Source organism: Paenibacillus profundus, assembly GCF_021369635.1.
GTDB lineage: Bacteria > Bacillota > Bacilli > Paenibacillales > Paenibacillaceae > Paenibacillus_B > Paenibacillus_B profundus.
Window position 1 is genome coordinate 1 of the sequence record NZ_JAJNBZ010000023.1, and the last position, 57,671, is coordinate 57,671.

At 51.0% G+C, this 57,671-nt stretch carries 45 protein-coding genes and 1 riboswitch (1 of these 46 running past the window's edge); of the genes, 34 read left to right on the forward strand and 11 right to left on the reverse strand.

The genetic code is table 11. The features are described from left to right. Positions 1-342, forward strand: a 342-nt coding sequence (locus LQV63_RS21895; RefSeq protein WP_233698304.1) for a transposase, incomplete at its 5' end; no start/stop codon positions are given. Positions 343-934: 592 nt separating this feature from the next. Here the strand turns inward: LQV63_RS21895 and glpK are convergent. The 6 genes from glpK to gap form a co-directional block, all read right to left on the reverse strand. Continuing rightward, entirely contained in the window at positions 935-2,488 is a 1,554-nt protein-coding gene (gene glpK, locus LQV63_RS21900; protein WP_233698305.1) for a glycerol kinase GlpK, read from the reverse strand. Between the two features lie 140 nt (positions 2,489-2,628). Further along, a complete protein-coding gene (locus tag LQV63_RS21905) occupies positions 2,629-3,333 on the reverse strand; it encodes an MIP/aquaporin family protein (RefSeq protein ID WP_233698306.1) in 705 nt (234 codons plus the stop codon). Between the two features lie 728 nt (positions 3,334-4,061). Continuing rightward, the gene (locus LQV63_RS21910; protein ID WP_233698307.1) at positions 4,062-5,408 is read right to left on the reverse strand and encodes an NCS2 family permease; all 1,347 of its coding nucleotides are present in this window, start codon (positions 5,406-5,408) and stop codon (positions 4,062-4,064) included. A gap of 902 nt (positions 5,409-6,310) precedes the next feature. Next, positions 6,311-8,986, reverse strand: a complete 2,676-nt coding sequence (gene ppdK, locus LQV63_RS21915; protein ID WP_233698308.1) for a pyruvate, phosphate dikinase — start codon at positions 8,984-8,986, stop codon at positions 6,311-6,313. Beyond that, complete coding sequence (locus tag LQV63_RS21920; protein WP_157259582.1) at positions 8,983-9,147, reverse strand: GapA-binding peptide SR1P; 165 nt, start codon at positions 9,145-9,147, stop codon at positions 8,983-8,985. The genes ppdK and LQV63_RS21920 overlap by 4 nt, the downstream gene beginning before the upstream one ends. Beyond that, complete coding sequence (gap, locus tag LQV63_RS21925; RefSeq protein ID WP_019421761.1) at positions 9,123-10,163, reverse strand: type I glyceraldehyde-3-phosphate dehydrogenase; 1,041 nt, start codon at positions 10,161-10,163, stop codon at positions 9,123-9,125. The genes LQV63_RS21920 and gap overlap by 25 nt, the downstream gene beginning before the upstream one ends. Before the next feature lie 603 nt (positions 10,164-10,766). Here gap and pheS point away from each other — a divergent pair. Together pheS and pheT are read left to right on the forward strand one after the other, a co-directional pair. Then, complete coding sequence (pheS, locus tag LQV63_RS21930) at positions 10,767-11,801, forward strand: phenylalanine--tRNA ligase subunit alpha (RefSeq protein WP_233698309.1); 1,035 nt, start codon at positions 10,767-10,769, stop codon at positions 11,799-11,801. A gap of 67 nt (positions 11,802-11,868) precedes the next feature. Beyond that, positions 11,869-14,313 carry a phenylalanine--tRNA ligase subunit beta gene (pheT, locus tag LQV63_RS21935; RefSeq protein WP_233698310.1) on the forward strand — a complete coding sequence of 815 codons (2,445 nt, stop codon included), beginning with the start codon at positions 11,869-11,871 and terminating at the stop codon, positions 14,311-14,313. Between the two features lie 206 nt (positions 14,314-14,519). Here pheT and LQV63_RS21940 read toward each other — a convergent pair whose 3' ends face one another. Then, the gene (locus LQV63_RS21940) at positions 14,520-15,815 is read right to left on the reverse strand and encodes a helix-turn-helix domain-containing protein (RefSeq protein WP_019421765.1); all 1,296 of its coding nucleotides are present in this window, start codon (positions 15,813-15,815) and stop codon (positions 14,520-14,522) included. A 423-nt stretch (positions 15,816-16,238) separates the two neighbouring features. Between LQV63_RS21940 and zapA the strand changes: the two genes are divergently transcribed. Together zapA and LQV63_RS21950 are read left to right on the forward strand one after the other, a co-directional pair. Next, positions 16,239-19,160, forward strand: coding sequence for a cell division protein ZapA (gene zapA / locus LQV63_RS21945; RefSeq protein ID WP_233698311.1), 2,922 nt, complete (start codon positions 16,239-16,241; stop codon positions 19,158-19,160). A 20-nt stretch (positions 19,161-19,180) separates the two neighbouring features. Continuing rightward, positions 19,181-19,801, forward strand: a complete 621-nt coding sequence (locus tag LQV63_RS21950) for a CvpA family protein (protein ID WP_019421768.1) — start codon at positions 19,181-19,183, stop codon at positions 19,799-19,801. A 156-nt stretch (positions 19,802-19,957) separates the two neighbouring features. Here the strand turns inward: LQV63_RS21950 and LQV63_RS21955 are convergent, their stop codons facing one another. Both LQV63_RS21955 and LQV63_RS21960 read right to left on the reverse strand, forming a co-directional pair. After that, complete coding sequence (locus tag LQV63_RS21955) at positions 19,958-20,335, reverse strand: cupredoxin domain-containing protein (protein WP_233698312.1); 378 nt, start codon at positions 20,333-20,335, stop codon at positions 19,958-19,960. Positions 20,336-20,473: 138 nt separating this feature from the next. Further along, positions 20,474-20,830: a phage holin family protein gene (locus LQV63_RS21960; protein WP_019421770.1), complete on the reverse strand. Its 357-nt coding sequence runs from the start codon at positions 20,828-20,830 to the stop codon at positions 20,474-20,476. Between the two features lie 151 nt (positions 20,831-20,981). Between LQV63_RS21960 and LQV63_RS21965 the strand changes: the two genes are divergently transcribed. From LQV63_RS21965 to LQV63_RS22040, 16 genes are all read left to right on the forward strand, one after another. Further along, positions 20,982-23,339, forward strand: coding sequence for an endonuclease MutS2 (locus tag LQV63_RS21965; protein WP_233698313.1), 2,358 nt, complete (start codon positions 20,982-20,984; stop codon positions 23,337-23,339). Positions 23,340-23,366: 27 nt separating this feature from the next. Continuing rightward, complete coding sequence (locus LQV63_RS21970; RefSeq protein WP_233698314.1) at positions 23,367-23,786, forward strand: DUF350 domain-containing protein; 420 nt, start codon at positions 23,367-23,369, stop codon at positions 23,784-23,786. A 256-nt stretch (positions 23,787-24,042) separates the two neighbouring features. After that, on the forward strand, positions 24,043-24,585 hold the full coding sequence (locus LQV63_RS21975; protein WP_233698315.1) for a hypothetical protein: 543 nt from the start codon (positions 24,043-24,045) through the stop codon (positions 24,583-24,585). A gap of 119 nt (positions 24,586-24,704) precedes the next feature. Continuing rightward, a complete protein-coding gene (locus LQV63_RS21980; RefSeq protein WP_233698316.1) occupies positions 24,705-25,985 on the forward strand; it encodes an MFS transporter in 1,281 nt (426 codons plus the stop codon). Between the two features lie 472 nt (positions 25,986-26,457). After that, positions 26,458-26,715: a hypothetical protein gene (locus LQV63_RS21985; protein WP_019421775.1), complete on the forward strand. Its 258-nt coding sequence runs from the start codon at positions 26,458-26,460 to the stop codon at positions 26,713-26,715. Between the two features lie 32 nt (positions 26,716-26,747). Continuing rightward, positions 26,748-27,137 (forward strand): spore coat protein, encoded by a 390-nt coding sequence (locus LQV63_RS21990; protein WP_019421776.1) that lies wholly within the window; start codon positions 26,748-26,750, stop codon positions 27,135-27,137. 200 nt (positions 27,138-27,337) lie between these two features. Continuing rightward, the gene (locus LQV63_RS21995; RefSeq protein ID WP_233698317.1) at positions 27,338-27,838 is read left to right on the forward strand and encodes an Lrp/AsnC family transcriptional regulator; all 501 of its coding nucleotides are present in this window, start codon (positions 27,338-27,340) and stop codon (positions 27,836-27,838) included. Between the two features lie 13 nt (positions 27,839-27,851). After that, the gene (locus LQV63_RS22000) at positions 27,852-29,060 is read left to right on the forward strand and encodes an aminotransferase class I/II-fold pyridoxal phosphate-dependent enzyme (protein ID WP_019421778.1); all 1,209 of its coding nucleotides are present in this window, start codon (positions 27,852-27,854) and stop codon (positions 29,058-29,060) included. A 148-nt stretch (positions 29,061-29,208) separates the two neighbouring features. Then, positions 29,209-29,469, forward strand: coding sequence for an aspartyl-phosphate phosphatase Spo0E family protein (locus LQV63_RS22005; RefSeq protein WP_019421779.1), 261 nt, complete (start codon positions 29,209-29,211; stop codon positions 29,467-29,469). A gap of 97 nt (positions 29,470-29,566) precedes the next feature. After that, positions 29,567-30,118, forward strand: a complete 552-nt coding sequence (locus LQV63_RS22010; RefSeq protein ID WP_233698361.1) for a hypothetical protein — start codon at positions 29,567-29,569, stop codon at positions 30,116-30,118. Positions 30,119-30,160: 42 nt separating this feature from the next. Then, the gene (locus LQV63_RS22015; protein ID WP_019421781.1) at positions 30,161-30,727 is read left to right on the forward strand and encodes a bifunctional adenosylcobinamide kinase/adenosylcobinamide-phosphate guanylyltransferase; all 567 of its coding nucleotides are present in this window, start codon (positions 30,161-30,163) and stop codon (positions 30,725-30,727) included. Between the two features lie 29 nt (positions 30,728-30,756). Beyond that, positions 30,757-31,344, forward strand: a complete 588-nt coding sequence (locus tag LQV63_RS22020; RefSeq protein WP_019421782.1) for a cob(I)yrinic acid a,c-diamide adenosyltransferase — start codon at positions 30,757-30,759, stop codon at positions 31,342-31,344. Further along, positions 31,298-32,320, forward strand: a complete 1,023-nt coding sequence (locus LQV63_RS22025; RefSeq protein WP_407672948.1) for an RluA family pseudouridine synthase — start codon at positions 31,298-31,300, stop codon at positions 32,318-32,320. The genes LQV63_RS22020 and LQV63_RS22025 overlap by 47 nt, the downstream gene beginning before the upstream one ends. Before the next feature lie 74 nt (positions 32,321-32,394). Next, a complete protein-coding gene (locus LQV63_RS22030) occupies positions 32,395-32,766 on the forward strand; it encodes an arsenate reductase family protein (protein ID WP_233698318.1) in 372 nt (123 codons plus the stop codon). Between the two features lie 86 nt (positions 32,767-32,852). Continuing rightward, entirely contained in the window at positions 32,853-33,758 is a 906-nt protein-coding gene (locus tag LQV63_RS22035; RefSeq protein ID WP_019421785.1) for a 5'-3' exonuclease, read from the forward strand. Positions 33,759-34,177: 419 nt separating this feature from the next. Continuing rightward, positions 34,178-34,375 carry a hypothetical protein gene (locus tag LQV63_RS22040; RefSeq protein ID WP_233698319.1) on the forward strand — a complete coding sequence of 66 codons (198 nt, stop codon included), beginning with the start codon at positions 34,178-34,180 and terminating at the stop codon, positions 34,373-34,375. A 150-nt stretch (positions 34,376-34,525) separates the two neighbouring features. On the opposite strand, the gene LQV63_RS22045 is transcribed toward LQV63_RS22040, so the two are convergent. After that, positions 34,526-34,822, reverse strand: coding sequence for a DUF3055 domain-containing protein (locus tag LQV63_RS22045; RefSeq protein WP_233698320.1), 297 nt, complete (start codon positions 34,820-34,822; stop codon positions 34,526-34,528). Between the two features lie 259 nt (positions 34,823-35,081). Between LQV63_RS22045 and LQV63_RS22050 the strand changes: the two genes are divergently transcribed. Further along, entirely contained in the window at positions 35,082-36,143 is a 1,062-nt protein-coding gene (locus LQV63_RS22050) for an HRDC domain-containing protein (protein ID WP_233698321.1), read from the forward strand. A gap of 64 nt (positions 36,144-36,207) precedes the next feature. Here the strand turns inward: LQV63_RS22050 and corA are convergent, their stop codons facing one another. Beyond that, entirely contained in the window at positions 36,208-37,143 is a 936-nt protein-coding gene (corA, locus tag LQV63_RS22055) for a magnesium/cobalt transporter CorA (protein WP_233698322.1), read from the reverse strand. A 525-nt stretch (positions 37,144-37,668) separates the two neighbouring features. After that, positions 37,669-37,823, forward strand: a riboswitch (SAM riboswitch). A 147-nt stretch (positions 37,824-37,970) separates the two neighbouring features. Here corA and metA point away from each other — a divergent pair. From metA to LQV63_RS22115, 12 genes are all read left to right on the forward strand, one after another. Beyond that, positions 37,971-38,912: a homoserine O-acetyltransferase MetA gene (gene metA, locus LQV63_RS22060; RefSeq protein WP_233698323.1), complete on the forward strand. Its 942-nt coding sequence runs from the start codon at positions 37,971-37,973 to the stop codon at positions 38,910-38,912. After that, entirely contained in the window at positions 38,912-40,093 is a 1,182-nt protein-coding gene (locus tag LQV63_RS22065) for an aminotransferase class I/II-fold pyridoxal phosphate-dependent enzyme (protein ID WP_233698324.1), read from the forward strand. The genes metA and LQV63_RS22065 overlap by 1 nt, the downstream gene beginning before the upstream one ends. 8 nt (positions 40,094-40,101) lie before the next feature. Then, positions 40,102-41,304 (forward strand): trans-sulfuration enzyme family protein, encoded by a 1,203-nt coding sequence (locus LQV63_RS22070; protein WP_233698325.1) that lies wholly within the window; start codon positions 40,102-40,104, stop codon positions 41,302-41,304. Positions 41,305-41,579: 275 nt separating this feature from the next. Further along, positions 41,580-42,719 (forward strand): cyclic dehypoxanthinyl futalosine synthase, encoded by a 1,140-nt coding sequence (gene mqnC, locus LQV63_RS22075; RefSeq protein ID WP_019421794.1) that lies wholly within the window; start codon positions 41,580-41,582, stop codon positions 42,717-42,719. A gap of 704 nt (positions 42,720-43,423) precedes the next feature. Continuing rightward, entirely contained in the window at positions 43,424-46,534 is a 3,111-nt protein-coding gene (locus LQV63_RS22080; RefSeq protein WP_233698326.1) for a collagenase, read from the forward strand. Between the two features lie 301 nt (positions 46,535-46,835). Continuing rightward, positions 46,836-47,756, forward strand: a complete 921-nt coding sequence (gene ytxC, locus LQV63_RS22085) for a putative sporulation protein YtxC (protein ID WP_233698327.1) — start codon at positions 46,836-46,838, stop codon at positions 47,754-47,756. Positions 47,757-48,289: 533 nt separating this feature from the next. Beyond that, the gene (gene thrS / locus LQV63_RS22090) at positions 48,290-50,254 is read left to right on the forward strand and encodes a threonine--tRNA ligase (RefSeq protein ID WP_019421797.1); all 1,965 of its coding nucleotides are present in this window, start codon (positions 48,290-48,292) and stop codon (positions 50,252-50,254) included. Between the two features lie 316 nt (positions 50,255-50,570). Then, entirely contained in the window at positions 50,571-52,811 is a 2,241-nt protein-coding gene (locus LQV63_RS22095; RefSeq protein ID WP_233698328.1) for a M1 family metallopeptidase, read from the forward strand. 543 nt (positions 52,812-53,354) lie between these two features. Beyond that, positions 53,355-54,755 (forward strand): ammonium transporter, encoded by a 1,401-nt coding sequence (locus LQV63_RS22100; RefSeq protein WP_233698329.1) that lies wholly within the window; start codon positions 53,355-53,357, stop codon positions 54,753-54,755. Positions 54,756-55,068: 313 nt separating this feature from the next. Beyond that, a complete protein-coding gene (locus tag LQV63_RS22105; RefSeq protein ID WP_233698330.1) occupies positions 55,069-56,604 on the forward strand; it encodes an MDR family MFS transporter in 1,536 nt (511 codons plus the stop codon). A 17-nt stretch (positions 56,605-56,621) separates the two neighbouring features. After that, on the forward strand, positions 56,622-57,221 hold the full coding sequence (locus LQV63_RS22110; RefSeq protein WP_233698331.1) for a PadR family transcriptional regulator: 600 nt from the start codon (positions 56,622-56,624) through the stop codon (positions 57,219-57,221). Between the two features lie 130 nt (positions 57,222-57,351). Then, positions 57,352-57,671, forward strand: the 5' end (the start) of a protein-coding gene (locus LQV63_RS22115) for a 3D domain-containing protein (protein WP_407672949.1). 553 nt of this gene lie beyond the right edge of the window; only the first 320 of its 873 coding nucleotides appear in the window; the start codon lies at positions 57,352-57,354; the stop codon falls past the right edge of the window.

The following is a 57,671-nucleotide window of genomic DNA, read 5'->3' on the forward strand; positions in this document are numbered from 1 at the left end:
AAAGGCCGAGGGAAGAACCAGGTGGACACCTATTATTTTGACGTGGAGAAGTGCAGACGGTGCCCGCTCCGGGAAGGCTGCTACAAGGAAGGCGCAAAGAGCAAAACGTATTCGGTAAGCATAAAGAGCCATGAACATTTGGCGCAGGCAGAGTTTCAGGAAAGCGAAGCCTTTAAGACCAAGGCTAAAGAACGATACAAGATTGAGGCCAAAAACAGTGAACTTAAGCATAGACACGGGTACGACGTTGCGTCCTCCTCGGGTCTGGTTGGCATGGAGATTCAGGGGGCGATGGCGATATTTGCGGTTAATGTAAAGCGAATACTGAAGCTTATGGGCTGAAAATGCTCACCTCCAGTGGGACAGTAAGCAAAAAAATACGATTTTCATTCGTGAAATCTGAATGAAAATCGTATTTTTTGATGTGTTCACTTTCGGTTACGTACAAAAGCCGTGTTTTTCAGTGGCCTCCAGATAATAGGGGGTTCTTTTTTTATGTTAAATTCACCTCTAAAATATTTATTTATTCCAATCATAATTGATGATACACCAAATTATGTCAATCATGATTTGGGAGATGAAGTTTTTTCATGATTAAAGGAAGGGTACAAGTGTGTGTTACTGCTCTAATAGCTGTATCATTGTTTTTTTTACATCATTAAGCCTTCCGATATCCGCAAATGCACAGGGGAAGCATCAAACATGTCAGTTCGGGGAGTCGATCAAATGGGCAGTAAAAGATGCTTTTAAACTGGCAAGCGAGGAAGTGTTTTCGGCATTATTGAGCTTTTTTTGGTGTTGCCGGAAATAAATGAGCCGTAGAGGTATTCTACGGCTCATTATCTGTGCAGACATGATAAATTCGTTCGCTAACGAGCCGACGGTCATGTAAACGAATTAAATCAAGTGATTAACATTGTAAATCCACGACGCATCAAGCTTTAATCTCCTCTTTATTGCCGGAGGCGTCAGCCTCCTCTTGATCCTCCTCATCCTCGCGCTCCCAAGCCATCGTGCGTTCCACGGCTTTTTTCCAGCCTTTGTAGAGCTTGTTTCGATTGGCTTCTTCCATTTGCGGAGAGAAGGTACGGTCCAGTTTTTTAGTCTTTTTCAAATCGTCGATATTCCAGAACTGGACGGCCAATCCGGCGAGGCTGGCTGCGCCGAACGCTGTTGTTTCCGTTACTTTTGGCCGCTCCACGTTGACGTCGAGCATGTCGGCTTGGAATTGCATGAGCAGATTGTTGGCAACCGCGCCTCCGTCAACGCGCAGCGCCTGCAGCGTAATACCGGAGTCGGCCTCCATCGCGCTCAGCACATCCTTCGTCTGATAGGAGAGCGATTCGAGCGTCGCCCGTACGATATGCTCCTTGCTGGAGCCGCGCGTCAAGCCGAAAATCGCTCCCCGCGCATACATATCCCAGTAAGGGGCGCCCAGCCCGACAAAGGCGGGCACGACATATACGCCGTCCGAGCTGTCCACTTTGCCCGCATAATATTCCGAATCGGGGGCGGAATCGATCATTTTCAGCCCGTCGCGCAGCCACTGTATCGCCGCTCCGGCAATAAAGATGCTGCCTTCAAGCGCATAGTTCACTTTGCCGTCGATCCCCCAGGCAATCGTCGTCAACAATCCGCTTTTCGAAGCGACGGCGCGCTCGCCCGTGTTCATCAGCATGAAGCAGCCCGTGCCATACGTGTTTTTCGCTTCGCCCGGTTCGAAGCAAGCCTGCCCGAACAGTGCTGCCTGCTGATCGCCCGCTACTCCGGCAATCGGAATCTCGGCTCCGCCGAACGTATGCTCATCGGTATAGCCGAAAATACCGCTCGAAGGTTTCACTTCCGGCAGCATCGCAGCCGGGATATCCAACCATTCCAGCAATTCTTCGTCCCATTCCAACTTGTTAATGTTGTACAACATGGTGCGGGATGCGTTCGAATAGTCGGTAGCGAACGTCGTGCCGCGCGTCAAATTCCAAATGAGCCACGTATCGACCGTGCCGAACAGCAGCTCGCCCTTCTCGGCCCGTTCCCGAGCGCCTTCCACATGGTCGAGAATCCATTTCACCTTCGTGCCGGAGAAATAAGCGTCCAATACGAGTCCCGTTTTTTCGCGAATCGGATCAGTAAGCCCGCGCGCAGCCAATTCATCGCAAATGCCGGACGTTCGCCGATCCTGCCATACGATGGCATTGTGAATCGGCTTGCCAGTATGTTTATCCCAGACGATGACCGTTTCCCGCTGGTTTGTAATCCCGATGGCTGTCACTTCTTGCGGCCGAATCCCGGTACGTTCCAGAACCTCGCGCGCAACGCCGCTCTGCGTGCCCCATATTTCCATCGGATCGTGCTCGACCCAGCCGGGTCGCGGATAGAGTTGCGTAAATTCCTTTTGCGCTACGCTGACAATATCGCCGGAATGATCGAACAGAATGGCTCGTGAGCTGGTTGTGCCTTGATCGAAAGCGAGTATGAATTTTTTGTCCATAATAAAATCCTCCTCATGGGTTATGGCGATGCACTAAATATAGGAATCGAGTTGAATCGTAAAAACGCATTACAGAAAAATGCGAAATATGAACTATTAAACAAAATAATCTCTTTGGTATGAAATTCGTGACCAATATATTAGAACATGAACGAATAAGCAAGCGCTCCAAGAACGCCTCCAACTACCGGACCCATGATCGGTACCCATGCATAGCTCCAATCAGAGGATCCTTTGCCTGCGATGGGCAGAACGGCGTGCGCAATGCGAGGGCCAAGATCGCGGGCAGGGTTAATCGCATACCCCGTAGTTCCGCCAAGCGACAGTCCGATGCTGACGATAAGGAAGCCGACGATAAACGGTTGTAAGCCGTCTGCAAATGTATTGCCACCAATGGCAAGCAGGCTGAACACGAAAATAAACGTGGCTATTACTTCGCTTAACAAATTGGCTCCTGTGCTGCGGATGGCCGGAGCTGTTGCGAACACCGCGAGCTTGGCAGCTTGATCGTCCGTCGCACGCCAATGCGGCAAATAATGCAGCCATACGAGCACGGCTCCGAGAAATGCGCCGATCATTTGCGCCGCAATATACAATGGAACTTGATCCCATGCGAACTTTCCGATGGCCGCCATTCCTAGCGTTACGGCCGGATTGAGGTGAGCCCCGCTTATGGACCCGACCGCATACACGGCAATGGCAACGGCGAGTCCCCATCCGAACCCGATTACGATCCAGCCGCTGTTTTCCGCTTTTGATTTTCGCAGCACGACGCCGGCCACTACACCATCACCCAGCACAATCAATAACAAGGTCCCTATTAACTCTCCCCAAAAAGGTGTCATCCCAAGTTCCTCCTTCGGACTATCTGTATGCGTTTTCAATTTGTAATTGCTGAATTGTTTTTTCCGCCGCACCCCCTGCAAACAAAAAAAAGATGGCCCAACATCATATACCCTTGCCGTAAGACAAAGATATGAAGTGGTCATCTCCAGTTTCTCATGCAACCGCTTTGCTATTAACTTAATTACAGTATATTCAACTATTTTTGAATTATCAACGAATAATGAGAAATTTTGTTAAAGAAACCTAGCTATGCGAAGAGAAAAGAAGGACTGAAGGAAGGGGAGTGCCGCATATCTCACTCCTGCATTGGATTTTGTGCAATGAAACGGTGACGTAAACCTCTTTGCAGTAGGTTTCACTGGAATTCATCCAGCGTTTTGACACTCTTGGAGCGGCAATCGCTGAGAATCAGGCGGATCCACTGGACAGAATACAGTCTACATGTCGTTTAACCCCTAATCCATACATTCTGCTGCATGTTTTCCAATGGAATTGCCTCGACCCCGGAAAATAAGTTTTGTTCAACTTTATATCGCTTATCTAGATCTAGCTTTAGCCTCAAATAACCTAACTAAATCCAACTAAATCTAACTAATCAAATTACCTAGTCTTATCTAGCTTATTTAACGTCTCAAGCTTGCCTAACATGTAATACTACTCTAGCTTGTCTCCGATGCTTTCAAAGCAAAATAAGGCGGCTTCAACCTGAAGCCGCCCAATAAACAATTTATAGTGCTTGCAGCACGAAATGCACCGCGAACAACACCGAGATGACGTAAAACAGCGGTTTTACTTCGCGCGCCTTTCCGACAGCGATTTGAAACAAGGCGTAGCTGACGAACCCAATCGCGATGCCATCCACGATGCTGTGCATGAGCGGGATGAACGCGATGATGAAGAACGCGGGGAGTCCCTCGGCCATAGGCTCGAAGCGAATCTTCTTCACGGCGGGCATCATCAAGCCGCCGATGAAGATGAGAATCGGCGCCACGGCCTGATCGGGCACGAATGTCAATAACGGCAGCGCCACGAGCGTAACCAGGAACAAGGACCCGGTCACGATGGAGGTCCAGCCCGTACGGCCTCCTGCCGAGATGCCTGCCGCCGTTTCGACCGTAGCTACGGTCGGGCTCGTGCCGAATATCCCGCAGGTGACGACCGACAGAGCGTTCGCCTGCATGGCGCGCTGGAAGCGCTCGGGACGGCCGCACATGTTCAATTGCGCGTTAATCAAGCCCACATTTTCGAACACGATGACCAACGTCATCGAGAAGACTGCAACGGCCATCGAAGCTGCGGACACACCTTGTAAGGTGAACTGCCCGAATACGTCGCCGTACACCGACCACGAGAATGTGCCGTTCGCTTCGGCACCAACCGCACCAGCTGCGCCGGACGATACGGCTCCCGTCACATAAGCAAGCGCGGTGCCGAAGATGATCGCGATCAGCAGATGCCCCGGCACTTTGCGCATGAACAGGATGCAAGTCAGCGCCAACGTGGCGAATGTGACCCACACGCCCGGCTCGCCGAACGATTGCACCGCAATGATGGTCGATGCGTCGGAGACGATGACGCCGCCTTTTTGCAGCCCAATCAGCACGAGCATCAAGCCGATGCCCACGGAAATGGCCTCCTGCAGCGATCCAGGAATAGCGGCCCTCAGCTGTTCGGCAAGCGAGGTGAAGCTGATAATGGTGAAGCAGATGCCCGACACCACTACAACCGCCAACGCCTGCTGCCATGTTAACCCCATACCATGCACGAGCGTGTACGTAAACATGGCGTTGATCCCCATGCCCGGCACGAGAATGATCGGAGCTTTGCCCCACCAGCCCATGATGAAGCAACCGGCGGCGGAGGCGAGTACGGTCGCGATAATGCCAGCTTCTTGAGGAATGCCGGCGTCGGCCAAGATCGATGCATTGACGATAATAATATAGACAATTGCAAAAAAGGAAACGACTCCAGCCAACAGCTCCTGACGCATCCCGCCAGCGGTTGACCGTACAGACGCGTTAGGCAAAGAACCGGAATCCGCCTGAGCGCGTGAGTGTTCTTTTTGGCGGACCAATGAAATACCCTCTTTCCATCGTAGCCCCTCACCCAACCCTTTCAATGTTATGAAAGATAGACAGCCTAAAGCCATCATGCGCTTATTGTAACACATACCATCTTCAAATAAACAAGGTTTACAGCCTCAATTAACATTGGCTATCAGGAACCTGAACAAAATAGTTATATGTCTGAAAGACTTACAAAAAAATTCGAGGTTAATGTCACCCAATACAAATTAACTTCTACAGCTTTAAAACATTAGTAAACACGCCATTAAAGAGGGGAGGAATCATGAGATAGTATTGTTTGTCAGCCCTTTTGCTCCAATCTCCCCTTTCATCAGAAAACCGATATCGAGGCGTCTCATAGGTTGGCGACCGCGAATAAAAGGTAGGTTATATCGCCGTAAGAATGGGTTGGTTTCGTATTAGCTTAATCGCTTTACAGAAAAATGTAAGCTTTCCTTAATGGACATGAGGCTGCATGAGTTCTGGCTCATTGCCGTCATAATCGGCCGCATCATACCAAGGTTACGAGACGGCACGTGCTTCGACCCTCGTTGTTATCCTTCCTGACCGTATGGGAGAATGGACATAAGGACTTGCATATGGTAAGTCCGTCAATTTTTTTCGCTCTAAAAGGAAAGGAGATTGCGCTTCTGAATAAAGGGGAGAGTGAAGCAAGAGATGAGACAGGCCTACCTGCTTCGAAAAGGGGATAGTGACGAAAATCGATTTGGTCGCATTACAGAGCTTAAACATTCCTTCATAGCTAAAACAGGCGAACAGTTAGATTTAATGAAATCCATTTTCTGTAGTTCGAATTTCATGTGTTTGGCAACTATACCCGCGTACATTTGCCAAAAAAGACGTCCGCGAATGCGGACGCCTGTATAATCAACGGTTAGGTCATTTTAAGTTACACCGACATAGAGTGCAGCGAAGCGTTCCGGCTGCCGAGCAGCAGCTTCGCCTGAGCGGCGGCGATACGAGCAAGCGGGATGCGGTACGTCGAGCAGCTGACATAATCGAGCCCGATCTCGTGGCAGAAGAGGATGGAATCGCGGTCCCCGCCATGCTCACCGCAAATGCCGGTCGTCAATTGAGGATTGGCAGCAATGCCGCGCTTCACAGCCAGCTCAATTAACTGGCCGACACCGGTCGTGTCCAGCACTTGGAACGGGTTGGCAGCCAGCACGCGGCGGTCGACGTAGTGGGTGAGGAACTTGCCCTCCGCGTCGTCGCGGCTGCAGCCGAACGTCATCTGCGTCAGATCGTTCGTGCCGAACGAGAAGAAATCGGCATGCTCTGCAATCTGACCGGCTGTAAGCGCGGCGCGCGGCACCTCGATCATCGTGCCGACACGGTAGGCGCAGCTGCGGCGCTCTGGACCGAGCACCCGCTCCGCGGTGCGCTCGATGAGATCGCGCAGCAGACGCAGCTCGGCAGCATGGCCGACGAGCGGCACCATAATGTCCGGCTGCACGCGCACGCCCTTGCGCAGCATGCGGGATGCCGCCAGGAACAGCGCCTCCACCTGCATTTCATAGATTTCCGGGAACAGAATGCCGAGGCGGCAGCCGCGTTGGCCGAGCATCGGGTTCGATTCGTGCAGCCCGCGCACCTTGCCGATTAAGCGCTCCAGCTCGCGCAGCTCTTCCGGCGTTCCCGCGCCTTGCACCGTCAGCTGCGTCTGCCGCACGACGAGCTCTTCCAGATTCGGCAGGAACTCATGCAGCGGCGGATCGAGCAGCCGTATCGTGACCGTCAAGCCGTCCATCGCCTCGAAGAGGCCTTCGAAGTCGTCCTGTTGCATCGGAAGCAGCTTCGCCAGCGCCTTCCGGCGCTCCGTCTCCGTCTCGGCGAGAATCATATCCTGCACGATCTGAAGCCGGTGCGTGGACATGAACATGTGCTCCGTCCGGCACAATCCGATGCCTTCGGCGCCAAGCGCGCGCGCCTTGGCGGCGTCTTCCGGCGCATCCGCGTTCGCATAGACGCGCAGCTCGCGTTCACGGTCGGCCCATTCCAGCAGCTGCAGGAACTCAGCCGACATATCCGCCTCGACGACCGGAACGGAGCCGGCAATGACCCGGCCTGATGTGCCGTCGATGGACAGCAGGTCGCCTTCGCGGAACGTCTGCGTCCCGATGACGATGAGCTTCTGCCCGAAGTCGAAGCACACGTCCTCGCAGCCCGAGACGCACGGCTTCCCCATGCTGCGGGCTACGACGGCCGCGTGGCTCGTCATGCCGCCCCGGCTCGTTAAGACGCCTTCCGCGGCGAGCACGCCGTGAATGTCCTCCGGCGTCGTCTCCGGCCGGACGAGAATAATACGCTCGCCAGCGGCGGCCAGGCGCTCGGCCTCGTCGGCGTCGAGCACGATGCGGCCGGAAGCGGCGCCCGGCGATGCAGGCAGGCCTGACGCAACGACGTCCAGCGTGGCATCGGGCGCAAGCGACGGATGCAGCAGATGCTCCAGCTGCGCGACGTCCGTCCGCAGCAAGGCCTCCTGCACCGTGATGAGCCCTTCCTTGACGAGAGCGACGGAGATAGCGACGGCGGCCTGTGCCGTCCGCTTGCCGGCCCGCGTCTGGAGGATGAACAGCTTGCCGCGCTCGACCGTGAACTCAATGTCCTGCATGTCGCGGTAGTGGCGCTCCAACTGTTCGGCAGCCTGTATCAGCTGCTCATACAGGTGCGGCATGTCGTCCTCCATCTTGGCAATCGGCTGCGGCGTACGGGTGCCGGCGACGACATCTTCTCCCTGGGCATCCGTCAAATATTCGCCGAACAGCACCCGCGCCCCGGTCGACGGGTGGCGGGTGAAGAGCACGCCTGTGCCGCTGTCCGCGCCGCGGTTGCCGAACACCATCGACTGGATGTTGACGGCCGTACCCTCGTCGTCCGGGATGTGGTGCAGCTTGCGGTATACCTGCGCACGGTGGTTGTTCCAGCTGCGGAATACCGCCTCGACGGCCAGTTGCAGCTGGACGTGCACATCTTGCGGGAACGGAGTGCCCACCGTTGCCTCCAAGCACTGCTTATAGCGCTGAACAAGCTCACGAAAGCCATCCGCCGTTACGTCCTGATCCTCCTGGGCGCCGCACTGCGCCTTCACATCGGCGAGGATGCGTTCGAATGCGTCGGACTCGACGCCGAACACGACATTGCCGAACATATGGATGAGCCGTCGATAGCAATCATAGGCGAAGCGTTCGTCGCCCGTGACGGCGGCAAGGCCCTGAACAGTGTCATCGTTCAGCCCAAGGTTCAGAATCGTATCCATCATGCCGGGCATGGAATGCACAGATCCGGATCGGACGGAGACGAGGAGCGGGTCGCCAGCGTCCCCGAACTGCTGGCCACGCGCCAGCTCGACCGCCTGCAGGGCGGCACGCGCGTCATCCATCAGGCTGTCTGGCAGCCGGTTCAGCGCATAGAAGGAGCGGCATGCTTCCGTCGTAATCGTGAAGCCTGGCGGTACTGGCAGGCCGATGCGGGTCATCTCAGCCAGATTGGCGCCCTTGCCGCCGAGCAGCGCCTTCATACCGGCATCCCCGTGCCGGAAATGACTAATCCAATTCGATTTCATTGCGCGTCTCCCCCGATTCCATCTATTTCACTGTCAGCGGCGCAGGCATCGCACCGATGGTAGTAGACGATCACTTTCTCAGTATCGACCTCTTCCAGCACCTTGTCGCACCGCTCGCACAGAATGACGCCCAGCATCACTGGGCTGCTGCTGTTGGACATGCGCTCTTCACTCCTTCCTGTATTAGATGGCGAGTCAAGTCGACGACTCGCGCCGCGTAAGCCCACTCGTTGTCATACCAAGCCAACAGCTTGATGTGCCGATCCTGCGCGATGAGCGACAAGCCGTCCACCACCGCGGATTTGTCGTTACCGATGAAGTCGGTCGAGACGAGGGGCTCGTCGCACCATTCCACATATCGGTCATGTCCGTCCCGAATCGCATGAAGGAACGCGAGTCGGACGTCGTCTGCTGTCACCGGCGTTTTCACCTCGGCCGTCAAGTCAACAAGCGAGACGTCTGGTGTCGGCACTCTCACGGAGATGCCCTGAACGGACGGCGCCAAATGCGGCAAAATGCCGGCGAGCGCCTTGCCCACTCCGGTGGACGTCGGGACCATCGATTGCGTGCATGCCCGCGCGCGGCGCAGGTCCTGATGAGGGTTGTCGAGATGCTTCTGGTCGTTCGTATAGGAATGGATGGTCGTCATCCAGCCGGAGACGACGCTGAACGAACGGTCGAGAATGTGAAGAACGGGCGCGAGACAGTTCGTCGTGCACGACGCGGCGGAAATGAGCTGGTGTGCCTCGTCATCATACATCTGTTCGTTGACGCCCATGACGACCGTTAGGTCGAGCTGCTTGCCGGGAGCGGTGACGATGACTTTCTCCGCGCCCGCTTCAATATGTTTAGAAGCACCCGGGCGATCTGTGAATTTGCCCGTTGCATCGATGGCGGTATGAATGCCGAGCCGTTGCCACGGCAACTCTGCCGGATCGGCTTCTGCCAATACCGGGATATGCGTATCATTAATAATGAGCGTATTGCCTTCAGTGGCAATATCCGCGTTCCATTTTCCGTGTATGGAGTCGTACTTGAGCAAGTGCGCGATGGTGGAAGCCGGGTAGAGGCTGTTCACTGCCCGGATGCGAAACGGTGAATCAGCTTCATCCATAGCCCGCCGAAACACGAGCCGCCCAATGCGGCCCATGCCGTTGACGGCAACTGGTAATGCCATTTCGATTCCTCCTTTAAGATGGAACATTGGTTTCTTTTTCCATTATGTAGTATATCACAAACATTAAATAATGTGTAATATATAATCGTTTATTTTTATATAATACGTCATAATGAAATAGGGTGTTCTATTTTCGATGGGCTCTTGCATATAGATCTTGCACTTTGCTCTTCGTTTATTGAGGATTAGGGGCGGATAATACTTGCAAAACGTCCGCGGGTTGACTATAATACTTGAAATGTAATGTATTGACTATAGTCAACGTTTATCCATGCAATGCTGAGATGGAGACAAGTACGCAGCACCGCTTATCAGGGAGGAGACGCCGAGGATTGAGAGCGTTTCTTGAGGACGGACTGCCGAAATTCACTCCGGAGCAGGGCCTTGAACGGCAGGCAGACCGCCTGTGCCAGTAGAGGTGCCCGGTGACGACCCGTTATCGTCGTAGCAAGTGAGACAGCACGTTCGCTTCGGCGCTGCAGGAGAGCAGCTCTATGCCAGAGTGTCGTGATGTCTAATAAGGGTGGTACCACGGCCTTCTCGTCCCTTGAGACAGAGAAGGCCTTTTTGTTTTGAGATGGAAACTAAAGGGAGGTCAACACCATGAAGGAGCGTTTACAGGCGCTGCGCGCTGAAGCGCTGGATAAGCTGCAGCAAGTGAAGGATGCGAACAATCTGAACGAGCTGCGCGTCAAATTTCTTGGTAAAAAAGGGGCGCTTACGGAAGTATTGCGCGGTATGGGTGGCTTGAGCGCGGAAGAGCGTCCGATGATCGGGCAAGTGGCGAACGAAGTCCGCGGCGCCATTGAGGAGTTTATTGAACAGAAGCAGGAGGCGTTCCAACGTGAAGAGACGGAGCGTCGTCTGCAGGAAGAGACGATTGACGTCACGCTGCCAGGCCGAACGTTGGCGCAAGGCGCGGTCCATCCGCTCAATAAAGTGGTAGAGCAAATCGAAGACATCTTCGTCGGCATGGGCTACACCGTTGCGGAAGGCCCGGAAGTGGAGCGGGACTATTATAACTTCGAGGCGCTCAATCTGCCGAAGGATCATCCAGCGCGCGACATGCAGGATTCCTTCTATATTACAGAAGATATTTTGATGCGCACGCAGACGTCTCCGGTGCAGATTCGCACGATGGAAGCGATGAAAGGCGACGTGCCGGTCAAAATCATTTGCCCAGGTCGTGTATACCGCCGCGACGATGACGATGCGACGCATTCGTTCATGTTCCATCAAATCGAAGGACTCGTCATCGACAAGAACATTCGCATGAGTGACTTGAAAGGAACATTGCTTCAATTTGCGCGTGAAATGTTCGGTCCGCATATGCAGATTCGCCTGCGTCCGAGCTTCTTCCCATTCACCGAGCCAAGCGTGGAAGTCGACGTCACCTGCATGAAGTGCGGCGGCAGCGGCTGCCGCATCTGCAAGCATACCGGCTGGATTGAAATTCTTGGTGCGGGCATGGTGCATCCGCGCGTGCTGGAAATGGGCGGCTACGATCCGGAAGTGTACTCCGGCTTCGCCTTCGGTATGGGTGTGGAGCGGATTGCGATGCTGAAATATGGCGTTGACGATATCCGCCACTTCTATACGAACGATATGAGATTCCTGAAGCAATTTGCTCGTATGTGACATTAAATACATGTTCAAAAAAGTGATTTTTTTGAACAACCTCTTAAATGAAAGGAAGAGAACGGTCATGAACGTATCTTACAAATGGCTATCGGAATATATCGATTTGACCGGCGTGTCCGCGGAAGAGCTTGCTGAACGGATGACGCGCGCAGGAATTGAGATTGATGTGGTGGAGAACCGCAATAAAGGGCTCGATAACATCGTGGTCGGTTATGTTGTATCCCGGGAGAAGCATCCCGATGCCGACAAATTGAATGTATGCAAGGTGGACACCGGAAGCGGCGAACATCTGCAAATCGTCTGTGGAGCGAAGAACGTCGATGCGGGACAGAAAGTGCCTGTCGCACAAATTGGCGCGGTAATGCCTGACGGTATGAAGATTAAGCGTGCCAAGCTGCGCGGCGTGGAATCTCAAGGGATGATCTGCTCGGCCAAAGAGCTGGCCATGAATGATAAGCTGCTCCCGAAGGAAATGCAGGAAGGCATTCTAGTGCTTCCAGAAGATACGGTGATTGGCACGCCGATTGCCGACGTCCTCGGCCTGAACGATCATGTGCTTGAGTTGGACCTGACGCCGAACCGTTCAGACTGCTTAAGCATGATCGGTGTTGCCTATGAAGTCGGAGCGTTGTTGGACCGTCCGGTGCGTCTGCCGGAAGACACGGTCAGCGAGTCCGCTGAACAAGCAAGCAGTACTGTTAGCGTTCGCATCAGTGCTCCTGACGCATGCAACCGATATGCGGCACGTTACATTACAAATGTCAGCATTAAGCCGTCGCCGCTCTGGCTGCAGAACCGACTGCTTGCGGCAGGCGTGCGTCCGATTAACAACATCGTTGACATTACGAACTTCGTCATGCTGGAATATGGGCAGCCGCTGCATGCTTTTGATGCGGACAAATTAAGCGGCAATGGCGCGATCGATGTGCGTTATGCACACGAAGGAGAGACGCTCGTTACGTTGGATGGGCAAGAGCGCAAGCTTGAGCCGCATATGCTGTTGATTACGGATGGCGTCAAGCCGATCGGGCTTGCCGGTGTAATGGGCGGCGAGAATTCTGAGGTGAGCGGCGACACCGTAAATATTTTGCTGGAGTCGGCTCATTTTGCAGGAAGCGTCGTGCGCAAGACATCGCGCCAGATGGGACTCCGATCGGAAGCGTCCCTCCGCTTCGAGAAGGAAGTGAATCCGGAAGCAGTCATTCCAGCGCTCAACCGGGCGGCAGATCTGATGCGTCAATTGGCAGGCGGCAGCATCGCTGCAGGCATTGTCGAGGAGACGGCACAGCCGCATGAACGCAGAACGGTCACTTTGACGCTGGACAAAACGAACCGCCTGCTCGGCACTGCGCTAACGGCGGCAGATGTGACGTCTATCCTGCAGCGTTTAGGGCTAGAAGCCGCTGAACCCGAAGCCAGCGTCTTTCATGTACGAGTGCCATCCCGCCGCGGCGATATTACGCGTGACGTCGATCTGATCGAAGAGGTGGCTCGCATTTACGGATATGACAACATCCCAACAACGGCGATTGAAGGTCCGACAACACCGGGACATCTGAACAAAGGTCAGACGATCCGCCGTGCGATTCGCGGATTGCTAACGGACAACGGATTGCATGAAGCGGTAACGTATTCGTTCACGCATCCGACTGAAACCGAGCTCTTCCCGACATTCATCGATGGGGCTGTTCCGGTTCGCCTGGCGATGCCGATGAGCGAAGAGCGAAGCGTGCTGCGCACAAGCTTGCTGCCAAGCTTGCTGGATGTGGCGGCGTATAACCGCAACCGCAAAACTGACGATGTGAAAGCGTTCGAGCTTGGCCGCTTGTACTTGACGTCGCAGGAAACACTGTCGGCCTTGGTGAAGGAAGAGCTGGTGCTTGGTCTTCTAATGACCGGCAAACGCAGCGCGGCACAGTGGAATATTAGCTCCGAAGCAGTTGATTTCTACGATGTGAAGGGTGTTGTGGATGCTCTTGCTTCGTACTTGGGGCTGGAAGGCCTCATCCGTTATGAGGCGAATCGTCCGCAGGGGCTGCACCCGGGCCGTTCGGCTTCCATGTATTTGATGGGTGCGGAAGGCGAGCAATATATCGGTATCATCGGACAAGTGCATCCGGAAATTCAACGTCAGAAGGATCTCGGCGAAACGTACGTGGCGGAGCTGCTGTTGCAGCCGCTGATGGAAGCAGCCGATTTCAACATTGCATACAAAGCGCTCCCTCGTTTCCCAGCAGTGGATCGTGACATCGCTGTCGTAGTCGACCGCAACGTGGAAGTGGGCCGATTGGTTACTACAGCAAAGGAAGCGGCTGGCGAATGGCTGGAATCTGTAGGGGTATTCGACATCTACACAGGCGATCGTATCGCAGAGGATAAGAAGAGCGTCGCGATTTCCCTCGTATACCGCCATGCGGAGCATACCTTTACCGATGAGGAAATTACCGATATCCACGGTCGTGTCATTGCGGCGCTTGAAACAACTTATAGCGCAGAATTGCGCAAATAGAACAGATGTTACCTAACATGTAAAGTGGATATAAACCATAAAAGGTGGGAAACGGATAATTTCCGTAACCCACCTTTTGCATTCATGGAAGGCATAAGCCTGTTACCAAGGGTTAATGACGCCGCCGCCAGAAAACATAGTGGCTACAGGTGTAACAATAACAGCAAGACAAAAAATTACAGCAGCCAGTTTACCATGCATTTTTTTCATATCATCTCTCCTATCTTGAGTTTTGAACCACTCAGGTGATTAAACATTGATTTGACCTTATGTAAATATTGCATGTTGTTAATAATGTCGGAATTTTCATGAATAGTGTCAAACAATACTTCAATGCATTCATAAGCATTTTTGTGCCTATCCACATTAACAAACATGGTAATGCTTTTCAGTAAGCAATCAACAGATTGCTCGTGAATTCCCGCCAGCTTAAAATATTCGCTTTTTTTCTTGTAGTAATGTGCATATTCTGTAATAAGGCAAGGGTTACTTGAATTTTCAATAAAGTCATATTCCCACTGAAACAGCTTTTCGACAGCGCTCAAATTGTTTTGTTGCAGGTATAAATCAAACAGGTCATAAATAATATTGACTTTGTGAGCGGACTTTTCCAAGCATTGTTCCAATTGATTAATGGCTAAATCAACGTGGCCTTTTTTTCCGTTTAACTTAGCTGTCATAAAATCTGCGTTTTCTTGTACAAATGGGAATTGGAACGTGCAGTATTGCTGGAGATATCGTTCCGCCATGTCGTAATTGTTCAAAAAATAGTGTGAAAAGGAAATGAAAGAAATAGAGTGTGCTTTGATGGCGCTGTCAGTTGTATCCAATATTAATACTTGATTGCAATATTCAATAGCTTCTTTGTATTCTTTCAAATGATACGAATGGGCACCCAACTTGTAATAGAGTGTAATCTGTTCTTCCAATGAAAGAAATTGAACATAATGCGTAATGTTTTTTCCTGTATAGTAGGTTGTCTGCATTTTGCCGAAATCATCGCGTTCAATTAAATATTCCTGTAGCAGCGCCTTGGCGAAGTACGTTTGAATGCCGTGAGTGCGAGCGTATTTTATGATGAGCTTGTACAGGGAAAGTCTGACTGTTGGCGCATCCTCAATGGAACCTGTGAACTTATACAGTTCATCCACTAATCCAATACTGTCTTTTTTTTCGTCACGAAGAAACTGAGCGGCAATCTTAGTGGATAATGACGGAGCGCTGGTTATGGACTCTTTCAAGATGGACATAAGCACATCAGCTCTCTGCTCAACGGAGAGATATAATTCGACAATGTTTGGATATGCGATATCAAAGACACTTAAAAGGGCGTGCATCGTTTTAAATTCTGGGCGCTTCGTTTCGCCGTTCTCGATTTTAGAAGTGATGCCTTTGGCGACTCCTGTCATAGCCTCTAACTGGACTAATGTTAAATTGGCCTCTTGTCTGCATGTTCTGATGAATTCGCCAATAGTTGTAAATTGAAGCGACTCAGCCTTCATATCATCACCTCTTCAAACCTGTAGGTATCATTACATCAACGATACCAAATAATGTCTTATAAGTAAATATCCTTTGGTCAAATAATGTCGGATGGTAAGAGCAATGATCTTGTTTGCAGCGGCATGAGCCATGACAGAACCCATATTCCCTTGTCTCCTCCTCCATTGGATATAGTCATTTGAGAGGAAAAGTGATTTTGAGCAATAAAAGCGGGCTTTCTTCCTGTTCTTTCCTCTCGAGGGAACAAGGAAGGGCCCATTTCTTTTTTTGAGCCGTTATATATGAAATGAAACTTGACTTTCCGCTTTACGTAGCAGGAAATGAGGCTAAGCATATCGAACTTATAAGGTAAGATTTCGTTGCCTCGTTGCAAAGTCATACTTGCAGTTCGTGGCGACGCTAAGGTAAGGAGGATGTAAAGAATGACCACTTCAGATAATAAACATCGGGTTACAGTTGAAATATATGGAACGCAATATAAATTGGTAGGTACAACAAGTAAAGAATATATGCGCAATATCGCCGCTGTGGTGGACGAGCATATGCGGGTCATCTCGAATGCGAGCTCGCGTCTGGATACACCGCGCATCGCCGTACTAGCGGCCGTGCACATTGCGGAGGAAGTTCAGAAGATTAAGGATGACCATGCGCGCATCAGCGTATCTCTCCAAGAGCAAGAGCATGCGGGCAAAGCGTTGACGCACGAATTGGAACAGCTGAAGTCCGAATCATCGCGAGCGTTAGAGAAGCTCCGTATGGAATCGGGCGCCGAACTTGACAAGCTGCAAGCAGAGCTCACGAAGGAGAAAGAAGAGGTAGAGAAGCAGACTGCCTCGCTCCGGGAGGAAGCAGCGAAGCTGAAGGAAACGAATCGCCAGCTGTCGGAAGAGAAGCATGCTTCCAACGAGCGTCTGCAGAAGCTGACGGAGCAGACGAAGGAAGCAGACCGCCGCATTCAATCGATGACAACACGGGAGAATGAGTTGAAGCGCAAGCTGCAGGAACAGGAAGCCAAGCTGAAGACAGCGGTTGACGAGAAGCAGCAAGCAGCCAAGGCACATGAAGCAGCGCTGCAGCAGAAGCTCGCCCAGCAGGAACAGCAATGGCAGACGAAGCTGGATGCCGAGAGACAGCGAACAGAAGAGACGGCTGCAGTCTGGGAGGAACAGTTGGCGGAACAGACGGCCGCTTGGGAAGGTCAGTTGGCAGCGCAGGCGACCGAATGGGAACAGCGGTTGACAGAGCAGAAGGCCAACTTAACTCAAGAGCACACCGCTCAGGTAGTAAAGTTAAAGTCAGAACATGCTCAGCGAGTGAAGCAGCTTGCTGAACAGCAAGAAGCGCAAGCTCAGAAGTTGACGCAGGAGCGCGCCAGCGAGCTTCAAGCGCTTGAAGCTAAATATACCGCGGATATGAACCAGCTCCAGACAGAACATAAGGAGCAGGTTCAACAATTGAAGTCATCTCATGGCAATCAATTGCTGAAGTCGAATCAGCGCCACACTACTCAGGTGAAGGAATTGACCGAACAGCATGCGAAGGAGCTGGAACTGGCGGCAGCCGCTCAGCAGGAGAAGCTGGAGCAGGCCATGACTGCGCTGCAGCAACAATTCGATCAGAAGGAGGCGGAGCTTCGCACTGAATTGGAACAGATGGGGGCGAAGCATCGTACTGAACTGGAGCAGGTGACAGCCGCGCACCAGACCGAGCTGGAGAAAGCCGATACGAAGTATAAGAGCGAGCTGAAGCAAGTGCATTCGAAGCATCAGGACGTTCTGTCTCAATTGAACGGGAAGCATCAACAAGAGCTTGAGCAACAGAGCTCGAAGCATCTGAGCGATCTGGAGGAAGTGCAGTCCCGCCATCAGAACGAGCTGAACAAAGTAAACTCCAGCCACCAAAGCGAGCTGGATCAATTGAAATCAGCGCTTGGCAATGAACTCGAACAATTGGAGAATACGCATCAGAAAGAGTTGGAACAGGTAAGAGCCCAGCATGCGGAGGATGTGGATACGTTCTCAGTGCTGCATGAGGAGGCGGCAGCCGAACATGAGCAAGCGATGGCCGCGCTAGAGCAATCGTTGCGCGCGGAAGCGGAAGAGCAGATGAAGAAGCCATCTCATCGCATCCATCAGCTCGAAGGGCAATTAAGCCGAGCGGAAGAGCTTGATCGTGCGCGTCTGTTGGAGATGGAGCGACTTATTCGCGTACGGGACGAAGCCCACGCAGAAGTTGCAGAGCTGCAGGAGCAGCTGAAAGAGGCAGAACAGTTGGCCTCTGCCGAGCGCGATGAACTCATTGTCCAGCATGAGGCGCGGCTTGCGGAGCAGCTTCAGGCGGAAAGGGAGTCGTGGAAGCTGGAAGCTGATAAGGAACGCATCAGCTTGCAAGAACAATTCAAACAGGAACGTACTGGCCTGCAAGAACAGTTCAAGCAGGAGCGGAGTGGCTTACAGGAGCAGTTCGAACAGGAACGAAGCTCATGGATTGCGAAGGAAGAGAAGGAACAGGAAGCCTTCAACGAATTGGCCTCCGAGTTGGAAGCGAAATGCCGTCAATTGGAAGCAGAGAAGTTGAACTGGCAGTCTGCAGCCGAGACGATGCAAAGTGCGCAGTCTGAGGCGGCAGCAGCCGTGGAAGCGGCACAGAAAGAAGCGTTGGAGACGGCGGCGCGCTGCGCTCAACTGGAAGAGGAGCAAAAGCTTTACGCGACCGAGCTTGAACAATATGAAGCATACAAGAAGCAGATGCAAGAGCGGGAGAAAGCTTGGGAAGCGCAGCTTGAAAGTATGCAGGCGCGTGAACAAGAGTGGCGGGAACAGCTCGCCGAGCAGCAAAATAACGCGCAGGAATGGACAGAGCAAAAAGAGAAATGGCAAATGCGTGAAGCAAACTGGCTGGAGCTTGAAAAGAAATGGCAGGCTCGGGAAGAACAGTGGCTTGAGCATTTTGAACAATGGAAAGACGAAGAGCGAAAATGGAAGCAAGCCGAATCTAATTGGAGCGCGCGGGAACAGGAGTGGGCGGAGCAAGAGCAGGATTGGTCACTCGCGTTCAAATCTTGGAACGATGAACGAGCGGAAATGAAACAGCAGTTGAAGGACGTAATGGCTCAATTGGAGCAAGCCAAGGAACAGGTTGGCTTGAACGAAGACATGACGGCTATTCAAGAACAGTTCGAAGTGCTGTCCCATCAATTCCGTCTGTCTCAAGTAGAGCGGGAAATGGAACGTAAGCAAGCACAAGAAACGGAAGAAGTCTACATCAAGCTCAAAGACGAGTACTCGAAGCTGCAATCGGAGTTCAACGAATGGCTGGAATTAATTGAGCAAGATGTCCGTTAAATCGGAATAAAGGATGAATCATGTTACAAGAAATCACAATGTTTTTTGACAACTTATGGAACGGAATCGTAGCGGGAATAATGGCTTGGAATGCGCTCGACTACATTGTCGCCGTAACCGCAATGATATGTATCGCGTGGGGAGCGAAGCGCGGACTGAAAGCCCAGGCCCTCTCGTTGTTTGGTTATATCGTAGCCTTTATCGTCGCTTCACGCTTCTATGATTACTTTATCCCATGGGTAAAGAAGAGGCTGTTTACGACAAGCAATCAAGCAGCAAGCCCACAGCCGCCTGCAGACGGTTCGGGTTCAATATTGTCCTCTGAATTGATGGATACGGTGCATGCGGTGATTGCCTTTGCGCTGCTGTTCTTTTTTGTCCTTGCAGGCTTATGGCTTATCCGCTTTGCATGGAGCAAATTCACCGCCTCCCGGCCGATCCGGACCGTAGACAGGCTTACCGGCGCAGTGCTCGGCCTGATCCAGTTCGTATTCTTATGGTGCATCCTGTATGTGCTGCTTCGGGCATGGCCCGCAGGTTACATCCGTACATGGGTGGAGGCGTCAGTCTGGGTGGATAAGACCGGACAGTGGATTCCGGACGTTATGGTTGAGGCGGTAAAGTGGGCGCAATGGCTATGAGAAAACCTTTTCGAGGCCTTTTGAAGATGAGCGGCCGCGTTAGAGTAAAATAAGCCGCCGTCTCCTTGAATAAAGGATACGGCGGCCACTGCTGTGCGCTCAGACGTGATTATGGGGGGACCGGTTCATGGGGAGTTAATCACAATGGTTATTCATTTATTCGACGATTAGCATCGACTTCATATCACGGTGACCCGGACCGCACATAATCGTGCATTGGAACTCGTAAGTCCCAGGCTTCTCTGGAGCAATCACTTGTTCCTTGTTATTCGGATCAAGAGCGAGACCGAGCTCTTTGACAGCTAACCCGTGATTTCCGGTGGAATCCAGAACGATGCGGACCGACTCACCTGCTTTGATTCGATATTCCGATTGGTCAAACTTATAGTTGGTCGCTGTTATGACAAGTTCTGTATCGACGGCAACAGAGGCACTTGCTTGCGAATTCTGTTCCTTATTTCCCCCGCAAGCGACCAGCAAGACGATCATAATGATGAATAGAGATGATAACGTCCAAAGGCTGCTTCGTTTCATGCTCATCCTCCTTTTCCATAACAGTGTAGCTGACTCACTCATTTTTTGCCATTCTTTGTCGAGCAAAAAATACGCATTTGGAGTGATTCGGCATAGGGGTCTGGAAAGGACTGATGGCGTGAAGCGGCAGCCTTCAGATTATTTCGCTTGTCGTCCGGCTTCGAATGGCGTGGCGATTGGGATGAACAAGTCAATCAACCCGATGACCAAGGCCGCCAGAATCGCTCCGAGGATGGTGACCGATACGCCGGCTACAAAGAACTGGGCGACGTAAATGACGAGGGCGCTGATCAAAAAGCCAACGATACCCCGACCGAACGGCGTAACTTTTTTTCCAAAAATGCCTTCGACAATCCAGCCGAATAAGGCAATGATCAAGGCGAGGATTAAGGCACTCCAGAAACCGCCTACGGAGAACATCGGCACAATCCAGCCCGTGATCATCAGCACAATGGCTGCCACAATGAATCGAACGACATGACCTAGAAAACTCATGGACTTTCCTCCTTACTTGTTTGAAGGGTATAGGTTTGTGCAACAATTATTGTAACCTTATCCGCGATAATCATAAGTGGCATGTTCAGACATGAATAGCCATCAATTAGGTGTTCCGATATAATTACAGCGAGAGGAGTCGTGACTAGAATTGGATTCGAAAATTTTAAACACGATGGATTACCATAAAATACTGCAGTCATTGGCGCATCACGCGGCGACCCCTCTGGGCGAACAGGCTGCGTTGGCGTTACAGCCGAGTACCAATTTGGATGAAGTGAAGCGCCGTTTGCAGGCGACAGATGAAGCGATGACGGTAGAACGCCTGAAAGGCGGGGCACCGTTCTCTGGAGTGAAGGATATTCGTGGCTCCATCAAACGAGCTCGAATTAATGCCATGCTCAGCGCAAGCGAGCTGTGGGATATTTCTTCGCTGTTGTTATCTGGAAGACGTGTAGCGCGGCATATCGCAGGTGTTCATGAAGATAATCCGGTTCCGTCGATCCATGAATTGGCACAATCCATAAGTGACCAGAAGGCGCTGGAGGAAGACATCCGCCGATGTATCGATGAGCAGGGTGAAGTATTGGATCAAGCCAGCTCTGAACTGGCGACCGTACGCCGTGAGCTGCGCATCGGAGAAACGCGAATTCGCGAGAAGCTGGAGTCTATGATCCGTTCGCAAAGCGCGCAAAAAATGCTGCAGGACCAGTTGGTTACGATTCGGAATGATCGCTATGTCATTCCAGTGAAGCAGGAATACCGCGGTCATTATGGCGGTATCGTTCATGACCAATCCAGTTCGGGGGCCACGCTCTTCATCGAGCCGGAAGCAATCGTAGCAATGAACAACAAGCTGCGGGAGACGAAGTTAAGAGAAGAGCGCGAGATTGAACGTATTTTGTCGCGATTGACCGAGGAAGTGGGTCTTCTCGCCGATGTGCTGCTGTACGATACGGATTGCGTAGAACAATTGGACTTTATTTTTGCTAAAGCCAGACTTGCGGACCAAATGAAAGCATCGTTTCCCCGTATGAATGATCGCGGGTTTATTAAGTTGAAGAAAGGCCGTCATCCGTTAATTCCAATTGAACAAGTCGTGCCAATTGATGTGGAGCTCGGCAATTCATATACCTCCATCATTGTGACAGGTCCGAATACCGGTGGTAAGACGGTGTCGCTGAAGACGATGGGGCTGCTGAGCCTCATGGCGATGTCCGGTATGTTCATTCCGGCGGAGGATGGAAGTCAGATGTGCGTGTTCGATGCGATATACGCCGATATCGGAGACGAGCAGAGCATCGAGCAGAACTTGAGTACGTTCTCCAGCCATTTAACTAACATTATTCGCATCTTGAGCCATATGACGCCGAAGAGCTTGGTATTGCTTGATGAGCTGGGTGCGGGTACTGACCCTGCGGAAGGCTCGGCGCTTGCGATTGCGATTCTGGAGCATATTCATAAGCTTGGCTGCCGAATGGTGGCCACGACCCATTACAGCGAGTTGAAGGCATACGCATACGAACGTAAAGGCATCATCAACGCCAGCATGGAGTTCGATGTTCAGACGTTAAGTCCGACCTATCGCTTGTTGATTGGCGTGCCGGGACGAAGCAATGCCTTTGCCATTGCCGAACGGCTGGGACTGTCGAAGTCCATTATCGAGCATGCCCGCGGCGAAGTGACGGAAGAAGACCTGCGGGTAGAGACGATGATCGCCTCATTGGAAGAGAATCGGCTTGGCGCAGAAGCGGAGCGCGAGGCTGCGGAACGGCTGCGGCGTGAGACGGAGGCGATGCGTGAAGCGTTGGCTGAAGAACGAGCGAAGCTGGAGGCGGATCGGGACAAGCGCGTAGCGCGTGCGGAAGACGAAGCGCGAGCCATCGTAGCCAAAGCCCGTCGTGAAGCGGAAGAGATTATTTCGGAATTAAGACAGCTGGCTCTGGAAGGAGCTCAGGTGAAGGACCATCGCTTGACGGAAGCGCGCAGACGGCTTGATGAAGCGGCGCCGGCAAGCAAGATTGCTGCGAAGACGAAGAAAAGTGTGAAGGCAGTTCGGCAAATCGAAGCTGGCGACGAAGTAATGGTATACAGCTTGAACCAAAAAGGAAGCGTCGTTGAATTGGCAGGGCAAGAAGCCGTTGTACAGCTCGGGATTTTGAAGATGAAAGTTCGTCTCGACGATTTGGAACTGCTGTCGTCTTCCAAGTCTGAAGCCAAGCAGGTGCAATCCGGCACGAACGTGAAGCGCACTCGTGGAGAAAATGTCCGGTCCGAGCTTGATTTGCGGGGAGCTAACTTAGAAGAAGCGATGATGGAAGTGGATCGTTTCTTGGATGAGGCCCTGCTCGGCAACTTGGGTCAAGTACACATTATTCATGGCAAAGGAACGGGAATCCTTCGCACCGGCATTCAAGAATTTTTACGCAGGCATAAGCATGTAAAAAGCTTCCGTCTTGGCAATTATGGCGAGGGCGGCACGGGAGTAACCGTGGCGGAATTGAAGTAATCATTCTTGAAGGTGGGGAGGACAACAGTGGAACATCTAATTGAACAATGGCTTAGCAATCCGTACGTATCGATGTTAGCGTATTTTTCCGTGGCCGTATTCGCTCTGGTGCTGTTGTTATCAGTATTTGAATTGGTGACGCGTTATAAGTGCTGGGACGAGATTCGCAAAGGGAATATTAGCGTCGCCTTGGCAACCTCGGGGAAAATATTTGGGATTTGCAATATTTTTCGCTTCGGCATCGAAGCGCGGGATTCGTTATACGCCTCATTGACATGGGCGATAATTGGTTATGTACTGTTGCTTGTGGCTTACTTTTTGTTCGGCTTTTTGATGCCGTATTTTAATTTGGACAATGAGATACAGAAGGACAATCGTGCGGTTGGCCTCTTATCGATGGTTATCTCGGTATCGTTGTCCTATATTATCGGTGCGAGCATCAAGTAGTGTGATTGGATTATACCGCGGAGGTCATTCATGAAGTACTTATGGGGAACGCTGTTTGCATTAGCCGCGCTATTTGTTGTTATCGGAATTGTGTACTGGATAAATATATAGGCTTGATAAAAAGTGAAATACGTGTTCAAAAAGTGGACTTCGAGGGTGAATGTAAGATTCGATGGCGTATCTGCTTCAAGAAATGCGTCGTGGATCAAAAGGACACTTTTGGAACAACCTCTATATAGGGAAGGTTTGATGAACAATGAGCAGCACGACAATCTGTCCTTGGTGCGATACTGAAATTGTATGGGATGAAGTGTTGGGGCCTGAAGAGGAATGCCCGCACTGTCATAATGAACTTAATGCATACCGGAGTATGAACGTCATGATCGAACACGATGAAGATGAAGCCGAGGATGCGCGTAACGAGCAGGCATCTGATGCGAATGAAGAACAGCCGGAGGAAAAAGGCTGGTCCAACTTTGGCTGGGATGATGATTCCGTTCTGTATAGCGAACCGGACACGCTGCGCTACCAAGAAGGCGTAGACAAGGTGCTGCACGAGCAGCAGGAAGTGCCAGAGTGCCCGCAGTGCCGTGAATACATGTTGCTTGTCGGCAAAGAAACAATGCCTTCCACACAGTTTACACCTCACATTCCGGAGACATTGAAGCAACCGATTCTTACTGCGCCGTTTCAGCTGGATGTATATGTCTGCACATCCTGCTTTCAAGTATCGAAGGTGCTGGCAGAGACATATCGTGAACCAATAATGGAAAATGTACGAAATACGAAATCAGAATAAATAAGACGCGCGCTTTGGGGTAACTTATAAGCTGTAACGAACTGGGTATAAGAGCGTGATCAAAAGGTGACTTTTTGATCAATCTCTACAAGCCCACGGAAGCGGGGAGGGTTACCTTCGTGAAGGCGCGTCTGGACGGCCAATCTCTCTTGTTGTTGGTCGTATACGGTCTATTCTCGTTGGCGAATGCCCTGTCAGGGACGTTCGTCAACGTTTTTCTTTGGAAAGCGAAGTCGGATTATTCACTCATCGGCTGGTTTGCGTTCAGCCAGCAAATTGCAATCGGGCTCATGTTCTATTTCGCTGGCAAATGGGTTAAAGAAGGCAATAAAATGAATTGCTTGCGCCTTGGTATTTTGCTTGCGGGAATCTTTTACGCCGCAGTATTGTGGATTGATAAAGAGGCGGTTCATTACATATGGCCTCTCGGCTTAACGCTGGGTGCCGCTTCTGGCGCCTTCTGGCTGACCTTCAATGTCGTATACTTTGAAGTGACGGATGCCGCCAACCGGGATTTGTTCAACGGCTGGGTCGGATTTATCGGGTCGGGCTGCGGGATGGCAGCGCCCTGGGCTTCGGGCTTCCTTATCTCCACACTTGGTGATAGCCGTGGCTATCCGATCATATTTACCATATCCCTTGTCGTATTTGTCGCCGCGGTCATTATTAGCTTCTGGCTGCACAAACGTCCGCCGGAAGGCCATTATTGCTGGTCGCTTCCGTTCACTTCGTTACGTCCTCCGCTCAGTCCTTGGCGCGTCGCTCTGCCGGCTCTTGCGTCACAAGGATTACGCGATGGAGTGTTCGCTTTTCTCGTCGGATTGATCGTGTATATTGTCACTACGAATGAATTGAAGCTCGGCAATTATACGCTTATTACCTCTGCGGTTGCATTGGCCAGCTTCTATGTGGCCGGGCGTTTCTTCAAGGTATCATACCGCGCCAAGGGGATGCTGCTCGGGGCGATGGCGATGGCGCTCGCGGTTGTCCCATTATTTTTTCAGATCAAGTACGGGACGCTGCTTGCGTTCGGTATTATGATTTCTCTATTCTCGCCGCTGTTCACTGTACCGATGACATCGTCCACGTTCGATATTATGGGAATCGATAAGGAGTCGGTCAGTCAGCGCGTCGAGCTCACTGTACTGCGGGAGTTCGGTCTGCTCATCGGACGGATGGCGGGTATCGCGGCCTTTATCGCCCTGGTCCAGTGGCGGACGAATAATACGGCGATTGTCGTGTTTCTCACGGTGATTGGCGCAGCGCCTGTGCTAAGCGCATGGTTCATGCAGCCTTTAGTTAAGAATCAGAATGCAAAAAGGGTGCCGGAAGCTATGGGTGATGCAGCAGAAGAAGCTGGGGAAGCGAAGATGAAGCACAAGCTCAAGGAGCAGCCGTAAACCAGCTGCCACACATTAGGCAGCTGGTATTTACGGCATCAAAAACGATATAAGCTTAACAACTAATTCTGTTTTCCTTCCTCTGTTGGATTCTGTACAGTTAAAACAGCACGTACACCTCTTTTTGGCCGCTCCATTGGAATTAGTCCAATGCTTTTCCGATCATTCAGCAGAGTTGCTGTCAAACAGCCCGATCCACTGTCTATTCAATTCTACAGCCTAATCAGAACATTCTACTACATATATTCCAATGAGTTCTTACTTCTGCCGATTGAAGAAAACATTTTAGTTCGACTGATGCTGTTATCACCATACGCAAGAGTCTGGGTGCGGGCCATACGCGCCATTTTGGGCAGCATCGCTTCCTGTTCTTCCAAAAGGTTGGTTGCCTCATCGCGTTACATATTTCCCTAATGCAGGGTACATAATACATTTGGTACCACATTGAAGAGATGGAAGGAGATCATGCCAAATGCAATACGGACAACAAAATCATTTGACCATGAAACCGCTGACTGCCAAAGAATTAGAGTATATTGCCGATTCGATATCGAATGAAGATCTATTAATCAAGCAATGCGCCGCAACCGCAGCCAGTTCGACGAATACGACGATTCAGCAAGCTTTGACGCATATGGTGTCCGCTCACCAGCAGCATATGAATATTCTTGTGCAGACATTGCAGCAGCACGCTCAACTGGCCCCGACTCAACCGCAGCAATCGCAATAATATAGTCAAAAGAGCAGGAGGTAACGTTAACGATGAACTATACACAAAATAGCGGGTTCATGGCTGAGAAAGATTTGTTATATACGATATTGGCCGATTTGAAACGCACGTCGCGTGAATATGTGACAGGCGTTACGGAGGCGGCGTGCCCGGCCGTCCGGCAAATGTTTACCGATTTGACGAATAGCACGATAAAGATGCAGGGAGAATTGTTCAATTTAATGGAGCAGCACAATATGTATTCTGTGGCTTCGCCGGCGCTGCGGCAGGAAGTGAACAAACAGCTGCAGCAACATCAACAAATGCAGACGAAGACGAACCAATTCGTGCAGCAGAAACTGAACGGCCAGCAGCACAATTACAATAACAACAACTATGTGCAGGGGAATTACCAAGGCGGCGATTCCCACAACTACATGTAATTCAATCCGGTCGATAGCGCCGTCTTTCCATTGCGGAAGGGCGGCTGTTTTCATGTGAGATGCCGGCCCAGATCAGATCCGGATGCACCTGGGAATACGGCGTAGGTGGTTCTTGGCAGGAAGTTGTAAAAAGGTGTATCATAATAAGCATATCAACAAAAGCGGCCTTACATATCCAGGTCGGGGGAGGATTTCGTCTTATGAAGGATTTAAGCGAGTTAAACGTTAACATATTGAAGCTGTTAAAAGAGGACGCCCGACGTTCCCCTAGCTTAATCGCAACTATGCTTGGTGTGGAGGAAGAAGAAGTTCGAGCGTCCATCACCGAAATGGAAGAGGATCACGTTATCGTTAAATATGCGACAATTCTGAATTGGAGCAAGGTGAACGACGAGAAGGTGACGGCGCTGATCGAGGTTCAGATTACGCCTGAGCGCGGTCGTGGATTCGAGGGTATTGCGGAGCGCATCTACTTGTTCCCGCAAGTGAAATCCGTCTACCTTATGTCCGGCGCATATGATTTGCTCGTGGAAGTCGAAGGGAAGAATCTGCGCGAAGTGGCTTCATTCGTATCTGATAAGCTGTCTCCAATTGAAGCGGTGCTTTCGACGAAGACGCATTTTATATTGAAGAAATATAAGCAAGAAGGCATTATTTATGAAGACCGCGAGGACGATCAACGTCTCGTAGTATCCCCGTGAAAGGTGATGTGTCATGATTAAGGAAGAGGATAAGCAAGCGACGCTGCGCTCCATGGGGAATTATATCAATCCACTCGTCAGAGACATTCCGCCGTCAGGTATTCGCAAGTTCTTCGACATGGCCAACGCGAGCAAAGACATTATTACGCTGGGCGTAGGCGAACCTGATTTCTGCACGCCATGGCATGTGCGGGAAGCGTGCGTCTACTCGTTGGAGCGGGGACGCACCAAATATACATCCAACGCAGGGATGCCTGAGCTGCGCGAGGCGATAGCCGAATATTTACATGATTCGTTCCAAATCACGTATAACCCGGCTGACGAGCTACTCGTTACAGTTGGAGGTTCGGAAGCGATTGATCTGGCGCTGCGGACGCTCGTATCGCCAGGCGATGAAATATTGATTCCGGAGCCTTGTTACATTTCATATTCGCCGATCGTATCAATTGGCGGCGGTGTGGCGGTCGGGATCGAAACATCTGCCGAGAACCAGTTCAAATTAACGGCTGAATCGCTCAAAGCGAAATTAACTCCGAACTCCAAAGTTCTCATTCTGTGCTATCCAAGCAACCCGACCGGGGGCATTATGACTTATGAGGATTGGCTTCCGATTGCGAAAGTTGTGGAAGAGCACGATTTAATCGTCATTTCCGATGAAATCTATGCCGAACTGACCTATGATCAGAAGCATGTCAGCTTCGCATCGGTTCCGGGTATGAAGGATCGCACGATCGTGGTCAGCGGCTTCTCCAAGGCGTTTGCGATGACGGGATGGCGCATGGGGTATGCGTGTGGACACAAAGAAATTATTGCAGCGATGCTGAAAATTCACCAATACACGGTCATGTGTGCTCCGATTATGGGGCAGGTGGCTGCGTTGGAAGCGTTGAAGAACGGCCATGAAGAGAAAGCTCACATGGTGGAGTCGTATAATCAACGCCGCCGTCTGGTCGTCAAAGGCTTCCGGGAAATCGGCCTTGACTGTCATGAGCCACAAGGCGCCTTCTATGCCTTCCCTTCGATTCAGTCGACGGGACTGACTTCGGAGCAATTTGCGCATCGACTGTTGTTCGAAGCGAAGGTCGCAGCGGTGCCGGGAGACGTGTTCGGCTTGGGCGGAGAAGGCTACATCCGCTGTTCCTACGCAACATCTGTCGCGCAGCTGAATGAGGCGCTCGATCGCATGGGACGCTTCCTCGACAAGATGAAGCAAGAAATGTGAAAAAAATTCAAATTCAACTAAAATGAACTAGTTTTCGTTCCCTTCATCTGGTATAATATAACATGTCTCGCAAGGTTGTCCCATCATTGGAACAGATGGACGACTATAGGGATTTCGAGTATCCAGCTGCGAAGGGAGGAAAGGTCACTTGTTTTGTTCGAACTACACCTTAACGACGTATTCACGTAGTTTATTGAGAGAAGATGGATCTCATCCGAAATGGTCGGGCAAAACAAGAAACGTTTCGTCCAAGCTACTTGCGCTAGAGAATGAAATTATTGTTCTTCGCAAGCAAATGGAGCAGATGTTTCAAGAAGAACAGTCGTTCACGGCTGAGAATGTCATCGAAATCAGCAGTATGCTGGACTTGAAAATTAACGAATATATGAAGTCGCATGTCAAGAAGTGACGGCGTGAACGAAGACCCTGCGGGGTCTTCTTTTTTTGCTTGTACCGTTTATGATATAGTGAATTGAGAGACATATGGGGAAAGAGGGGATTACGTGATGCGCAAATGGGGATTCATGGGGGTTCTGCTAACGATGCTTATCCTTGTAAGCGGCTGCGGCGGACCGAAAGCGGATATAACCGTATTCATGATGCCGAAGTCAACAGTGCCGACCGAGATGACGCAAGCGTTGAAAGAAGAGTTGAATAAAAAGTTTGAAGGAAAGTTTACGGTTGATGCCGTTGCATCGCCGATGTACAATTTACAAAAATTGATTGTTGAATATGCCGCGGGTGACAACGGCATCGTGATTTTGCCGGAAGACGACGTGAAGACGATGGCAATGCAGGGCGGGCATGTCGTATTGGACAACTATTTTGATAAGGAAAAGTATGCGGCAGGAGTTATGGACGGAGTCGTATACGAGAAAGCGGAAAAGGGATATAACGAGTATAAAGGGACGCATCTGTATGCTCTGCCAGCAGAACAGGTGCCGCTTCTAAAGAAGCTAGGCATACAGGAGCCAGGGTTGTTCGTCACGATACCGTCGAGAACCCCGAATGAAGATCTCTCGGTTCAGGTGCTGAAAGCGTTGGCAGAGGAACAGTAATTGTGTAAATAGGACGGATGACAGGTGATGGAGGGAAATAACATGATAATAGGGGTGACAGGAAGCGCCGGCAATGGCAAGACGCCGTTTGCCCTCAAGTATGCGGCAACCTTCGGACGCGAAGGGCTGTATGTCGTTACTCACGATACGCCGCTGCCGGCTGCTATGCCCGCGCCCCCTCACTTCACATGGAAGACCATTCACACCGAATTCGCTTTGCCGGCCGTGCTGCATCGCATCAATGAGGAATCCAATCTGTATCGGGCTGATCGGAGAGTGCTTGTCATTGATAGCTTGACGTCGTATTTATGTGCGGCGCATCAACGCTTCATGGAAGAACACGACGGCAGCATCGACGATGGTGATTATATGGAGCTGATGACAGCAGCACGTGAGGAACTGCAGAACGCGTTGTTGTCGTTTCAAGGGAAGGTGTTCGTCATCACGAACGAACCTCCCGGATATACGCCATTCACCGATCCGAAAGAACGATGCTATATTACCCAGCATGCTGCATTGAATCTTGAATTAGCGCGAAGAAGCCATCAATGGTTTCGCTTGAACGCAGGCATTCCGGAGGAGTTAAGTGCAAGAAGATTTCGCGGATAAATCAATGGGAAAGATGGGAGGTCTCAGTTGTGAACAATATATATACGCGGACAGGAGACACAGGCATGACTTCGCTGATTGGTGGGCGGGCTGCCAAAGATCATCTGCGGGTGGATACATACGGCGAGCTGGATGAATTGAATGCGTTCGTCGGATGGGCTGCGGCCTGCTGTCAAGAAGACAGCTATGACGAACTGCGGGAACAGCTGGTCGACATTCAACACGAGCTATTCGATTGCGGCTCGGATGTTGCATACGCAGAGACGAAGCAAGAAAGCGTCACGTATAAAATTCATGCGGAACAGGTGGCGCGCCTTGAAGCTTGGATCGATGCGCATGAGGCGTCGACTCCGGCTATCCGCAAATTTATTTTACCAGGAGGAAGCGAAGTCGCTTCGGCTCTTCATGTATGCCGTACTGTGTGCCGGCGGGCGGAACGCCGCTTGGTCACCTTGTCCCGCCAAGAGACGGTGCATGCAGAAGTGATGAAATACGTTAATCGGCTATCGGATTATTTCTTTGTCGCCGCAAGACGTGCCAACGTAATCGCTGCGGTACAGGACCAGGAATATGTGCGCAGTGCCGAAGTGTTTCGACGTCAAGAACGACATGACTGAATCGAGATTGGACATCGCGGCAGAACTCACTTATGTTGTGCCAGAGGAAGAGGCTGGCATTCAACTGCGAACGGTTCTCCGTTCGCGACTGAATCTGTCCCGGCGTCTGCTTACCCGCTTGAAGACAGTGGAACGAGCGATAACGGTTAACGGCATGGAGCGGTATAACGACCGGCCGCTTACCGTAAGGGACCGTTTGAGCGGCGGAGATGTCGTTCACGTTCAAATTGCGGAAGAAACCGTAGACTATATTGAACCGGAACCGATTCCGGTAGACGTTGTATATGAAGATGATGATATTCTCATCGTCAATAAACCAGCGGGACTTGTCGTCCATCCGACGAAAGGCTATCCCAATGGAACGTTGGCCAATGGCGTTGTCCATTATTGGAGGCTTAAGGGAGAGCAGACCCGCTTCCGCCCTGCGAACCGTCTGGATCAAGAGACGTCAGGCTTGCTTATCGTAGCCAAGCATGGACATGCTCATCATCAGTTGTCTGATCAGATGCAGAACGATGAAGTATGGAAGCAATACGAAGCGTTCGTATATGGTGTGCCGACTCCAGGGGAAGGAACCGTTCATGCCCCGATTGACCGTGACAAGGAGCAGCCGCACCTTCGCGTCGTGACTCCGGACGGATATGATTCAATTACGCATTACGACGTGCTTGAAACGTACAACGACGAGGCTGCACGGGTATCCTGCCGCTTGGAGACGGGCAGAACCCATCAGATCCGCGTGCATATGCAGCATCTCGGATGTCCGCTGCTGGGAGACAAGTTCTATGCCTCGAACGAGTTGGCGCGAACCCCGTTCCTGCAGGCTGCGATTGCACCGTTATCCCGGCATGCTCTGCATGCGTCCGAGCTGCGGTTCTTACATCCTATGACGGGTGTGCCCTTGCAGTTTACAGCTAAGCTGCCGCCCGAACTGGAGCAGCTAAGAGAGCGATTGCGTCAAGGATCTGAATCATAAATACTTGCGATAAGATATATAAGTGCGTATTCAAAAAGGGGCTTTTTGAACAACCTCATAAAGGAGAGAGTACAATGAAGTTGACCATATATGAATATTCCAAATGCAGCACGTGCCGCAAAGCGGTTAAGTGGCTGCAGGCTCAAGGCATTGAGACCGAATTAATTCCACTGATCGAACAACCGCCAACCGCAGCCGAGCTCAAGAAGCTTGTGGAAATGAGCGGACTGGAATTGAAGAAGTGGTTCAATACGTCCGGTGAAGTATATAAATCGATGCAATTGAAAGATAAATTGCCGCAAATGAGCGAAGACGAGCAGTTGGAGTTGCTGTCTTCGAACGGCAAATTAATTAAGCGTCCGATCGTGACCGACGGCAAGCGGGCGACAGTAGGCTTTCGTGAAGAGATGTTCGAGAATACATGGACTATTGCCTCCAAGCATTGAGCAGGTATGGTAGAATCAGCTAACCGCGATGAACCGCAATATATGGTATACTGGTAGGCATTGTATTGCGAAAGGAGTTAACACTCATGCTGGAAGAACAACTGGAAGAACATATAGAGACATCTCAACTGCCGCGTATTCTGTTAGTCGACGGGATGGCATTGCTATTCCGCGCATACTATGCGACGGCATATGGCGGCTCCATTCGTCGGATGAAGGATGGGACTCCGACCAATGCGGTATACGGATTTATGCGCTATTTTTGGGATGCGGTGCAGACCTTCGAACCGACCCATATCGCTTGCTGTTGGGATTTGAGCAGCAAGACGTTCCGAGCTGAGCAATATGACCAGTACAAAGCGAATCGTGCGGAGTGTCCGGAGGATCTGATTCCGCAATTCCAGCTTATACGCGATGTGATGGATAGCTTCGGCATTCCGAACATTTCGGCGGAAGGATATGAAGCGGATGATTGCATCGGAACGCTAGCACGTCTCTACCGAAAAGAGATGGAAGTCAATATTCTAACAGGCGATCATGACATGCTCCAGCTTGTCCATGAACGCACAACGGTTATTATAATGAAAAAAGGGCACGGCAACTATGCGGTATACAGTCCGATCACTCTAATGGAAGAGAAGCAGCTGACGCCAGAGCAAATTATTGATTTGAAGGGTCTTATGGGGGACACATCCGACAATTATCCAGGTGTCCGTGGCATTGGCGAGAAGACCGCGCACAAGCTCATCCAGGAGTATGCTTCCATCGAGGGAATCCTCGACAATCTGCCGGCGCTAGCCAAAGGCGTGCGCACGAAGATTGAGGCGGATATGGACATGCTTCATTTATCGCGCCAATTGGCGCGGATTGAATGTGATGCTCCGGTCGTGTGCGATACCGAACGCTGTCTGTTCGCACCGGAACGGAATGCGGTGCATGCCGTATTCGAGCGGCTCGAAATGTCCAGCATAGCGAAATTAGTCGGAATTTGATTCATTCGAATAATAGCACAACCATAAGTGCCGCATATCAGCGGCAACAAAACGGTGAAGCTTGCTTGTTCTGTCATGATGTGACACGGACCAGCCTGCATCGCCGTTTTTTTCAAGAGAAACCAGACATACCTTATGGGGATAAAACCTACCTCTAAACGTACTCGCTCGTCTTCGAAAGGCCTCGATAGAAGGTCCTTGGATTCGTCAGTTCCCTTTTCCGAAAAAGGTATGCCTGTTTGGCATCCATTGCCTCACTCTCCCCTTCATTCAGAATGGCAGCTTCCTTCCCTTTGAGCGAAACCATGTTGTCGGGCCTCCCGTACAATGGTCCTTAGATCCATTCTCCCATACCGTCAGGAGAGATAATGTCGAGGTTAGCATATGCCGTTCGGATCCATGGCATGGAGGGGCCGATAATGATGGAAGTAAACCAGAGTCGCCATTGGACGTGTCGCCTTCTGATGGAAGGGGAGAATGGAGCAAAGAGGCGGATGCAGCGAATCACCGCCAGTCAGAGCGCGCCACTGCCCGAACGGAATAACCTACCGGCTCGAAAAGCGCTCATCGTGCTTCTCCGTGGTATTATCCACAAAAAGGGAGCGGTGTTGAAGTGAAATAACTGCACAATGTGATATATGGGAGCGAGCAGGAGAACAGATATCGTGGTTGTATCGTTCTCCATCCGCATCCTGCCGAGGCAGCGTTCATTCCCATTAACGGGTGTAAAAAGCCTGATTGAGGCTTCATCAACCTGGTCTTGGTCCTTAGTCCGTAAAGTGAACAGCGCCAATGACCATGGACAGAAAATGGCGCAAGTCTTCCGCTTCTTCATTGCCCAAGCGATAGAACGATTCCAAATAACCTTCTTCTTCTAAATCGTCTTGTCCCATAATGGCGGTTAGACCGCTCTGCAAATCAGTCACCAGCTTTTTGCCGTAAAAGCGGTTCGTCGTCGTAACAGCCAGATCGAAGCGATGCATGCTCGGACCGATAAACGTAACGAAGCGCGTGGATGTCTCCTCCGTACCGTCTGATAAAAAGTCTATGTCGTTCATACTCATCTTGACGAACCTCCTTGTGTGGGTAACATTCCCATTATAACGTAACAGCGGCAACTTCTAAAAGAGCTGAACTGCACTAAAAGTAAGAATTGCAACCTCGCATGTCTATGTGGTATAATTTAGGTGAATTCATAACTAGGACGGGGAAGCACCTCTTTGAAATGCGTATAGCCGCATTTTGAAGGGGTGCTTTCTTTTTTTATGTTCCACATTATGAATGGATATAATGCACTTTACAATAAAGGAGGAATCGTCACACATGCAAGTAGTCTGGACGGCAAGGTTCGATTGTCAGGAGGGCGCAAGCACAGACGGACGAAAGGCGAAGAGCAAGGCTAAAAAAGAGGCTGATGCGGCGATCAGATCTCAGCAAGGTCTCGTCACGGTTGGAGAAGAGGAAGGAAAATGGATCGTGTTGTGGGAAGTGGACGGCGGAGCATCTGAGGTGTGGTTCGAAGGATCCATCTGGGCCGAGATGCGTGCTGCGCTGCGCGGGGGCTTGGCTCAACTGCTCAGCTCGGGCTACCGTATGGTGCTGGGATTTGTCCCGGATACCGACATTCATGAACGCCGGATGAAGGAGCGGCAGGAATGGGTGAATTGCTATGCCCAACTATACGCGAAGGAGGAAGTGTACGAGCAATTGGCCAAGTGGCGACGAGAGATGGCAAGCCGCTTGAAGCGTGCCCCGTATTGGGTGGCGACGAACCGTATGCTTCGACTCGTAAGCGCATTTTTGCCGCATACACTGGAGGAATTGAAGCAGCTTCCGGGATTTGGTGAAATCAAAATACAATCGTTTGGGGACGATATCGTCGAAATAACGAAGCAGTATGAACGGAGCACGACCTTCCCATTAGAGTGGGTGCAAGCGGCTATCACCGAGCAGCAATTCGCACAGTGGATCTATTCGGAATGGGAAGCAAAGCAAAGGGATGAATTAACGAAGCTGACCGAGCGCAGAAAGCTTTTGGAGGGGATACAGCAAGGGCAGACCCTGTTGCAACTGATGGAACTCCTTCGCATTGATCGGCGTGAGCTCATTATGCGAATTGAAAAGCTGGAACGGGAAGGATACCAAGTAGAGACGCTTGTGGAGGCCGAGTTAGCTTCAATGCCAAGGGAAGAAAGGCAGGCGATTGATATGGCTTTTGTGGAGCTGGGGGACGAATACTTAAAACCGGTTTATATAAAAGCGTTCGGTGAAGCGGCCTTAGAGCAAGCCACCGCATCGGTGCAGGCTAACTATGAGCGGATTCGTCTTCTGCGTCTCCTGCATCGCTGTCAGAAGCATGCCCCTGCCGATCGGCAGGTGAGCTGAGAAAAAATATAATGCCCGTGTCCTTGATCAAGTCAGGAACACGGGCAATCGTATGGTCGCTTTGTCAGATCCAATCTTTTTTCCGAAATAAATAGAACATGAATGCGCCGAGTATGAACATGAAGCCCATCGTATAGAAAGAACCAAAATCCCAATCCATGAACGGGATATAGTCGAAGTTCATTCCATAGATGCCTGTAATCAAAGTAAGCGGCATGAATATGGTCGTGATGGCAGTGAACACTCTCATAATGTCGTTCGCGCGATTCGCAATGCTGAGCTGGTAGGACTCTCGCAAGTTTCCCATCAGATCGCGGAACGTTTCAAACGTCTCGGACACCTTGACAGCATTCTCATAAATGTCACGGAAGTATTTTTGCAAATCATCGTCGATAAGCCGCAGTTCTTTACGGTAAAGGACGAGCAGCACTTCTTTTTGCGGAGCCAATCCTTTTTTGAGCCAGAGTATTTCGCTTCGCAAGCTAATGATTTCATTTAGATGGGTCTTCTTGGCGCTGACAATAAGCTCTTCTTCCAGATTGTCGATCTTCGCTTCAATTCGATCGGCTACCGTGAAATAGTTGTCAACGACCATGTCAATTAAGTGATATAACATGCGGTCTGCCGCACTGACTTCCTGTTCCCACAGGACCGGCTTTACCATGCGCAGCTCATTTATTTTCTGATTCGTTACTGTAATAATAAAGTGCTTGCCTAGAAATATGTTCAGCGAACGTAAAAATATTTCCTCATCATCAAACCGGATGCTGTTAAACACGATAAAGTAATGGCCTTCATAGATTTCAATCTTCGGGCGTTGCTCTTCTTCGCTCATACAGTCCTCTACGGCCAGATCATGCATGGAGAATAGAGGCTGAAGCACGAGCAAATCATCAATATCGGCATCGATCCAGTAAAAGCCTTGTTCAGGCGTCGTCAATGCGACATTGATGTCTTCCACAGGTGTAAATACCCCATCGTTTACAAGACGGATTTTCATTGCACTCACTCCTTCGCACCGCCAACTGTTGGCGTGCTGCGTCGTCTATTATTGACGATTCAAGCAGGGAGATGCTCATGACTTCGTCCGTCATTCGGTGCATAGACATACGTCAAGGCAGTTGAAAGCTGTTCAACTTATGGGCACGAACAACAGACAGCAACGGTCTTAGGCGACATCGGTTCCTGTCGAATCGTCATATTCGGTTGTCCGTTCGTACCGTGGCACGGCCTCGGGTCGCCATCCATCCGAAATTCACCTCAACTTATTCGTTATAAATCAGGTAGTGCGGTCACGCACTTGTTAAGTATAACGCTCGTACTTTCACCTTTCAAGAAAAAATGAATTACAGAATTTAGTTGAAACCGAGCAAATGTGTGAAAGTATGAAGTTTGTCATTGATTTAACATATGGCATTTCATAAGAGATGGTGAATTGCCTCTTGACGAGAGGCTGGTCTTTGCTATAAGTTATTACCAAGTCCTATTTGGCAAATGGCAAACAAATGAATAACGAACGATAGCAATCTTATCAAGAGCAGGTGGAGGGACAAGCCCGATGAAACCCGGCAACCGGCGTTAGCCATGACATGGCAGATTCTTGTTCCAAGAATCTTGCAGTTATGTACGTACGGTGCTAATTCTTGCAGCAGCGATCCAATCGTTGCTGACAGATGAGAGAGGCATGAGAACGTAATGCATGACCTTTCTCGAATCGCCGGGAAAGGTCTTTTTTGTATATGAAAAAGGACAGGAGCGCCGTATCCACTTGCTACATACGTTTGCCAGTGCTGCATGTATGGAACCAATATGAAGGAGGAGAGCGTCATGCCGATTAAAATTCCGGATCACTTGCCGGCCAAAGAAATACTGTCTCAGGAGAACATATTCGTTATGGACGAAACACGTGCGTATCACCAAGATATTCGTCCGCTTCGAATTGTAATTCTGAACTTGATGCCGACGAAAGAGACGACGGAAACCCAACTGCTTCGCTTAGTTGGCAATACGCCGCTTCAGGTAGATGTGACATTGCTCCATCCAGCGAGCCATACCTCGAAAAATACATCGGCGGAACATTTGTCGTCCTTTTATAAAACGTTTGAAGAAATTGAGAATCAGCAGTTTGACGGTATGATTATTACAGGGGCTCCCGTGGAGCAGATGGATTTCGAGGACGTGAACTATTGGCAGGAGCTGTGCCTCATCATGAAATGGTCCAAGGAAAATGTGACCTCGACCTTTCATATATGTTGGGCGTCCCAGGCAGGTCTGTACTATCATTACGGCATTCGCAAATATTCACTAGACAACAAAATATTTGGGGTATTTCCCCATACATTAACGAAGGAAAATGTAAGTCTGACACGCGGCTTCGACGAGATGTTCCTTGTTCCACAATCCCGCCATACGGAAGTGAGACGCGAGGATATCGAGCAAGTTGCCGCCTTGAATATATTAGCGGAATCAGAAGAAGCGGGAGTCTATCTGGTTGCGACTGAGGATGGCAAGCAAATCTTCGTGACCGGGCACTCTGAATACGATCCCTGTACATTGAAATGGGAATATGATCGGGATATCGCGAAAGGGATGGATATGGACATCCCCGTTAATTATTTTCCAAATAACGATCCGTCCAAAAAGCCGTACTCGACTTGGCGTGCGCATGCCAATCTGCTCTTTTCCAACTGGCTGAACTACTATGTATATCAAGAGACGCCGTATGAATTAGGCAGAGCCGTATCGCACAAGGAAGGGGCGCAATTGTAATGGCTGCACAGAACTCAGACAATTACCGCATCGAAAGCCGGCTCGCACAGATCGGGTCGGTGCATGAGCCGCAGACAGGCGCCGTAACGTATCCAATCTTTCAAGCAACCGCGTATCGCCATCCACGGCTCGGGCAGAGCACCGGATTTGATTATATACGTACGAAGAACCCGACCCGGCAAGTGCTGGAAGACGCGGCGGCCGCCTTAGAAGGCGGAGATGCAGGCTTCGCGTGCAGCTCGGGGATGGCAGCATTGCAGACCGTATTCGCGATGTTCAGTCAAGGGGATCATCTGATCGTATCGTTGGACTTGTACGGCGGGACATACCGCTTGCTTGAACAGATCATGTCCCGCTTCGGCGTGTCGGCGGCCTATGTTGATACGAACGATATGGATGCGCTCGAGTCGGCGCGCAAGCCGGAGACGAAGGCGGTCATCATCGAGACGCCGACCAATCCACTCATGATGATAACGGACATCGAACGGGTTGCGGCTTGGGCTAAGGCACACGGCATGTTGACTATCGTCGACAATACGCTCCTTACGCCGTTCTTCCAGCGCCCAATTGAGCTTGGAGCGGATATCGTCGTCCACAGTGCGACGAAGTATTTGGGTGGACATAACGATGTGCTGGCTGGCCTTATCGTGACAAAGGGCAAGGAATTGTCCGACGAAATCGGATTTCTGCACAATTCAATCGGCGCCGTACTCAGTCCGTCGGATTCGTACCAACTGATGCGCGGCATGAAGACACTCGCCCTCCGAATGGAGCGGCATCAGACTAACGCGACGATCATTGCGAACTGGCTGCTGGAGCATCCGGCCATTGAAGCAGTGTACTATCCGGCGCTTCCGCATCATCCAGGCCATTATATTCAGAAGCGGCAGTCGGCGGGCAACACGGGCATCTTCTCGTTCCGCTTGAAGGATGCGCGGTATGTTGAGCCGATTCTGAGACATCTGAAGCTGATTGCATTTGCGGAAAGCTTGGGTGGTGTCGAATCGCTGATGACATATCCGGCCATACAGACGCATGCAGACATTCCGCAGGAAATTCGGGAGCGGATCGGCGTTGATGACCGTCTGTTACGCTTCTCGGTCGGTATCGAGCATACGGAAGACCTCATTGCGGATTTGGACCAAGCGATTGCTGCGGCAAAAGCGGAAATAGAGGGGTGACGAAAAATATGAGCGAGCAACATAAGGGACACGATGACGAACTGGGAAGCAACCATCCCCAAAAAGGCGAGCGCCGCTTTGCGACGAAGCTTATCCACTTTGGCGGTGAGATCGACAGTAATACGGGGGCGTCCAGCGTTCCGATATACCAGGCGACAACGTTCCATCATCACGATATTTACGAGCCGCCTGAATATGACTATTCCCGTTCCGGCAATCCGACGCGACAGGCGCTGGAGAATTATATCGCTTTGTTGGAAGGCGGAAGCAACGGATACGCATTCGCATCCGGCATGGCTGCAATTTCGTCTGCATTCCTGCTCCTGTCGGCGGGCGATCACGTCATTGTAACAGAGGATGTCTACGGGGGAACGTACCGTTTGTTGACGTCTATCCTGACCCGCTTGCACATTGAATCGACCTTCGTCGATATGACGGATATTGAACAGGTGAAAGCCGCCCTTCGCCCGAACACGAAGGCCGTATACATGGAAACACCGTCCAACCCGACGCTCAAAATTACGGACATTGCTGAGGTGGCGGCATGGGCGAAGGAACACGGTCTCATCACGTTGCTCGATAATACGTTTATGACGCCTTACCATCAACGGCCCATCAAGCTTGGCGTTGACATTGTACTGCATAGCGCGACGAAGTTCCTCGGCGGTCATAGCGACGTGCTGGCCGGGCTGACGGTAACGGCGGACGAGAGCCTTGGACACCGCGTCAAGCAGATGCAGAACGGTCTCGGCACCGTATTGGGCGTTCAGGACAGCTGGCTGCTGATGCGCGGGATGAAGACGCTGGAAGCGCGCATGAAGCAGAGCGAGCAGAGCGCGCGGCGTCTTGCCGAGTGGCTTCACGAGAGAACGGATATTGCCCGCGTCTACTATCCCGGGCTGTTGAATCATCCAGGCCGCGAGGTGCATGAGAAGCAATCGCAAGGCTATGGTGCGGTCGTATCCTTCGATGTCGGTTCCGGCGAACGTGCGAAGCAGGTGCTGAACCAAGTGAAGCTGCCGCTGGTCGCCGTCAGCCTGGGGGCTGTCGAGAGCATTCTATCCTATCCGGCGATGATGTCACATGCGGCCATGGCGAAGGAAGTGCGGATGGAACGAGGCATTACGGATGGATTGCTCCGTTTCTCCGTAGGTCTGGAGCACATTGATGATTTGCTGGAGGACTTGGATCAAGCATTATCTTTGTCATAAAATATAAGTAGTGAAGTTGCTTTATTCCTCTCGTTACAGGTATCGTACCGGACAAATCATCGGTTCAGCCTGTACCGGGAGGTGCTGTTTTTTATGGGCAAACTATGTTACCATTATTGCAGTTGTTGACATGAACTAGGAAGTATCATGTCACGTACGGATGAGCCATATCGCGCACGTTCATATATCATTTGTGGCTGTGGCTGCGCCTAGATACGTTTTTCGCATGAGCATGCAACTTATGCAACTTATTTTTGAGAGGAAGTGACTGTACGATGTCACCGATTGACCGCATACTGGACAAAGCGCTGCGCGGCGAACGAATTGACACGGACGAATGCGTTACTTTGTTCGAAACCGACCAGATAGAAAAGCTTGGAGCCGTCGCCAATCAAAAGATGCAGAAGTGGCATCCCGAGCCCATTTCCACCTTCGTGATTGGTCGAAATGTCAACTACACGAACATTTGCGATACGTATTGTCGGTTCTGCGCGTTCTACCGCGCACCCGGATCGAAGGAAGGCTATGTCCTTCCGGATGAAGTCATTTTTCAGAAGATTCAGGAAACGATCGACGTTGGTGGTACGGAAATATTGATGCAGGGTGGAACGAATCCCGAGCTGCCCTTCAGCTATTATACAGATTTGCTGCGCGCGATTAAAGAACGTTTCCCAAGCATTACGATGCACTCTTTTTCGCCAGCTGAAATCTTGAAAATGCAGGAAGTATCTGACGGATTGTCGTTGGAGCAAGTCGTACGTGAAATTCATGAGGCAGGTCTGGACTCCTTGCCTGGCGGCGGTGCGGAAATATTGGATGATCGCACGCGCCGTAAAATTAGCCGGCTTAAAGGCTCATGGCGGGATTGGATGGACGTTATGCAAACTGCGCATAAGGTCGGCATGAATACGACGGCGACGATGGTCATCGGCTTCGGCGAACTGTTGGAAGAGCGTGCGCTTCATATGGAGCGTGTTCGCACAGCACAGGATGAATGCCTGGCGAATGGATATTCTTCCAAAGGGTTCCTTGCCTTCATTCCATGGACATTCCAGCCAGACAATACGAACATGAAGGCGGAGCGCGTCAGTCCGGAGGAATATTTGAAGACATTGGCTATCAGCCGAATTTTCTTGGACAACATTCCGAATTTCCAAGCCTCTTGGGTAACGATGGGGCCGGAAGTCGGGAAGTTGACGTTAAGCTACGGCTGCAACGATTTCGGCAGCACGATGATCGAGGAGAACGTCGTCTCCGCCGCTGGAGCGACGCACAAAGTGAACATCGAGAGCACGCTTCGTCTCATTCGCGAGGCCGGCAAGGTTCCGGCGCAGCGGGATACGAAGTACAACATCCTACAAGTGTTTGACGATGAAAATATGCGCGTAGAGCGTGATTTTATAATGCAGAATTAGTGTAGTGCAGAAGAACTCATAACACATAGTGGGCCATCATCAACATGCTGGCGTTGCCCGAGCCTCTTGCTTTGAAAGGGAGGAGGGCAGCGCCTTTTTTTGTTGGACGATGGGAGGTTTCCATTGTGCTCCATTGTATTTTGTCCAATGGTTACGATAATTAGGAGCTCAAGTGTGGGGTGTCATTGGAATACTCCAATAGAGTCCTATCCAAACGGCTTAAAGGCAAGAAAATACCCTGATTTGACTGGATGTTTTCCAATGGAATGAACGAATCGCGGTTGAAATGGACGAAATGACTGTACATTTTCCAATGAAAGTGCGCCGACTTCCACTTGTAAGGGGTAGAGATCCGAAAATAGACTAAGTTCAATCGATTAGATTCGTTTGGGTTAGCTCGCAAAATTCGACAACATCGGAAGTTCTTACCGGATGGAACTCCAAGTCCCATATTCGAAGCGTAAATAATAGTGTTATTACCCGAAAAGTGAAAACATGCAGCAAGGCGGTCGACGGGGAGTCAGCTGCCTTTTTGCCTTTTCACGTCCCGGTTACAGGAACGTTTTGTCGCAACGAAAGTCCTATCTGCTGAGAAAAACAGGAATTTAGTTTTATGTCCAAACTCCCGATTTCCTCCGATATTTAGGTTTGTCGTTCACAAATAGAAAATGTGAATGAACAGACACAAGGGGGTTGTTGTACACATGAAACAGAAAGTATGGACGAGACTGGCCGCTGCTTTGCTGGCGGTAACCGTTGCTGCGGGAAGCCCAGCAGGCTTCGCCGCGGCCATGCCTGTCGGTACGGCGGAAGAGCCGCACGGATTTATCCAATCGGAGAGCGGCAGCATATGGTCAATGACGGAAGACGAGCGGCTAGGCTCGCCGCTAGGAGCCGTAGGGGAGTTGCCTTCCGCAGATTCGGCAGAGGCTGGCATGGAGGAACCGAAGCCGGCTCAGGCGCTTAAGAGCGAAGCGAGGCAGGATGTCCAGTCGACGTACAGCATGGCGCATTTGAACTCGTTGTCGAATGAAGAACTTACGGATCTGCTCGCGGGCATCGAATGGCGGACGATTCCTGAGCTGTTCAAATATAACGAGGATACCCGCCGGTTTTATGCGGACGGGGACCGCTTTCAGGCCATCGTGGACCGGTTGGAGGAGAGTGGCAGACGGTTCACGGCGGAGGACGATCAAGGCATTCCTACGTTGGTGGAGGTGCTCCGTTCCGGCTACTATTTGGGGTATTACAACGAGAAACTCGGACATATCGATGAGGCAGCGTACCGGGAAAAAGTACTGCCCGCTGTGAAGGCAATTATGGAAAACCCAGCCTTTGCTTGGGGGACGCCGGTGCAGAACGAGGTCATCGGAGCGACGGGCAAGCTGATATCCAACACTACGGTCGAACGGGATACCGTTAACCGCTTGGCGGGCGTCCTGGCAGCGTACGTCGACCGGACGGATGCGTACGACGGCGATCGTTCGGCGGGAGAGGCATTCTACAGCCTCATTCAAGGAGTCGGCTATGTGCTCATGTGGCGTATGGACGATCCTGTCCAGGAAGCTGCGTTCAAAGGGGGCATCGACGCTTATCTGGAGCAGCTGTTCCGGATGGTGAAGCAGGGGCCGAGGTCGGCGGACAAGCTGTGGCTGACGAACAACGCGATATACTATACGGGTTCGCTCGGGCATTATTACAGCGACCCGTTGCAGGCGAACCGGGTGCTGACGGAAATTATGCAGACGGAGCCGGCGCTTGGCGAGGTGTATTTCGTGGCGGCCGACCAAATTGAGCGACACTTCGCGGGGATGGATGCCAACGGAAGCCTGGTGGATATGACCGTGTTGAAGCAGCAGGGAAAGGAGCGCTATCTTCCGCAGCGGACCGAGTTCGATGATGGCCGGTTCATATTCCAGACGGGCGACAAGTTGAGCGAGGAGCAGATTCAGCGTTTATATTGGGCCGCGAAAGAAGTTCAAGCCCAATTCCACCGCGTCATCGGCAGCGATAAGGCGCTGGAGCCGGGCAATGCGGACGACGTGCTGACAGTTGTCATTTACAACAATCCGGACGAGTACCGGATGAACCGCTATTTATACGGATACGAGACTGAAAATGGCGGCATCTACATTGAAGGCGACGGGACGTTCTTCACGTATGACCGGACGATCGAGCAGAGCATTTACAGTCTGGAGGAACTGTTCCGGCACGAATTTACCCATTATCTGCAGGGGCGGTACGTGGTGCCGGGCATGTGGGGCCGGGGACCGCTCTATGACGGGGGGCGCATGCAGTGGTTCGACGAAGGCGGAGCCGAATTCTTCGCGGGCGCCACGCGGACGGAAGGGATTCAGCCCCGCAAGTCGGTCGTGGGCAATCTGAGGCACGACGGGCCGGAGCAGCGTTTCTCCGTGTCGGATACGGTGAATGCACAGTACGGCACGTGGAAGTTTTACGATTATTCGTTTGCCTTGTACGACCATCTGTACCGGCACGACTTTGCGGCGCTTGACCGGATTCACGATGCCATCCAGTTCAATGATGCGGGGGCCTATGAAGGGCATCTTGCGGCAATGAGCGGCGATGCGGGATTGAATCAATTGTACCAACGCTCCATCGAGGAGCAGGCCGCCCAGTATGACAGCTTGACGGTGCCGCTCGTATCCGACGATTATATGCGGACACCTGAGCCTAAGCCGGTGCGGGACATTTACGGAGAGATTGCGGCCATCGCGGGATTGAGCAACGTGAGCACGCAGGAACGGGAGTCCCGTTTCTTCCAGACGTTCGAGCTTCGCGGCACGTACACCGGCGGGGCTGCGGCAGGGGAAACGCAGGATTGGCAGATGATGAACGGTCTTGCCGACGAATTCCTGAAAACACTAACGGCTCGTTCGTGGGACGGGTATAAGACTGTGACTGCTTATTTTACTAATTACCGTATGGACGGGGAAGGGCGATTCGTCTACGATCTCGTGTTCCACGGCAAGCTGCCTGCCGACAGGGATAGCGTAGAGAACCCGGATGGAGACGGTAACGGCGGCGACGGGGGGGACCCGGACGGCGGCCATGACGGTAATGGACAACCGAACGTAGATCGGGAGCCGAACGATACCTGGGAACAGGCCGTCCGCTTGACTGCGGGCAAATCCGTATCCGGTAAGCTTGAAGACACGGATCGGGTCGATATCTACCGCTTTGATGTCGAGAAGGCGGGAGATTGGATGTTAGAGTTGGAGACCGCACAGGCGCAAGGGGCGGCTTGGGTGCTCTACCACGAGTCTGACTTGACCAACTATGTCGCTTACCCGAGCCGCGTGGCCGGCGCGAGTGTGGCCGGTTCTGTTGCGGCCCTGCCGGGCACCTATTACGTGTATGTATATGCAACGGCGCTGGGAGAGCAGCCATACCGCATGCTCGTCCAGCCGGGAACGCTGCCTGAGCAGCAACCGGAACCGGAGAATCCTCTGTTCGAAGAGTCAGAGCCGAACGATTCGCCTGATACGGCCAATGGGCCGATTCCAACGGGCCGGACGGTCATCGGAGCTCTCGAAGGGGATGACGATAAGGATGTGTTTGTGGTGGACGTGGATAAGCCGTCGGCGCTTCGCATTGAGCTGGAGAAGCGGCTTGGCGAAAGCGTCAACTGGATGCTGTTCCGGGAAGGCGATACAGACCGTCCTGTCGCATATCCGATCGAATTGGATGACAAGCGGATGAGCGCCGGTTATGAAGCGGAACCGGGCCGATACTATGTATTCGTGTACAAGTATGCCGATGAGGATGTTCATTACACTTTGCAAATCCGTTAACAAGAGTCAGCCTCCCGTACCACGGTTCAACCGTGGGCGGGAGGTTTTTTTGATTGGGAGAGAGGGCGTGTCTATCGCTTGGTGAAGAAGTTCACTAATTAAAAGACAATTAAGCAAGAACGGCCGGGCGAATGTCGAACGGCCATAATGAATAAATGACGCGCCTGACTCGAAGGGAGATTGATGCAAAGGGCTCTAACATGATTGTCTGAAATATTCATCCCTGTATTTCCAGAACCCTCTTCGTATATCTGTTTCTGTGCCCCCATATACTGAATAAGGAACAGAAAGGAGTGAGTTCATGGAACTGTTCACGATATCGTTACCACATGCATCGCAGGACGACATGGCAGCTTTGACGGGCTTACTGCAGCAAGAGCTGAGCGATTTACATAAACAGCCGAATGGCGTGGAGTTCGATCAATCGATCACCGAACAGATGGCTTTGATTACTTGCCGCGGTCTCATGCCCGGATTTCAGCTTGCCAGACAAGGACAAGACGTGTGGAATAAAGCCGCACGGGCACTTGCCGAATATATTTTGTCCATGAAGGAAAAATCGCTCATCCGTTCCTTTATTACAAAAGAATCTCACTATGACGAGGGCGAACAAAGCAAAATAGAGGAATATTGCCTGCAGTTGCTTAATGGGGTGGACGAAATCGGGGCTACGGAGGCGCGCCGCCGCCGCAAAGGCAAAGTGATGCGCGTACTGCGCCGTTATTTAGAGGAGCATACGGAATTGAACCTGGAGGGGTTTATCCGGTTCCGCTTAGTGAAGTATATAAATGAATTGCGCGAAGTCGTTGATTACGCGATTGACGAATATGTGCTTGAACGCCAGTATCAAGAGTTTATCGGATTGTTGAAATATTTCGTGTTCATTCAAGAGACGAAAATACCGCTTGCTCATTTGATGCATAAGGGTGGACATGAGTTTACGCTTCTCAATGAGCAAATGCAGCCGCTGGAGCCAAACCACGTTGTTGACGGCATGATTGTAGAAATGTTGGATTACGATATGGAAATGGAAGATATGATCGTAAGCACACTCATTAACGTGTCTCCGCAAAATATTATTATTCATACGCAAGAACCGGATTCCCAAGTAATTAAGACCATTCAGCAGATCTTTGAGTCACGTGTGCAGGTATGCATTTACTGCAGTTCTTGCCAACCGCTTGCAAGCGAACCGTTGCAAACGCAGGACAGCTACACTTGAATCCGTCTCATGCAGAAGGTGATTTCCGTCTGGTTCGGACAAATGTCCGAAGCAGCGGTAACCGCCTTTTTTATTTGACTGCATTGACTCTTGACCACCAGTGAAAGATCGCATATAATATGCCATATTGAAATAACAGTTGCATAACGTCATGCGATGACGAAGATATGAATGACGGATGGAACCGCGCAGAGAGAGAGACCGAGGCTGCAAGTCTCTTCGGAGTACGCCGTACATTTACCCCTTTGGAGCATTGAATGGGAACTCGTTGGCCGTTCTGTACCTTTTTGTACGGAGACCAGAGATAGTATCATTCGACGTGTCATTCCCGTTACCGAATGCTCAAGGATTGCTCTAGCCCTGTCGACATGCAGATGTTGAATCGTGTGCGGAAGCAGCAAGGCAGTCGAATGAGGGTGGAACCACGAGTTGCTATGATTATGAACGCTCGTCCCTTTTATAGGGATGGGTGTTTTTTTATTTTTATAGAGGTTGAACACACACTTCTATCGACAAACAAGGAGGAACAGCACATGTCTATGGTTAACGTAACATTGCCGGATGGTGCCGTGCGTGAGTACGAGCAAGGAAGCACCATTGAAGATGTGGCCGGCTCAATCAGCAGCGGTCTGAAGAAAAATGCATTGGCTGGGAAAATCGATGGGAAAGTGGTCGATTTATATACGCCGATTGAACAGGATGCAAAGGTCGAAATCGTGACGGCAGATTCTGCTGACGGTCTGGAAGTGATGCGTCATAGTACGGCTCACTTGATGGCGCAAGCGATCAAACGTTTATATAAAGATGCGAACGTCAAGCTCGGAATTGGTCCGGTCATCGAGGATGGCTTCTATTACGACATCGATATGGATATATCGCTTACACCTGAGGATTTGCCTAAGATTGAAAAAGAAATGGAACGGATCGTATCGGAAAATTTGCCGATTCGCCGTCGTGTCGTATCGCGTGAAGAAGCGCTCCGCATCTACAATGAAATCGGCGATGAATTGAAAGTGGACCTTATTTCTGACTTGCCGGAAGATTCGGTCATTACGATTTATGATCAAGGCGAATTTTTCGATCTATGCCGTGGGCCGCACTTGCCTTCCACTGGCAAGATTAAAGTGTTCAAGCTGCTGAGCTTGGCGGGCGCATACTGGCGCGGCAACTCCGACAACAAAATGCTGCAGCGCATTTACGGTACGGCTTTCGTGAAGAAGGCGCAGCTTGATGAATACCTGCATTATCTGGAAGAAGCCAAGAAGCGCGACCACCGCAAGCTTGGCAAGGAATTGAAAATCTTCACGTTCTCCCGTGAAGTCGGACAGGGCTTGCCGCTCTGGCTGCCTAACGGCGCAACGCTGCGCCGGACAATGGAGCGTTATATCGTGGATCTGGAAGAACGCCTCGGCTACAGCCACGTCTACACGCCAGTATTGGCGAATGTCGATCTGTATAAGACGTCGGGGCACTGGGATCATTACCAAGAGGACATGTTCCCTGTAATGACACTCGACAATGAAGAGCTCGTGCTCCGTCCGATGAACTGTCCGCACCATATGATGGTGTATAAGAGCGATATGCGCAGCTATCGCGAACTGCCGATTCGTATCGCAGAGCTGGGCACCATGCATCGCTACGAAATGTCAGGGGCGCTGACAGGCTTGCACCGCGTTCGGGCTATGACGCTGAACGACGCGCACATCTTCTGTCGTCCCGATCAGATCAAGGAAGAGTTCGCCCGCGTTATTAACTTGATTCGCCGCGTATATGAGGACTTCGGCATTAAGGAATACCGGTTCCGTTTATCTTATCGCGATCCGCAAGATACTGAGAAATATTTTCCGGATGATGCGATGTGGGAAATGTCGCAGCGCATGCTGCGTGAAGTCGTGGAAGAGCTTGGCTTGCCGTTCTTCGAAGAAGAGGGAGAAGCGGCGTTCTACGGCCCTAAGGTGGATGTGCAAATCAAGACCGCGCTCGGCAAGGAAGAGACGTTGTCGACAGCGCAGCTTGACTTCCTGCTTCCTGAGCGCTTCGAGCTGGAGTATGTAGGCGAAGACGGGCAGAAGCACCGTCCGGTCGTTATTCACCGCGGTATTATTAGCACGATGGAGCGTATGACTGCGTTCTTGCTCGAGAACTTTGCCGGCGCGCTGCCGCTCTGGCTGTCTCCGGTACATGCGAAGGTAATTCCGGTATCGCCGACTTATGAGGCGTATGCGAAGGAAGTTACGGAAACGCTGCTCGATGCAGGCATCCGCGCGGAAGCGGATCTGCGCAACGAGAAGCTCGGCTACAAAATTCGCGAAGCGCAGCTTGAGAAAATGCCGTACATGCTCGTTGTGGGTGAGAACGAGAAGAATGACGGTGCCGCATCTGTCCGCAAACGTGGAGAGGGCGATCTCGGCATGAAGCCGCTCGCGGAAGTGATCGCGCTGCTGCAAGAGGAAATTCGTACCCGTCATGTACCGGAAGCAGCACCGAAAGAACAATAAAATGCTGCTGTAACAAAATGAAATGAAAATGAAGGAAGACGCCTGTCGCTGACGGGCGTCTTTGTTTATCCTTTCGTTCGGCTGCCGCTTCGAGGATGCGACAAGCCTTCGATAGAGGCAGGCTTCGCCATATGCGGCGGGCGGGAGGCTATCAAGTCGGCGCAATAGCCTGCCGAGCGCTGGAATGCCAGATGGCGGCAGCCATACCTGACAAAAATGTAAGGATGTCATAAGGTAAATCACGCGCTGCATGAACGTGTCTGAACTATAATGAATGTAACATCATGAGGTGATTCTCAAATGAAGGAAGTGCATTATGACAACGAAAACGAAACGTACAGGACGCCAACTGCTGCAGACAACGATAGCGGCCGCCATGGCATTTACGATGCTTGCAGCTCCATTTACCTCTACAAACACGGCTTACGCGCAAGCAGATTCCGAAGGAAGCCCGACACAGGCTGCTTCCGCATTGACAGCGCAAACGAAGCAAGATGTAAAAACCAACATTCAATATGATATTCAAGCCAAGCTGAACACGGATGACATGACGATATCCGGGAAGCAAACGGTGAAGTACCGCAACACGTCCTCCGATAAGCTTAACGATGTCGTGTTCCGCTTGTTCGCCGATGCGCACCGCTCGAAAGAAACGCAGCCATCGATGTTTGCCCGCAGCAACGAAGAAATTGCACAAGAAAATCCAGATAAAAAATCGGAGGATTTTCTGGGCGGCATCGATATTATTAGCGTAAAGGATGCGGCTACAGGGCGCACGCTTGCCACGAAAAACGAAAAGCAAGCGCTGACCGTTCAGCTTGAGAAGGCACTTAACCAAGATGAGGAAGTTGCTTTGGAGTTGGAATACAAGACAAAAATTCCGTTTGGTTCGCAGCGACTGTCTTATCAAAAAGATATCATTAACGGCGCTCATTGGTTCCCGGTCATGTCCGTCTATGACGAGAAGACGCATACTTGGAACAAGACGCCTTATAGCACGAAATTCGAGACCGATTATTACGAAGTGGCTGACTACAATGTAAACATGAACGTGCCAGAGAAGCTCCAAGTGGTGATGCCGGGACAAATGTCGGAGCAGCCAGCTGAAGCCGGCCGCAAGGTCGTATCGACGAAGTCGGACAAGACCCGCGAGCTTGTGTTTTTCTCTAGTGAAAAATTCCATAAAGCCAGCAAGACAAAGAATGGTTTGACAGTAGAGTATGTGTACTACAATGACAACAACGATCCGGCTAAGACGGCCGTAATCAATAAGTATATTGATCAAGCGTTCAAAGCCATCGAATTTTTCAGCGATAAATTCGGCAAATATGAATATCCCGAGTTCCGCATCGTGGAGTCCCACGTGGAAGGCGTAGCCGTGGAGTTCTCGCGTGTTATTCAGATGGGCCTTGTTGACGCTAATGCCGCACCAGAGAAAAAAACCGCATTTGTGCATGAAATCGCGCATCAATGGTTCCACTCCATTATCGGCAATGACTCCGAGACGGAATCGTTTTTGGATGAAGGCTTTGCGGATTTCGCCATGAGCTATTTCTTTAATGAGCAAGGCAGCAAGCTGAGCGGCTTCGATAATGTTCGGAGCGATATATATCCGCTGGACATAGCGATCAACTCCACGAACGACAACGCCGGGGAATCGCCGGATGCTTTGTTCTATAAGAGAGGCCGACTCGCCATTTACGAGCTGTACCGCACGGTCGGGCAAGAGAAGTTCGACGCGTTCATGAAGGAGTACTTCAACCGTTACGCATACCGCAACGCGACCGTTGCTGGCCTGCTGCAGACAATCGAGGACCAGTTCGGCAAGGCGGTCCGCGATCGAATGGATGACAATCTGAATAAGCCTAACTTCGAGCTCAAGCCGGAATACGGCATGACAGAGGCAGAACAAGCGGAATTTATGCGCTTAGGCATGGTAGAGATGTATGATGGGGTCGAGCAAGGTTACCCTAATCTGTCGAAAGAAACGATGTTTAAAATAATGACCAAAGCGCTGCATGGCGAACCGCTGACCATCGTTTACAGCAATCCGGTCAGCAAAGCGGCCAAGGAACAGCAGGAAATGCTGTTCAGCGGCATTCAAAATATGCTTAGCATGACCGGTATGAAAGCCGACATCATGTCCGAGCGGCAAGCGATTAAGAAAAACATGGAGACGACGCTGGCCAAAAGCAACGTCATCGTCATTGGCAATCCGAAGCATAATACGTTCATTCAAGCCTTGAAGCCGGCTATTGTGGCAAAGGCCGAGCAAGCGGGCTTCCCGTGGAAAGAAGTGATGAACAAGCCTGGACTTCACGGTGCATATGGCGTCACGCATCCGTATAACAAAGACCGTATGGTCGTGCACTACTTCTGGACGGACGATCATGTCAACGAGAAAGCGGCAGCTGGCTTCTTGCCTTTGGCTGGAATGAAAACATTGATGGTAACGAACAATTTTTATCAGTACTTTGTCCAAAAGGCAGACGGCTCTATCTATAAAGAAAAATTTGTGGACAACCCGATCTCGAAGCTTTTCCAGACGGAGGAATAAATTAGAATTTAAATAATGCAGCCAATATACTATACGCTAAAGCCGCAGGGGTGACTCCTGCGGTTTTTTCATTTTCACATCTCGAAACTACTTCTCGTGTTCACTTGTCTCTGTTTCGATCTGTCTTTTTGTCCACTCTCCCCAATGTTCAGATTGCGTAATGAATGGCTTGGGGGTACATAAACGTCTCGTGAGGACGATGGGGAAAATGACCCTTGCTCTTAAAGGAAGGCGAGCGTTGACAAAGTACAGAGTGAGTGAGAGAAGAACAGCACCAATCGCAATTCGAGCTTATGTCCAATTATTTCTGAATAATTGGGATAGTGGGCAAAAGAACGATTTGGCGAATTCGAAAGCGGATCCGCACGGTAATGGAGAAAGCTATAGGTTAGCAATTATAATGTTAGGTTTATTTACATATATTGAACAATTGTATGGATTCTTTTCAATAATCCATTGAATCGAGCTCATTTCACGTCTATAATCTCCATAAATCAGTTTATGTTTGTTATATTATCTAACATGATGAGGAGTGTGGAGAAAATGAGAAGTAACAATGTGAAGCGCGCAATGCGAGATGGGGGCAGGTGGGCGGTGGCCGCTCTCCTAGGTTGCGGATGGTTCGGGCTTGTTCCAAGCTTTGCCCTGGCCGCAGGAGAAGCGTCTGTCCAGACGCTGGAGACGGGACTTAACGCCTTGTGGGTAATGCTGTCCGCCATCCTCGTGCTGTTCATGCAAGCGGGCTTTATTTTGCTTGAATCCGGATCTACGCGGATGAAAAATGCGGGACATGTCGCCGGGAAAACCGTCTTCACCGTCGGTTTGTGCTCGCTCGTATACTGGGCGGCCGGTTACGGCCTCATCTTTGGCAGTGAGGGCAATGCTTTCGTCGGCTGGGGCGACTTCTTCTTCAATCCGCAAGCTGCCGCCGGCATGCCTCCGTTCGTCTTTTTCACCTTTCAGTTCGCATTCGCTGCAGTTTCTCTATCCATTGCTTGGGGCGGATTTGCCGAGCGGGCAAAGCTGTCCGTCTACGTTCTCTTCACGGTGTTGTTCACCGCTATCATCTACCCGGTCGTCGCTCATTGGATCTGGGGCGGCGGCTGGCTCGCCGAACATGGCAAGCAGGATTTCGCCGGCTCTACGGTCGTTCACTTGACTGGTGCGATGGCGGCGCTTGCAGCTACACTTCTTCTGAAACCCCGCATCGGAAAATACAACAAAGACGGCGCTCCGAATAAAATCAAAGGTCATAACCAAGTGTATACGACGCTTGGCGTGCTTATCCTCTGGATCGGCTGGTTCGGCTTTAATGCAGGCAGCACACTGGCGGTCGGTGACGGATTTTTCGGCTACGTCGCGATGAACACACAGCTGGGGGCAGGTGCTGGCGCGCTCGCCACGCTCGCCATTAGCTGGATCATGAACGGCAAAGCCGATATCCCGACGATTCTGAACGGCACGCTAGCCGGCTTGGTCGCCATTACCGCGTCTTGCGCCTTCGTTGATCCGTGGGCAGCCATCGTCATCGGGCTTATCGCCGGCATGCTCGTCTTCTACAGCGCGAAGCTGTTCGAGAAGCTGCGCATCGACGACCCGATCTATGCCTTGTCTGTTCACGGCATGGCAGGCATATGGGGAACGCTCTCGAACGGCATCTTCGCTACGACGGAACTGGCAGAGAAGGTCGGTGTCGGCAGGGGCGGATTAATCGATACCGGCAGCCTCAAGCAGTTGTGGGTTCAAGTGTATGGCATTGCGGCGGCGGGCGCCTTTGCATTCTTCGTCTCCTATATCCTCCTGTTCGTCATCAAGGGGTTGATAGGTCTGCGCGTGCACGAGGAGCAAGAGATTATCGGACTCGACCTGAGCGAGCATGGCGAGTACGGTTATCCGGAACAGATGAAGCAGGCGCATGAATCCCTTGTCGGCCAACATTCCTGAGGCGGTTGGCATGACTCTGCCGCCATTGCAACTGCTCCGCCGCTTTATCGACAAGGCGCCCGACTGTGGTTCGCGCTGTTGCGCGACATCGAACGGCAGCGGGAGGTGCGGACGGTCGGGGAGCTATATGCTTTTCTCGGTCAGGAATAAACCGAATATGAGGTCTGAAGACGCCAACCGTCATTGGAGATGTTTTTGGCTGTCCTTCAGGCCTTTCTTTGCTTCGGTTCCAAAAACTAGTTGCACTATACTCTAATTTGAATATAATAATAAATGTATTAAAATTAGAATATATAAAAGGAGAGGGATTGCATTGTCTCGTGTTCATATGACTGTACTTGGATTGTTAATGGCGTTGCTTATCGTCTCGCTGGACCAAACTATATTGGTCACCGCCTTGCCTACGATTGTGGCGAAGCTGGGCGGCATGAATGAGTTCACTTGGGTGTTCTCTGCCTATTTAATTGCGAGCGTGGCTGGCATGCCGCTGTTCGGGAAGCTTTCCGATATGTATGGGAGAAAACGATTTTTTGTGTTCGGAATCATCGTGTTTATGCTCGGTTCGATATTGTGTGGCACAGCATCGTCCATGAGCGAGCTTATTGTGTACCGTGTCGTTCAGGGGATTGGCGGTGGGGCGCTGATGCCGGTTGTGTTCACGATCTTGTTCGATATTTTCCCGGCCGAGAAGCGGGCGAAAATGACCGGGCTGTTCGGCGCTGTCTTCGGGCTGTCCAGTGTGCTTGGACCGATAGCGGGCGCATTCTTCACGGATCATTTGCATTGGCGCTGGATATTCTTCATTAATTTGCCCATTGGGATTATTGCGCTGCTGATTGTTATCTTCTGCTATCGCGAATCTTTAGTCTTCCTGAGTCAGAAGCTTGATTGGTTCGGCACATTTACGTTGGTCGCCTCGATTCTGTGCTTCATGCTCGCCATTGAAATGAGCGGCAAAGATTACGCGTGGACGTCTCCGCTCATACTTGGTTTGTTCGCCGGAGCGATTGTGCTGGTCATTGCGTTTCTGTGGATCGAATCGAGGGTGGCGGAACCAATCATTCCATTAAAGCTGTTCAAAAATCGGCTCTTCACCTCCAGCATGGCTGCCGGGATGTTATTCGGCATGGTTCTGATGGCAGGAGCTACCTTCATTCCGTTGTTCGTGCAGGGCGTTGCCGGTGGGAGCGCCACAAATGCAAGTACGGTGCTCACGCCCATGATGCTTGCTCTTGTTGTAAGCAGCATGGCTGGTGGCATGCTGATGAGGAAAATGCCATTCCGCAATATTATGATAACCGCGATCTTGTTCCTGTTGTTGTCGGTCGTCTGTTTGGCAGGAATGACACCGGATACGACGCGACTGCAGATGACGCTTTATATGGTATTAATGGGGCTTGGCATAGGGGCATCTTATCCCGTAACTTCCCTGGCTGCTCAGCATAATATCGACTATCAGCAACGGGGAACGGTCAACTCGCTGGTCCGTTTTTTTCAGACACTTGGAAATACACTCGGCATCGCTATTTTCGGCAGCATTCAAACTTCCTACTTACAAGAAAAATACAGCGCGGTGCTATCGGATCCGAAGCTGGCGGAAATGTTCGGCAATCCTCAGGTTCTGCTTCAAGACGAAGTAAGACAATCGATGCCGGGCTCCTTGCTGAAGCAGCTGCTTGAAGTATTGTCGGATTCGATCGCGTACGTGTTCCAATGGTCTATTCTGATTTGTCTGTTGGCGGTTATGTTCATTTTGATGATGGGTCGTGTTAAAATGGTGACAACAAAACCTCATGGACATTCGACAACTGCTGCCGTTCAGGTGAACCGTTCATCCGTTGAAAGGTAAAGCAAGGTTGTTGTCTCATGGATAAAGAGGTGGAACCGATGTCGATGCAACTGGCTATTCTTGGATTGCTCATGGACAAAGACTATCATCCTTATGAAATGAGCCAGGAAATGAAAGAACGCGAAATGCACAACTATATGAAGCTTCAATACGGTTCTCTTTATTATGCGATCGAAAAATTGAAAAAGAACGGATTGATTGAAGCGGTAGAAGTAATTAGCGGAGGATCGCGTCCTGACAAGACGATTTACCGGATTACGGAGCAGGGGAAGTCAGAATTTGAACGGTTGCTGCTTAAGGAGATGAAGCTGCCCCCGCATTTGCAGCATCCCTTCTTTGCGGCCTTGTCCTTTGTCAGATATGGCGATCAGGAAGAGATTAAAGCGATTATCCAATCGCGCATTGAATTGTTCGAGAAGGAAGCGGAGCGGATGTGGGCTCTATATGAAGAGCATGTCCCTCACGCATCGCGTGCCGTGCTGCACATGTTGTATGGAGGATACCGATACACGGTTACAGAACTGAATTGGTTGAAGGATCTGTATAAAGACGCTGCAGCCGATCGATTAAGTGATGTCGGTGAGCCGCTCCCCGTGCTTCCGCTGCACAAATCTTGAACTCCTGTGCTTCGCTCCATAAATATTGTCGAAAGAACATTCCAGCCTGTCGGGAATGTTCTTTTTTTGATGAATATGAATAAAAGGAAAAAGCGGTGGACATCCTTCCCACTAAGGGAGGGGTAACCATATGTTTACAATGTATATCACACGCTCGGAACGGAAGGGACGAATGGCATCGAGAAGAGACCGTCAGACATACGTGTTGGCAAGGTTGTCTAGGTTCGTTTGTTTAACTGCATTGCTCATGACGATTGCAGCATTAGTGCCGTGGCATACGGCAATGGCATATCTGTCTGCATCCCAGACATATCAGTGGAATAAGGAGCTTCCAGAAAAATACAGAACATCATTTCCATGGTCCGATGACCGTTTGCAGCCGATGCAAACATTGACTGAACAGGCCATCAATAATCAAAATAGGAACCAGTGGAGTAATTACCTGCGACC

What these genes read in the sequence shown, in the direction of transcription:
- glpK (WP_233698305.1), bottom strand. Translation starts at nt 2,488, where the DNA reads ATGGACAAAAAATTCATACTCGCTTTCGATCAAGGCACAACCAGCTCA.
- LQV63_RS21905 (WP_233698306.1), bottom strand. Translation starts at nt 3,333, where the DNA reads ATGACACCTTTTTGGGGAGAGTTAATAGGGACCTTGTTATTGATTGTG.
- ppdK (WP_233698308.1), bottom strand. Translation starts at nt 8,986, where the DNA reads ATGAAATCGAATTGGATTAGTCATTTCCGGCACGGGGATGCCGGTATG.
- LQV63_RS21920 (WP_157259582.1), bottom strand. Translation starts at nt 9,147, where the DNA reads ATGTCCAACAGCAGCAGCCCAGTGATGCTGGGCGTCATTCTGTGCGAG.
- gap (WP_019421761.1), bottom strand. Translation starts at nt 10,163, where the DNA reads ATGGCATTACCAGTTGCCGTCAACGGCATGGGCCGCATTGGGCGGCTC.
- pheS (WP_233698309.1), top strand. Translation starts at nt 10,767, where the DNA reads ATGAAGGAGCGTTTACAGGCGCTGCGCGCTGAAGCGCTGGATAAGCTG.
- pheT (WP_233698310.1), top strand. Translation starts at nt 11,869, where the DNA reads ATGAACGTATCTTACAAATGGCTATCGGAATATATCGATTTGACCGGC.
- LQV63_RS21940 (WP_019421765.1), bottom strand. Translation starts at nt 15,815, where the DNA reads ATGAAGGCTGAGTCGCTTCAATTTACAACTATTGGCGAATTCATCAGA.
- zapA (WP_233698311.1), top strand. Translation starts at nt 16,239, where the DNA reads ATGACCACTTCAGATAATAAACATCGGGTTACAGTTGAAATATATGGA.
- LQV63_RS21950 (WP_019421768.1), top strand. Translation starts at nt 19,181, where the DNA reads ATGTTACAAGAAATCACAATGTTTTTTGACAACTTATGGAACGGAATC.
- LQV63_RS21955 (WP_233698312.1), bottom strand. Translation starts at nt 20,335, where the DNA reads ATGAAACGAAGCAGCCTTTGGACGTTATCATCTCTATTCATCATTATG.
- LQV63_RS21960 (WP_019421770.1), bottom strand. Translation starts at nt 20,830, where the DNA reads ATGAGTTTTCTAGGTCATGTCGTTCGATTCATTGTGGCAGCCATTGTG.
- LQV63_RS21975 (WP_233698315.1), top strand. Translation starts at nt 24,043, where the DNA reads ATGAGCAGCACGACAATCTGTCCTTGGTGCGATACTGAAATTGTATGG.
- LQV63_RS21985 (WP_019421775.1), top strand. Translation starts at nt 26,458, where the DNA reads ATGCAATACGGACAACAAAATCATTTGACCATGAAACCGCTGACTGCC.
- LQV63_RS21990 (WP_019421776.1), top strand. Translation starts at nt 26,748, where the DNA reads ATGAACTATACACAAAATAGCGGGTTCATGGCTGAGAAAGATTTGTTA.
- LQV63_RS21995 (WP_233698317.1), top strand. Translation starts at nt 27,338, where the DNA reads ATGAAGGATTTAAGCGAGTTAAACGTTAACATATTGAAGCTGTTAAAA.
- LQV63_RS22000 (WP_019421778.1), top strand. Translation starts at nt 27,852, where the DNA reads ATGATTAAGGAAGAGGATAAGCAAGCGACGCTGCGCTCCATGGGGAAT.
- LQV63_RS22010 (WP_233698361.1), top strand. Translation starts at nt 29,567, where the DNA reads ATGCGCAAATGGGGATTCATGGGGGTTCTGCTAACGATGCTTATCCTT.
- LQV63_RS22015 (WP_019421781.1), top strand. Translation starts at nt 30,161, where the DNA reads ATGATAATAGGGGTGACAGGAAGCGCCGGCAATGGCAAGACGCCGTTT.
- LQV63_RS22025 (WP_407672948.1), top strand. Translation starts at nt 31,298, where the DNA reads ATGTGCGCAGTGCCGAAGTGTTTCGACGTCAAGAACGACATGACTGAA.
- LQV63_RS22030 (WP_233698318.1), top strand. Translation starts at nt 32,395, where the DNA reads ATGAAGTTGACCATATATGAATATTCCAAATGCAGCACGTGCCGCAAA.
- LQV63_RS22035 (WP_019421785.1), top strand. Translation starts at nt 32,853, where the DNA reads ATGCTGGAAGAACAACTGGAAGAACATATAGAGACATCTCAACTGCCG.
- LQV63_RS22040 (WP_233698319.1), top strand. Translation starts at nt 34,178, where the DNA reads ATGATGGAAGTAAACCAGAGTCGCCATTGGACGTGTCGCCTTCTGATG.
- LQV63_RS22045 (WP_233698320.1), bottom strand. Translation starts at nt 34,822, where the DNA reads ATGAGTATGAACGACATAGACTTTTTATCAGACGGTACGGAGGAGACA.
- LQV63_RS22050 (WP_233698321.1), top strand. Translation starts at nt 35,082, where the DNA reads ATGCAAGTAGTCTGGACGGCAAGGTTCGATTGTCAGGAGGGCGCAAGC.
- corA (WP_233698322.1), bottom strand. Translation starts at nt 37,143, where the DNA reads ATGAAAATCCGTCTTGTAAACGATGGGGTATTTACACCTGTGGAAGAC.
- metA (WP_233698323.1), top strand. Translation starts at nt 37,971, where the DNA reads ATGCCGATTAAAATTCCGGATCACTTGCCGGCCAAAGAAATACTGTCT.
- LQV63_RS22065 (WP_233698324.1), top strand. Translation starts at nt 38,912, where the DNA reads ATGGCTGCACAGAACTCAGACAATTACCGCATCGAAAGCCGGCTCGCA.
- LQV63_RS22070 (WP_233698325.1), top strand. Translation starts at nt 40,102, where the DNA reads ATGAGCGAGCAACATAAGGGACACGATGACGAACTGGGAAGCAACCAT.
- mqnC (WP_019421794.1), top strand. Translation starts at nt 41,580, where the DNA reads ATGTCACCGATTGACCGCATACTGGACAAAGCGCTGCGCGGCGAACGA.
- LQV63_RS22080 (WP_233698326.1), top strand. Translation starts at nt 43,424, where the DNA reads ATGAAACAGAAAGTATGGACGAGACTGGCCGCTGCTTTGCTGGCGGTA.
- ytxC (WP_233698327.1), top strand. Translation starts at nt 46,836, where the DNA reads ATGGAACTGTTCACGATATCGTTACCACATGCATCGCAGGACGACATG.
- thrS (WP_019421797.1), top strand. Translation starts at nt 48,290, where the DNA reads ATGTCTATGGTTAACGTAACATTGCCGGATGGTGCCGTGCGTGAGTAC.
- LQV63_RS22095 (WP_233698328.1), top strand. Translation starts at nt 50,571, where the DNA reads ATGACAACGAAAACGAAACGTACAGGACGCCAACTGCTGCAGACAACG.
- LQV63_RS22100 (WP_233698329.1), top strand. Translation starts at nt 53,355, where the DNA reads ATGAGAAGTAACAATGTGAAGCGCGCAATGCGAGATGGGGGCAGGTGG.
- LQV63_RS22110 (WP_233698331.1), top strand. Translation starts at nt 56,622, where the DNA reads ATGGATAAAGAGGTGGAACCGATGTCGATGCAACTGGCTATTCTTGGA.